Origin of the sequence: Propionibacterium australiense (assembly GCF_003666605.1) — a bacterium.
GTDB classification, from domain to species: domain Bacteria; phylum Actinomycetota; class Actinomycetes; order Propionibacteriales; family Propionibacteriaceae; genus Propionibacterium; species Propionibacterium australiense.
The window spans coordinates 57,672-114,474 of the sequence record NZ_RCIV01000008.1 but is presented as its reverse complement, the minus strand read 5'-3'; the positions used below and the strand labels follow the sequence as shown (position 1 = coordinate 114,474).

Annotated in this window: 50 protein-coding genes and 1 riboswitch (1 of these 51 running past the window's edge); of the genes, 29 read left to right on the top strand and 21 right to left on the bottom strand. The window is 69.3% G+C overall.

Annotation, left to right across the window (positions count from 1 at the left end; genetic code table 11):
* A partial coding sequence (locus tag D9T14_RS07900; protein WP_220668342.1) for a hypothetical protein occupies positions 1–700 on the bottom strand: 700 nt, incomplete at its 3' end.
* 415 nt (positions 701–1,115) lie between these two features.
* On the opposite strand from D9T14_RS07900, the gene D9T14_RS07895 reads away from it, so the two are divergent.
* Together D9T14_RS07895 and D9T14_RS07890 are read left to right on the top strand one after the other, a co-directional pair.
* Complete coding sequence (locus D9T14_RS07895; RefSeq protein WP_119161760.1) at positions 1,116–2,558, top strand: mycothione reductase; 1,443 nt, start codon at positions 1,116–1,118, stop codon at positions 2,556–2,558.
* A complete protein-coding gene (locus D9T14_RS07890) occupies positions 2,551–3,813 on the top strand; it encodes a glycoside hydrolase family 3 N-terminal domain-containing protein (RefSeq protein WP_119161761.1) in 1,263 nt (420 codons plus the stop codon). The genes D9T14_RS07895 and D9T14_RS07890 overlap by 8 nt, the downstream gene beginning before the upstream one ends.
* Before the next feature lie 63 nt (positions 3,814–3,876).
* Here the strand turns inward: D9T14_RS07890 and D9T14_RS13330 are convergent, their stop codons facing one another.
* The gene (locus D9T14_RS13330) at positions 3,877–4,077 is read right to left on the bottom strand and encodes a hypothetical protein (protein WP_126464262.1); all 201 of its coding nucleotides are present in this window, start codon (positions 4,075–4,077) and stop codon (positions 3,877–3,879) included.
* Positions 4,078–4,143: 66 nt separating this feature from the next.
* Between D9T14_RS13330 and thiM the strand changes: the two genes are divergently transcribed.
* Genes thiM through D9T14_RS07870 form a run of 4 tightly spaced genes read left to right on the top strand, consistent with a single transcriptional unit; the run spans position 4,144 to position 7,073 of the window.
* Positions 4,144–4,947 (top strand): hydroxyethylthiazole kinase, encoded by an 804-nt coding sequence (gene thiM, locus D9T14_RS07885; protein WP_119161762.1) that lies wholly within the window; start codon positions 4,144–4,146, stop codon positions 4,945–4,947.
* The gene (gene thiE, locus D9T14_RS07880; RefSeq protein WP_119161763.1) at positions 4,944–5,603 is read left to right on the top strand and encodes a thiamine phosphate synthase; all 660 of its coding nucleotides are present in this window, start codon (positions 4,944–4,946) and stop codon (positions 5,601–5,603) included. The genes thiM and thiE overlap by 4 nt, the downstream gene beginning before the upstream one ends.
* A complete protein-coding gene (gene thiD / locus D9T14_RS07875; RefSeq protein ID WP_119161764.1) occupies positions 5,600–6,412 on the top strand; it encodes a bifunctional hydroxymethylpyrimidine kinase/phosphomethylpyrimidine kinase in 813 nt (270 codons plus the stop codon). The genes thiE and thiD overlap by 4 nt, the downstream gene beginning before the upstream one ends.
* Positions 6,399–7,073 carry a TenA family protein gene (locus tag D9T14_RS07870; protein ID WP_182482065.1) on the top strand — a complete coding sequence of 225 codons (675 nt, stop codon included), beginning with the start codon at positions 6,399–6,401 and terminating at the stop codon, positions 7,071–7,073. Before thiD ends, D9T14_RS07870 begins: the two co-directional genes overlap by 14 nt.
* Here D9T14_RS07870 and D9T14_RS07865 read toward each other — a convergent pair.
* The 11 genes from D9T14_RS07865 to D9T14_RS07815 form a co-directional block, all read right to left on the bottom strand.
* The gene (locus D9T14_RS07865) at positions 7,054–7,833 is read right to left on the bottom strand and encodes a phosphate ABC transporter ATP-binding protein (protein WP_119161765.1); all 780 of its coding nucleotides are present in this window, start codon (positions 7,831–7,833) and stop codon (positions 7,054–7,056) included. The genes D9T14_RS07870 and D9T14_RS07865 overlap by 20 nt on opposite strands.
* A gap of 9 nt (positions 7,834–7,842) precedes the next feature.
* Positions 7,843–9,723: an ABC transporter permease subunit gene (locus D9T14_RS07860; RefSeq protein ID WP_119161766.1), complete on the bottom strand. Its 1,881-nt coding sequence runs from the start codon at positions 9,721–9,723 to the stop codon at positions 7,843–7,845.
* A 398-nt stretch (positions 9,724–10,121) separates the two neighbouring features.
* Positions 10,122–11,030, bottom strand: a complete 909-nt coding sequence (locus D9T14_RS07855; protein ID WP_119161767.1) for an NUDIX hydrolase — start codon at positions 11,028–11,030, stop codon at positions 10,122–10,124.
* Entirely contained in the window at positions 11,027–13,195 is a 2,169-nt protein-coding gene (locus D9T14_RS07850; RefSeq protein WP_119161768.1) for an RNA degradosome polyphosphate kinase, read from the bottom strand. Before D9T14_RS07850 ends, D9T14_RS07855 begins: the two co-directional genes overlap by 4 nt.
* Positions 13,195–14,166 carry a mycothiol synthase gene (mshD, locus tag D9T14_RS07845; RefSeq protein ID WP_119161769.1) on the bottom strand — a complete coding sequence of 324 codons (972 nt, stop codon included), beginning with the start codon at positions 14,164–14,166 and terminating at the stop codon, positions 13,195–13,197. The genes D9T14_RS07850 and mshD overlap by 1 nt, the downstream gene beginning before the upstream one ends.
* A gap of 737 nt (positions 14,167–14,903) precedes the next feature.
* Positions 14,904–15,689, bottom strand: a complete 786-nt coding sequence (locus D9T14_RS07840; protein ID WP_119161770.1) for an SDR family oxidoreductase — start codon at positions 15,687–15,689, stop codon at positions 14,904–14,906.
* Positions 15,682–16,563 carry a sugar phosphate isomerase/epimerase family protein gene (locus D9T14_RS07835; RefSeq protein ID WP_119161771.1) on the bottom strand — a complete coding sequence of 294 codons (882 nt, stop codon included), beginning with the start codon at positions 16,561–16,563 and terminating at the stop codon, positions 15,682–15,684. Before D9T14_RS07835 ends, D9T14_RS07840 begins: the two co-directional genes overlap by 8 nt.
* Before the next feature lie 54 nt (positions 16,564–16,617).
* Positions 16,618–17,574 carry a transketolase family protein gene (locus tag D9T14_RS07830; protein WP_170175749.1) on the bottom strand — a complete coding sequence of 319 codons (957 nt, stop codon included), beginning with the start codon at positions 17,572–17,574 and terminating at the stop codon, positions 16,618–16,620.
* Between the two features lies 1 nt (position 17,575).
* Positions 17,576–18,430: a transketolase gene (locus tag D9T14_RS07825; protein WP_119161773.1), complete on the bottom strand. Its 855-nt coding sequence runs from the start codon at positions 18,428–18,430 to the stop codon at positions 17,576–17,578.
* A 42-nt stretch (positions 18,431–18,472) separates the two neighbouring features.
* The gene (locus D9T14_RS07820) at positions 18,473–19,531 is read right to left on the bottom strand and encodes a zinc-dependent alcohol dehydrogenase (protein ID WP_119161774.1); all 1,059 of its coding nucleotides are present in this window, start codon (positions 19,529–19,531) and stop codon (positions 18,473–18,475) included.
* Positions 19,528–21,090 (bottom strand): MFS transporter, encoded by a 1,563-nt coding sequence (locus D9T14_RS07815; RefSeq protein WP_259340975.1) that lies wholly within the window; start codon positions 21,088–21,090, stop codon positions 19,528–19,530. Before D9T14_RS07815 ends, D9T14_RS07820 begins: the two co-directional genes overlap by 4 nt.
* Positions 21,091–21,930: 840 nt before the next feature.
* On the opposite strand from D9T14_RS07815, the gene D9T14_RS07810 reads away from it, so the two are divergent.
* From D9T14_RS07810 to D9T14_RS07805, 3 genes are all read left to right on the top strand, one after another.
* On the top strand, positions 21,931–22,989 hold the full coding sequence (locus tag D9T14_RS07810) for a LacI family DNA-binding transcriptional regulator (RefSeq protein WP_119161776.1): 1,059 nt from the start codon (positions 21,931–21,933) through the stop codon (positions 22,987–22,989).
* Between the two features lie 141 nt (positions 22,990–23,130).
* Positions 23,131–23,331 (top strand): hypothetical protein, encoded by a 201-nt coding sequence (locus tag D9T14_RS13325; protein ID WP_126464261.1) that lies wholly within the window; start codon positions 23,131–23,133, stop codon positions 23,329–23,331.
* Positions 23,332–24,259: 928 nt separating this feature from the next.
* The gene (locus tag D9T14_RS07805) at positions 24,260–24,712 is read left to right on the top strand and encodes a hypothetical protein (protein ID WP_119161777.1); all 453 of its coding nucleotides are present in this window, start codon (positions 24,260–24,262) and stop codon (positions 24,710–24,712) included.
* Between the two features lie 299 nt (positions 24,713–25,011).
* Here D9T14_RS07805 and D9T14_RS07800 read toward each other — a convergent pair whose 3' ends face one another.
* The 3 genes from D9T14_RS07800 to dtd all read right to left on the bottom strand — a co-directional run bounded on the left by D9T14_RS07800 (position 25,012) and on the right by dtd (position 27,674).
* Positions 25,012–26,244, bottom strand: a complete 1,233-nt coding sequence (locus D9T14_RS07800; RefSeq protein ID WP_119161778.1) for a hypothetical protein — start codon at positions 26,242–26,244, stop codon at positions 25,012–25,014.
* 93 nt (positions 26,245–26,337) lie between these two features.
* Positions 26,338–27,126 (bottom strand): winged helix-turn-helix transcriptional regulator, encoded by a 789-nt coding sequence (locus D9T14_RS07795; protein WP_232012334.1) that lies wholly within the window; start codon positions 27,124–27,126, stop codon positions 26,338–26,340.
* Between the two features lie 116 nt (positions 27,127–27,242).
* Positions 27,243–27,674: a D-aminoacyl-tRNA deacylase gene (gene dtd / locus D9T14_RS07790; protein ID WP_119161780.1), complete on the bottom strand. Its 432-nt coding sequence runs from the start codon at positions 27,672–27,674 to the stop codon at positions 27,243–27,245.
* 449 nt (positions 27,675–28,123) lie between these two features.
* Between dtd and D9T14_RS13650 the strand changes: the two genes are divergently transcribed.
* Genes D9T14_RS13650 through ygfZ form a run of 3 tightly spaced genes read left to right on the top strand, consistent with a single transcriptional unit; the run spans position 28,124 to position 29,774 of the window.
* On the top strand, positions 28,124–28,282 hold the full coding sequence (locus D9T14_RS13650) for a hypothetical protein (protein ID WP_170175748.1): 159 nt from the start codon (positions 28,124–28,126) through the stop codon (positions 28,280–28,282).
* Positions 28,283–28,285: 3 nt separating this feature from the next.
* The gene (locus tag D9T14_RS07785) at positions 28,286–28,789 is read left to right on the top strand and encodes a heme-binding beta-barrel domain-containing protein (protein ID WP_119161781.1); all 504 of its coding nucleotides are present in this window, start codon (positions 28,286–28,288) and stop codon (positions 28,787–28,789) included.
* A 19-nt stretch (positions 28,790–28,808) separates the two neighbouring features.
* The gene (gene ygfZ / locus D9T14_RS07780) at positions 28,809–29,774 is read left to right on the top strand and encodes a CAF17-like 4Fe-4S cluster assembly/insertion protein YgfZ (RefSeq protein ID WP_119161782.1); all 966 of its coding nucleotides are present in this window, start codon (positions 28,809–28,811) and stop codon (positions 29,772–29,774) included.
* A 145-nt stretch (positions 29,775–29,919) separates the two neighbouring features.
* Here ygfZ and typA read toward each other — a convergent pair whose 3' ends face one another.
* The gene (gene typA / locus D9T14_RS07775) at positions 29,920–31,797 is read right to left on the bottom strand and encodes a translational GTPase TypA (RefSeq protein ID WP_119161783.1); all 1,878 of its coding nucleotides are present in this window, start codon (positions 31,795–31,797) and stop codon (positions 29,920–29,922) included.
* A gap of 345 nt (positions 31,798–32,142) precedes the next feature.
* On the opposite strand from typA, the gene D9T14_RS07770 reads away from it, so the two are divergent.
* A complete protein-coding gene (locus tag D9T14_RS07770; protein ID WP_119161784.1) occupies positions 32,143–32,688 on the top strand; it encodes a hypothetical protein in 546 nt (181 codons plus the stop codon).
* Positions 32,689–32,701: 13 nt separating this feature from the next.
* Here D9T14_RS07770 and D9T14_RS07765 read toward each other — a convergent pair whose 3' ends face one another.
* Positions 32,702–32,881: a DUF8730 family Cys-rich protein gene (locus D9T14_RS07765; protein WP_119161785.1), complete on the bottom strand. Its 180-nt coding sequence runs from the start codon at positions 32,879–32,881 to the stop codon at positions 32,702–32,704.
* A gap of 93 nt (positions 32,882–32,974) precedes the next feature.
* On the opposite strand from D9T14_RS07765, the gene D9T14_RS07760 reads away from it, so the two are divergent.
* Entirely contained in the window at positions 32,975–34,612 is a 1,638-nt protein-coding gene (locus tag D9T14_RS07760) for an FAD-dependent oxidoreductase (protein ID WP_119161786.1), read from the top strand.
* Here D9T14_RS07760 and D9T14_RS07755 read toward each other — a convergent pair.
* Positions 34,601–34,879: a metal-sensitive transcriptional regulator gene (locus tag D9T14_RS07755; RefSeq protein ID WP_119161787.1), complete on the bottom strand. Its 279-nt coding sequence runs from the start codon at positions 34,877–34,879 to the stop codon at positions 34,601–34,603. The genes D9T14_RS07760 and D9T14_RS07755 overlap by 12 nt on opposite strands.
* Positions 34,880–35,249: 370 nt before the next feature.
* On the opposite strand from D9T14_RS07755, the gene D9T14_RS07750 reads away from it, so the two are divergent.
* The 4 genes from D9T14_RS07750 to meaB all read left to right on the top strand — a co-directional run bounded on the left by D9T14_RS07750 (position 35,250) and on the right by meaB (position 41,607).
* Complete coding sequence (locus tag D9T14_RS07750) at positions 35,250–35,873, top strand: queuosine precursor transporter (RefSeq protein WP_232012332.1); 624 nt, start codon at positions 35,250–35,252, stop codon at positions 35,871–35,873.
* 103 nt (positions 35,874–35,976) lie between these two features.
* A riboswitch (cobalamin riboswitch) is annotated at positions 35,977–36,187 on the top strand.
* A gap of 311 nt (positions 36,188–36,498) precedes the next feature.
* A complete protein-coding gene (gene mutA, locus D9T14_RS07745; protein WP_119161789.1) occupies positions 36,499–38,403 on the top strand; it encodes a methylmalonyl-CoA mutase small subunit in 1,905 nt (634 codons plus the stop codon).
* Positions 38,400–40,607 (top strand): methylmalonyl-CoA mutase, encoded by a 2,208-nt coding sequence (gene scpA / locus D9T14_RS07740; protein WP_119161790.1) that lies wholly within the window; start codon positions 38,400–38,402, stop codon positions 40,605–40,607. Before mutA ends, scpA begins: the two co-directional genes overlap by 4 nt.
* Positions 40,600–41,607 carry a methylmalonyl Co-A mutase-associated GTPase MeaB gene (gene meaB, locus D9T14_RS07735; RefSeq protein ID WP_119161838.1) on the top strand — a complete coding sequence of 336 codons (1,008 nt, stop codon included), beginning with the start codon at positions 40,600–40,602 and terminating at the stop codon, positions 41,605–41,607. The genes scpA and meaB overlap by 8 nt, the downstream gene beginning before the upstream one ends.
* Before the next feature lie 199 nt (positions 41,608–41,806).
* Here the strand turns inward: meaB and D9T14_RS07730 are convergent, their stop codons facing one another.
* A complete protein-coding gene (locus D9T14_RS07730; protein ID WP_119161839.1) occupies positions 41,807–42,847 on the bottom strand; it encodes a nucleoside hydrolase in 1,041 nt (346 codons plus the stop codon).
* Between the two features lie 190 nt (positions 42,848–43,037).
* Between D9T14_RS07730 and D9T14_RS07725 the strand changes: the two genes are divergently transcribed.
* The 6 genes from D9T14_RS07725 to D9T14_RS07700 all read left to right on the top strand — a co-directional run bounded on the left by D9T14_RS07725 (position 43,038) and on the right by D9T14_RS07700 (position 50,496).
* Positions 43,038–44,321 (top strand): adenylosuccinate synthase, encoded by a 1,284-nt coding sequence (locus D9T14_RS07725; protein WP_119161791.1) that lies wholly within the window; start codon positions 43,038–43,040, stop codon positions 44,319–44,321.
* 346 nt (positions 44,322–44,667) lie between these two features.
* Entirely contained in the window at positions 44,668–45,507 is an 840-nt protein-coding gene (locus D9T14_RS07720) for an acyltransferase family protein (protein ID WP_119161792.1), read from the top strand.
* 223 nt (positions 45,508–45,730) lie between these two features.
* Entirely contained in the window at positions 45,731–47,008 is a 1,278-nt protein-coding gene (gene purD / locus D9T14_RS07715; protein WP_119161840.1) for a phosphoribosylamine--glycine ligase, read from the top strand.
* On the top strand, positions 47,005–48,438 hold the full coding sequence (gene purB, locus D9T14_RS07710) for an adenylosuccinate lyase (RefSeq protein ID WP_119161793.1): 1,434 nt from the start codon (positions 47,005–47,007) through the stop codon (positions 48,436–48,438). Before purD ends, purB begins: the two co-directional genes overlap by 4 nt.
* A gap of 121 nt (positions 48,439–48,559) precedes the next feature.
* Complete coding sequence (locus tag D9T14_RS07705; RefSeq protein WP_331852341.1) at positions 48,560–49,900, top strand: AAA family ATPase; 1,341 nt, start codon at positions 48,560–48,562, stop codon at positions 49,898–49,900.
* A 2-nt stretch (positions 49,901–49,902) separates the two neighbouring features.
* On the top strand, positions 49,903–50,496 hold the full coding sequence (locus tag D9T14_RS07700; RefSeq protein WP_182482066.1) for an RloB family protein: 594 nt from the start codon (positions 49,903–49,905) through the stop codon (positions 50,494–50,496).
* 13 nt (positions 50,497–50,509) lie between these two features.
* Here the strand turns inward: D9T14_RS07700 and D9T14_RS07695 are convergent, their stop codons facing one another.
* The gene (locus D9T14_RS07695; RefSeq protein WP_170175747.1) at positions 50,510–51,529 is read right to left on the bottom strand and encodes a DUF2207 family protein; all 1,020 of its coding nucleotides are present in this window, start codon (positions 51,527–51,529) and stop codon (positions 50,510–50,512) included.
* 181 nt (positions 51,530–51,710) lie between these two features.
* On the opposite strand from D9T14_RS07695, the gene D9T14_RS07690 reads away from it, so the two are divergent.
* The 5 genes in view from D9T14_RS07690 to D9T14_RS07670 are tightly spaced (at most 1 nt apart) and all read left to right on the top strand, a layout consistent with a single transcriptional unit that may run on beyond the window.
* Positions 51,711–52,208 (top strand): FAD synthase family protein, encoded by a 498-nt coding sequence (locus tag D9T14_RS07690; protein ID WP_119161796.1) that lies wholly within the window; start codon positions 51,711–51,713, stop codon positions 52,206–52,208.
* Positions 52,205–52,960, top strand: coding sequence for a CDP-alcohol phosphatidyltransferase family protein (locus D9T14_RS07685; RefSeq protein ID WP_119161797.1), 756 nt, complete (start codon positions 52,205–52,207; stop codon positions 52,958–52,960). Before D9T14_RS07690 ends, D9T14_RS07685 begins: the two co-directional genes overlap by 4 nt.
* A gap of 1 nt (position 52,961) precedes the next feature.
* On the top strand, positions 52,962–53,912 hold the full coding sequence (locus tag D9T14_RS07680; RefSeq protein ID WP_119161798.1) for a glycosyltransferase family 2 protein: 951 nt from the start codon (positions 52,962–52,964) through the stop codon (positions 53,910–53,912).
* The gene (locus D9T14_RS07675; RefSeq protein WP_119161799.1) at positions 53,909–55,771 is read left to right on the top strand and encodes a hypothetical protein; all 1,863 of its coding nucleotides are present in this window, start codon (positions 53,909–53,911) and stop codon (positions 55,769–55,771) included. Before D9T14_RS07680 ends, D9T14_RS07675 begins: the two co-directional genes overlap by 4 nt.
* Positions 55,758–56,803, top strand: partial view of a glycosyltransferase family 2 protein gene (locus D9T14_RS07670; RefSeq protein WP_197720579.1) — the 5' portion only. Its footprint extends 193 nt past the window's final position; the window shows 1,046 of its 1,239 coding nt (coding positions 1–1,046); the start codon lies at positions 55,758–55,760; its stop codon lies beyond the right edge, outside the window. The genes D9T14_RS07675 and D9T14_RS07670 overlap by 14 nt, the downstream gene beginning before the upstream one ends.

Here is a 56,803-nt window from a genome sequence, read left to right as displayed (position 1 = left end):
CCTCAAACGCCGCAGCGACGGTGTTGACCCAGTTGACCTCGTTGGTGTTGTTCGTCTCGAACGAGGCCAACGCGGTCGTGATCCCAGAGGTGTTGATCTTGCACCAAGAGCACCGCTCCGCGAAATCAGTGATCGCCCCCTCCAGGGTGCCCTTCTGTGTCACCACAGTGTCGTTCGCACCCGACACGTTCGACGAATACGCCCGCAGATCATCAGGACACGCCGACGACACCCCACCGGCGGCACCCGGAGCCGGCTCGGCCCACGGGGTCGTCACCGGATCATGAGGCTCCGGCATAGGGACATGCTCCGCGCCCACAGGTGGCTTGTCTGTTCCTACCCGATCATCCCACCAGCTCTTGATAGCCCATTCTTTTTCCTGCCGGTCGGCCCACTCCTTGGCCTTCCGGCGACGCTCCCGCTCGGCCGCCGCGGCCTGCTTCAGTGCCTCCACCTCGGCAGCCAGATCATCCAGCGCCGAAGCAATGTTCGTGCAGTCCGTCGACGCGGCCTTCGCATTCGACTCGAACACATCCGCGTAATGACCCCGAAACTCCGTCAACGCGGTCGTAGCCCACCCCGACCGCGAGGCCCCCTGATCCTTCAACGTGCCCGACAACACCGTCGCAGCAGACTTCACCCCATCAGCCGCACCATCATCAAACGGCACCGGCTCGTCATACGCACCAAGATCAACCATGGCGGCTCCATCTTTCGTGCGGGCTCAGGGGGTGGGCCCAGCTCACAGGTCAGTGAATCACCGAGGGATGGGCTGTGGCAATGGTCTCGATCCTCAAGACGATCGGGCAAAGCCCCATCCTGCGGTACTTGTGTGTCATTCCACGAGAGCCGCAGGTTCAGCCCTCTGGGGCCGCGGGAAGAGGCCTTCGCCTTACAAGCCCCGTGGCCCCGTAGACGCTGTGGTCCTGCCTGTGATCCTGCGGTTCTTGGGTGTCTTCTCACGAAGACCGCAGGGGCAGCGGGCAGGGCGGCGTCGGCCGTGCGCTCGCCCTGCGGTTCTCGTGCGTCTTCTCACAACGATCGCAGGGTCAGCGGGCCGGGCGCGTCGGCCATGCGCTCGGGTCTCACCGCTGGTCCGTGCAAGGATATGGGGCATGGCCCAAGAGCACTTCGACATCTGCATCATCGGTTCCGGGTCGGGTAACTCGATCATCGATGAGCGATTCGACGACAAGACGATCGCCCTCGTCGACCACGGTGTCGGCGAGGACCTGTGGTTCGGCGGGACCTGCCTGAACGCCGGGTGCATCCCCACGAAGATGATGGTGGTGCCGGCGAGCATGGCCGCCGGTGTCGAGCACGCCGCGCGGCTCGGCGTGAACCTGCACCTGGACGGCGTCGACTTCGCCGCGATCCAGCAGCGCGTCTTCGGCCGGACGAACGGCATCGCGCAGGCCGGGCTGGCCTGGCGCGAGTCCAACGAGAACGTCACCGTGCTGCGCGAGGCCGCCGCCTTCGTCGACGAGCACACCCTGCAGGTGGGACGCCGGACGATCACCGCCGACCAGTTCGTCATCGCCGCCGGCTCGCGCACCCGGATGCTGGACGCCCCGGGCCTGGACGACCCCGACCTGGCCGGCATGATCCACACCTCCGAGACGATCCTGCGTATCAAGCAGGTGCCCGGCCGCCTCGTCATCGTCGGCGGCGGCGTCGAGGCCCTCGAGTTCGGCCACATCTTCGCCTCGTTCGGCTCCCGGGTCACCCTGGTCAACCGCTCCGATCGGCTGCTGCGCAAGATCGACGAGGAGGTCGCCGGGCGCGCCACGGAGCTGGCCGCCCAGCGTTTCTCGGTGCGCCTCAACCAGCGGCTCTCCTCGGTGGAGCCGGCCGGCCGCGGCGGCCTGCTGCTGCGCTTCACCGATCCCTCCGGCACCGAGTACCGCTACAACGCCGACGCCCTGCTCCTCGTGCCCGGCAGGGTGCCCAACGGCGACCAGCTCAACGTCACCGCTGCCGGCGTCGACGTCGACGCCGGAGGTTTCGTCGTCACCGACGAGTACCAGCGCACCAGCCGGCCGCACATCTGGGCGCTCGGCGACGTCTGCGACCCCCACATGCTCAAGCACGTGGCCAACGCCGAGGCCCGCACCGTTCAGCACAATCTGCTGCACCCCGACGAGCCGGTCACCCGACCGACGGTGCCGGTGCCGCAGGCCGTCTTCAGCCAGCCCCCGATCACGGCCGTCGGCGCCACCGAGCAGGCGCTGCGCGAGGCCGGGACCGACTACGTCAAGGTCATCCAGCCCTACGGCACGGTCGCCTACGGCTGGGCCCTCGACGACGAGACGAGTTTCGTGAAACTGCTCGTCGACCCGGCCACCCGCATGCTGCTGGGCGCCGGCGTCATCGGCCCCGAGGCCCCCGAGCTCGGCCAGCTGCTCGTGACCGCGATGAGCTTCGGCATCGACGTCGGCACGATGGCCCGCGGCCAGTACTGGGCCCACCCCGGGCTCGCCGAGGTCGTCGAGAACGCGCTGCTGTCGGCCGTCGCCGAGTGCGACAGGCGCGCCGGACAGGGGGCCGCGCATGAGTGAGCGACCCTGCGCGCACGGCACCGGCCCGCTGGCCGTCCCACGCCGCAGGCGCCCCCGCGGGGTCACCGGCGTCGTCGGGGCGGTGCTGCTGGCGATGGCCGTCTCCGGCTGCGCGATGGGCCCCTGGGGCGCCGGCGGCGGATCGTCGCAGCCGTCATCGGCGGCCCGCTCGGGCGGCCCCGCGTCCAGCAGGACGAGTCCATCGGCGGACGGCTCCGGCACGGCCCAGCTCGACTCGGCCTGCCGGGACGCCGCCGCCGGGATGAGCCTGTCCGCCCAGGTGCAGACGCTCTACATGGGCGCGGTCACGCAGAGCACCCCCAGCGCCGCCGTCAACGAACTCGGCCAGCAGATGGTGGGTTCGGTCATCCTCGTCGCCAGCCCCACCTCGATGAACGCGGCCAAGACCCTCACCGACGCCCTGCACAGGCAGGACCCGGAGGCCCTCATCGCGGTCGACCAGGAGGGCGGCGAGGTGACACACCTGAGCGGCGAAGGGTTCACCCCGATCCCGTCGGCCGCCGAGCAGGCCACACAGCCCGCCGAGCAGATCACCGAGAACTGGACCACCTGGGCCGGTGAACTCGGGCAGGCCGGCATCAACTACGACCTCGCACCCGTCGCCGACGTCGTCACCGCCGAGATGGCCACCAGGAACCAGCCGATCGGCCTGCTCGGCCGCGGCTACGGCCAGACACCCGGGGACGTCACCGCCAACGCCGGCGCCGCCCTCGCCGGCATGCGCAACGCGAACATCCTCACGAGCATCAAGCACTTCCCGGGCCTGGGTGACGTCACCGAGAACACAGACTTCGCCGTCGCCATCGACACCACGACCACCGCCGACAGCGACACGGTCAAGGTGTTCGCCGACCTGGCGGGCAGCACCGATTCGGTCATGGTCAGCTCGGCGATCTACCAGCAGATCGACCCCGACAACCCGGCCGTCTTCTCGTCCACGATCGTCACCGGCCTGCTGCGCGAACAGCTCGGCTACGAGGGCGTCATCATCTCCGACGACCTCGGCTCCGCGGTGGCCCTCGAGGCCTACCCGGTCGCCGAGCGCGGCACCCGCTTCCTGCGGGCCGGCGGCGACCTGGCCCTGGACGTCGACCCGTCCACCGTCAACGACATGGTGCGCGACACGATCAAGGCCGCCGAGTCCGACGAGGAGTTCGCCGCCCAGATCACCGACAAGGCGGTGCGCGTCCTGGCCATGAAGCAGCAGGCCGGCGTCTACAGCTGCGGCGGCTGACCGCCCGCCCGGGCGGCCCACCGCGGTACTGCCGGCCGACGGGCTCAGGTGCCCACGACCCGATCATGCCGGGGCGGCCGGACGCTCCGCCGTCTGCTCCCGTGGGCGGATGCCCTCACGGGCGATACCGGAGGACGGGGCGAGTTCCCCGTCCCCGTGGGCCGGGGCCGCGGTCCGCTGCACCTCGCCGGGATGCCACTCGTGAGCCCCGGTGGGCCTGGGGTTCTGCGCCTCTCGTTCGGCTGCTAACGTTCGCGGTGACACGGGGTGCCACAGGCTGAGATCACACCCGTCGAACCTGTCCAGTTAGCACTGACGAAGGGATGTCGCATGTCTGCTCACGCGACCGCACGCATCGTTCTCGATCGGCTGAGGGCCAGCACACCGCTCATCGGGTGCATCACCAACTCGGTCGTCACGAACTTCACCGCCAACGTCCTGCTCGCCCTCGGCGCGGCGCCGGCCATGGTCGACATCGCCGGAGAGACCGGGCCCTTCGCCGCCGCGGCAGGCGGCCAGCTCATCAACGTCGGCACGCCCACGCCCGAACAACGCCTCGCATCCGTCGAGGCGGCCGATGCAGCCAACCGGGCCGGAACCCCGTGGGTGCTCGATCCGGTGGCCGTCGGCAGCCTCGTGCACCGCACCGCCCTGGCCCGCGAGCTGGTCGCCAGAGGCCCCAGCTGTGTGCGCGGCAACGCCTCGGAGATCATCGCCCTGGCCGGCTCCGGCGCCGGCGGTCGAGGGGTCGAGAGCGCCGACGACGTCGAGTCCGCGCTCGACGCCGCCGGAACCATCGCCGAGCGCTTCGGCTCGGTCGTGGCCGTCTCCGGGCCCGCCGACGCCATCGTCTCAGCAGGCCGCGTCGTGCGCGTCGGCGGCGGCTCGGCCATGCTCACCCGCGTCACCGGCGGCGGCTGCGCCCTCGGCGCCGTCATCGCGGCCTTCCTCGCGGCCGGCCGCTCGGCGGGCGTCAGCGACGCCGACGCGGTCGTGTCCTGCCACATCGCCTACTCGGCCGCCGCCGAGATCGCCGCGGAGAACTCCTCCGGGCCCGGCTCCTTCCAGCCGGCCTTCCTCGACGCCCTCCACCGCCTGGACGGCGCCGACCTCGAGCGGATCGAGCTGTCGTGAGGCCCGCCCCCGATCTGAGGCTGTACCTGGTCACCGATGAGCCACAGTGCGCCTCGGCCGGACGCAGCGTCCTGCAGACGGTCGTCGCTGCCGTCGCAGGCGGCGTCACCTGCGTGCAACTGAGGGCCAAGGACAGCGACGGCGGACCGTTCCTCGCCCAGGTCGTCGAGGTCTGCCGCGCCGTCGGCGACCACGTGCCCGTCATCGTCAACGACCGGGTCGACGTCTTCCTGGCGGCCCGCGAGCTCGGGGCGTCCGTGGCCGGCGTCCACATCGGCCAGTCCGACCTGCCCGCGCCCCTCGTCCGCGCCCTCATCGGCGACGACGCGTTCCTCGGCCTGTCGGCCAGCACCGACTCCGAGATCATCGCGGCGCAGACCGAGGGCGCCTGCGACCACCTCGGTATCGGGGCGGTGCACGACACCGCGACGAAGACCGACGCGCCGGGCGGGCTCGGCGTGGCCGGGGTGGCCCGGGCCGCGTCCCTCGTCGGGCTGCCCGCCGTGGCCATCGGCGGGGTCAAGGTGCCCGACATGGCCCCGCTGGCCGCCGCCGGCCTGGACGGAGGGGCCGTCGTCTCGGCGATCTGCTGCGCGCCCGACCCCCGCCGGGCCGCCGCCGAACTGCTCGCCGCCTGGACGGAGGGCCTGCGATGATCGTCACGGCGCTGTCCATCGCCGGTTCCGACCCCAGCGGCGGGGCCGGCATCCAGGCCGACCTGAAGTCCTTCAGCGCCAACGGCGCCTACGGCATGTGCGTCCTCACCTCGCTGCCCGCCCAGTCCACCCTCGGCGTGCGGAGCGTCTTCGTGGTGCCCGTCGACGTCGTCCGCGACCAGCTCGACACCCTGCTCGACGACATCACCCCGGACGCCACGAAGATCGGCATGCTCGCCACCGCCGAACTCGCCCGGGCCGTCGGGCGGTACCTGCCGCGGCTGACCAGCACGGTCCTCGATCCGGTCATGGTCGCCACCAGCGGCGACCGGCTGCTGGACGCCGACGCCGTCGACGAGGTGCGCCGCCTGTGCACCATGGTCGACCTCATCACCCCGAACCTGCCGGAGGCCGCGGTCCTGCTCGGGCGCCGGCCGGCCACCAGTGTCGACGAACTCGTCGAGCAGGCCGTGGCCCTGCGCGGTCTCGGCGTGCGCCGGGTCCTCGTCAAGGGCGGGCACCTCGACCGGGACGCCACCGACGTCTACGTCGACGAGGACGGCCCGGTCCTGCTGCGCGGGCGACGCATCGACACCGCCAACACGCACGGCACCGGCTGCACGCTGTCCTCGGCCATCGCCGCGCTGCGGCCCCGCTGCGACAGCTGGCCGGAGGCCGTGCGGCAGGCGAAGGAGTACCTGACGGCCGCCCTCGCCGCCGCAGACGAGCTGCGGATCGGCCACGGCCACGGTCCCGTCCACCACTTCCACGCGTACTGGCCGCGGGAGGGTGACCGTGAGCTTCACTGACGACCTGTGGCGGTGGACCGGACCGATCCGCGCGGCGATCGACGAGCTGCCCTTCGTCAGGGCCCTTGCGGACGGCACCCTGCCGCGTGAGCATTTCGACTACTACATGGGCCAGGACGCGCTCTACCTGGGTCAGTACGCCCGCGCCCTGGCGGGGGCCGCCGCCCTGGCCGACGATCCCGAGGAGCTCGTCTTCTGGGCCGAGGGCGCCCGCGACTCGATCGTCGTGGAGCGGGCCCTGCACGCCCAGTACGTCGATGTCGGATCCGGCGCCGAGCCCTCGCCCACCTGCCGGGCCTACACGTCGTTCCTGCTCGCACAGTCCGCCCGCGGAGAGTACGGGGTGCTGGCGGCCGCGGTGCTGCCGTGCTTCTGGATCTACCAGGACGTGGGCGCGCGACTCATCACCACGGCCGGTGACCTGGCCTTGCACCCCTACGGCGACTGGATCGGCACCTACGCCGACCCGGTCTTCGCCGAGCAGACCCTGAGGGTGCGCGGCATCGTCGACCGGCTCGCCGGGCAGGGCGACGAGTCGCTGCGCGGCCGCATGGCCGCGGCCTACGAGCAGGCCAGCAGGTACGAGTGGATGTTCTGGGACGCCGCGTGGCGCATGGAGGGCTGGCCGGGTCCGGCCCGGGTCAGCCGAGCCGGCCGGTGATGTAGTCCTCGGTCTGCTGGTGGCGGGGATTCGAGAAGACCGTCGCGGTGTCGTCGTACTCCACCAGGCGGCCGGGGGTGCCGGGCCCGTCGGTGCTGAAGAACGCCGTGCGCTCACTGACCCGGGCCGCCTGACGCATGTTGTGGGTGACGATGACCACCGTGCGGTCCTCGCGCAGCCGCCCGATGAGTTCCTCGATGGTCTGGGTCGAGATGGGGTCGAGTGCCGAGCAGGGCTCGTCCAGCAGCAGCACCTCGGGTTCGACGGCGACGGCGCGGGCTATGCAGAGGCGGCGTTGCTGGCCGCCGGACAGGCCGGTGGCGGGCTCGTCCAGCCGCTCCCGGACCTCCTCCCACAGATTCGTGCTGCGCAGGCACGTCTCGACCACGGTGTCCGCCTCGGCCCGGCCGAGACGGCGGTTGGTCAGGTGGACCCCGGCCAGCACGTTGTCGCGGATCGACATGGTGGGGAAGGGGTTCGGCTGCTGGTAGACCATCCCGACGGTGCGGCGCACCCGCACCGGGTCGACCATGCGGCCGTAGATGTTGGTGCCGTCGAGCAGGACACGCCCCTCGACGCGGGCGTTCGGGATGAGTTCGAGCATGCGGTTCATGGCGCGCAGCATCGTCGACTTGCCGCAGCCCGACGGCCCGATGAAGGCCGTCACCGAGCGCGGCTCGATCGTCATGCTCACGTCCTGCACGGCCGTCAGGGCGCCGTAGCGGGCGCTCAGATGCCTCAGTTCAACGCGTCGGGCCATCGGTGCTCCTCATGTGATGTTCCTCGGGCCGAGCCGCGCCGGGATGAGCCGGCCCGCCAGGTTCAGCGCGACGACGATGGCGACCAGCCACACCACGCCGGCCCACAGCTCACCGGGTTCACCGGCCGCGAACCGGTCGGCGACCCAGCCCGGCAGGCTGCTCGCCGCGGCCGTCGGTTCGCCCGGCCCCGCCAGGACGAGCATGAGCGAGGCGGCGCCGAGCGCCCGCGAGACGGCCAGGACGGCTGCCTGGACCAGGCCGGCGGAGGCGGTCGGCAGCGTGACCCGGAGGATGACCGACCACGTCGCCGCCCCGAGCGCCAGCCCCTGCTCGCGCAGCGCGACGGGGACGAGGCCGAGCATCTGGGTGGCGCCGCGCATGAGGTAGGGGATCATCACCGTGCACAGCGCGGCGACGGCCGCCCCCCGTCCCGGGACGCGGGCCGGGCCGGACAGCAGGACGAACACCATGAGGACGAGCAGCCCGGCGGTGAGGGCCGGCACGCTCACCGCGGCGTCCGCCAGGGACGAGACGATGCGCGCCCCGCGCCGACCGGAGTACTCGCTGGACCACACGGCGCCGGCCAGACCGACGGGCACCGAGACGGCGGCCGCGACGGCGATGGTCACCAGGGTCCCGCCCACCGGGGCCAGCACTGATGCGGAGAAGAGCACGCCGGCCCCGGCCGTCGCGGTGAGGACGACCCGGGCGAGCAACGCGGCCAGGGGCAGCACTGCCAGCGCGAAGGCCACCGCGCACAGGTCGTGGCAGGCGGCGTCCACCGCGTTGCGCGGGCCCTCGACGGCGAACATGACGAACTGGTGGACGAGCGGATAGGCCAGGGCCGCGCCGATGAGTGTTGCCGGCAGGACGGCGGTGCCGGACAGGACGCCGAGCAGGGCGGCGACGAGCAGGCAGGCGCCGGCCAGCGCGGCGTTGGCCCAGCGGGGCAGCCTGACGCCGGTCAGCGAGCTGTCGATGGCGCGGGCCCGGGCGGTGGCCCCGGCCGGCCGGCCGGCGCCGCGTTCACGACGCACCCGCACCGGTGGGCGCCGTGCCAGCAGCGCCCGCACGCCGAGACCGAGCACGAGGCCTGCGAGTACGACGGCGAGCACCGCCACGATGAACCGGCCGAGTTCGTCCCCGCCGGCGAGCCGGGCGAGATGCCAGGCCTGCGAGCGCGAACCGTCCGGGGCCAGCCGCAGCCGATCGGGGCGGAGGCCACTGAACAGCGCCACCAGGGTGAGGGCCTCGGCGAGAGCGCGGGCGAAGGCGAGTGCCGCCGTCGAGCGCAGGGTCTGAGCCGAGAACGGCAGGACGGCCTGACGGATCATCTCCCAGCGGGTGGCGCCGAGAGCGAACGATGCCTCCATCCGGCCGGCCGGCACCTGCCTGAAGACCTCCCGGCTCAGCGCGGCGACCGTCGGCGTGACGGCCGCCGTCAGCGCCAGACCGGTGATGACGGCCCGTTCGGCGTTCCTGCGGGACGGGTCGATGACCCCCTGCGCCACGAGGAGGTACGAGATCGCCGGGACGGCGGCCAGCAGGTCGATGGCGGCTCCGAGCAGTCGCCGCGCCGGGCGCGGCGCGAGCCTGGTGGCGAACAGCGCGGCCCCGGCGCCGACCGGCACGCTCACGCCGACGGCCACGGCAGCGGCACCGAACTCCCAGACCAGGAGCGGCCCCAGCCCGCTGCCCGAGGTCTGCGGGGCGCTCGCCGACTGGGCGGCCAGGAAGACGACGAAGGCCGCCAGGACGAGCACGGTGAGTCCGGTCCCGGCCCGTGCCAGGGCCGCCGCGAACCGGTCTCCGGTGCCGCGGCTGCCGGTGAGCGCGGTCGCCGGGTCCTGCGGCGGCGCCGCGGGCGGTCGCGTTGCTGCACTGCTCATCGGTGCGGAATCCTCGGGTCGGGTCGGGGCGGGTGCGGTTCATCCGCCGACACCGAGGCTATGCGGTGCTGGCGGCGCGTGCGAGTGCCCCTGGTCCGGGATGCCGGGAACACGCTCGCCCGACCGCCCGGTTCGGTGGGGGATCCTCGGGTCGGGTCGGGGCGGGTGCGGTTCATCTGCCGACACCGAGGCTGTGCGGTGCTGGCGGCGCGTGCGAGTGCCCCTGGTCCGGGATGCCGGGAACACGCTCGCCCGACCGCCCGGTCCCGTGGGCCCTCACCTGTCGTCAGCGCGCACCGTCAGTGCTCTGAGCCGGTGGCCGGGACCCAGCAGGGGTCTCCTGCCAGTGCTGCTGCCGTGCGTGTCCCCGAGAGCGATCGTCCGGTCCCCAGGGGGCCTCATCCGACGGCGAGGTGCGACTCGGTGTCGAGCACCTGCCCGTCGGGGCCGATGTGCAGCACGAGCGACTGACCCGGGTGCATCGGGGTCCGGTCGAGGTCCAGGCCGGCCTGCATGGCGGGCAGCACCGGGCGGTGCCCGCACACGAGGGCCCGGACACCGGGGTCTGCCCCGGCCGCCATGCGCAGCTCGGCCATGTAGGCCGACACCTGCTCGTCGTTTCCGTCGGCAACCTCCTCGCTCAGCAGGGCGATGAGCTCCGGCGCCGTCCCGGTCTCCTCGGCGTAGGGCTCGACCGTCTGGACGCAGCGCGTCGACGTGCTCGAGACGACACGGTTAACCCCGTAGGCGGAGAACAGGGCGGGCAACCGCGCCGACTGGCGCTCACCGCGCGGGGCCAGCGGGCGCAGCCAGTCGTCGCCCTTCCACGCCTTGCGGGGGCTCGCCTTCGCGTGCCGGGTGAGGACGAGCACCCCGGTCGGCCCCTGCCGGTGGATCTCGACGGCGCGGGCCAGCAGCGCCCGCTCGTCCGCGTGGGCGAGCAGCGCATCCGCCTCGCCGACGGTGGCCCACAGCACCTCGTCGGCCTCGTCATCGCGTAGGGACGGCGTCTCGTCCACGGCGACACCGAGCCACCAGTGAACCCGCTTGTGGTCGGGGCCCACCAGGTAGTCCAGCGGTGGTAGGGGACGTGTCAGGCGTACCCGCACCCCGGTCTCCTCGGCCACTTCTCGCGCCGCGGTCACCGGCAGCTGCTCGTCCTGCTCCTGATGGCCCTTGGGCAGCCCCCAGGTGCCGTAGCGCGGGACGTGCTCGATGAGCACCTGGATGCGCCCGCCCCTGACACGCAGGACGACGGCGCCGGCCGCCCAGATCCGGGGTTCGCCCTTGAGGGCGCCGCTGGTCATCGGTCCTGCCGGATGCCGGGCCGCTGGACGTGCAGGGTGCGGCGGGATGGGTTGATGCTCTGGCGGCGCATGGCGGTCTTGGCGATGAGATGCTCCTGGATGTCGAGTTTCGGGTTGCCGTCGGCGTCGAGCGTGTCCGGCCGCCACTGGCGGTCCGTGAGCTTCCAGCTGACCGTGCCCTCGTCGAAGGCCAGGTCGAAGAGTTCGCCGATCTCGGCGATGTGACGCTGGTTGGTGATCGAGACGATGGCCTCGACGCGGCGGTCGAGGTTGCGGTGCATCATGTCGGCCGAGCCGATGCCCACCGTCGGGTGCTCGTCGTTCTCGAACCAGAAGATGCGCGAGTGCTCCAGGAAGCGGCCGAGTATCGAGATGACCCGGATGTTCTCGCTCAGCCCCGGCACGCCCGGCCGGATGCCGCAGATGCCCCGTACCCACAGGTCGACCTGGACGCCGGCCAGCGATGCCCGGTAGAGGGCGTCGATGACCTGCTCGTCGATGATCGAGTTCACCTTGATGCGGATGCGGGCCGGCCGGCCCGCCCGCTTGTGCTCGATCTCGCGGTCGATGGACTCCAGGATGCCGCTGCGCACCCCGTTCGGGGCCACCAGCAGCCGGCGGTACTCGGTCTCGGCCGTCATCCCGGACAGGTGGTTGAACAGCCGCGAGACGTCGTCGGTGACGATGGGGTTGCAGGTCAGCAGCCCCATGTCCTCGTACTGGCGGGCCGTCTTCGGGTTGTAGTTGCCGGTGCCGATGTGGGCGTAGCGGCGCAGGCCGTCGGGTTCGTCGCGCACCACGAGGATCAGCTTGCAGTGGGTCTTGAGCCCTACCATGCCGTAGACGACGTGCACGCCGTGGCGCTCCAGCTTGCGCGCCCAGGCGATGTTGTTCTGCTCGTCGAAGCGGGCCTTGATCTCGACCAGGGCGAGCACCTGTTTGCCGGCCTCGGCCGCTTCGATGAGGGCGTCGATGATGGGGGAGTCCCCGCTGGTGCGGTAGAGCGTCTGCTTGATCGCCAGCACCTGCGGGTCGGCGGCCGCCTGCTCGATGAAGCGCTGGACGCTCGTCGCGAAGGAGTCGTAAGGGTGCTGCAGCAGCACGTCGTGACGCTTGATCGCCTTGAACAGGTCGGCCTCGCTCGAGGTCTCGACCGGGGCGAGGTCGGGGTGCGTCGTGGGCAGGAAGTTCGGGTACTTCAGATCCTCCCGGTCGACGTCTGCCAGGTCGAACAGGCCGGTGAGGTCCAGCGGCGCGGGCAGCTTGAAGACCTCCTTCTCCGAGATGTCCAGCTCGTTGACGAGCAGGTCGAGCAGCTCGTCCGAGACGGTCTCCTCCACCTCCAGACGCACCGGGGGGCGGCCGACCTTGCTGCGCAGCAGCTCCTTCTCCAGGGCGAACAGCAGGTTCTCGGCGTCGTCCTCCTCGACCTCCACGTCCTCGTTGCGGGTGATGCGGAACAGGCACGAGCTGGTCACCTGCCTGCCGCTGAACAGCTCGGACAGGTGGTTGACGATGACCTCCTCGAGTGGGATGAAGCGCGTGGGGGTCAGCCGGATGAAACGGTCGAGGATGCGCGGCACCTTGACGCGGGAGAACTGGCGGGCGTCGTTGGCCGGGTTGCGCAGCAGTACGCCGATGTTCAGCGACAGGCCGGAGATGTACGGGAACGGATGCGAGGGGTCGACGGCCAGCGGCGTGAGGACCGGGTAGATGCGCTCGGTGAAGAGCTCGTCCATGCGGGCCTTCTCCTCGTCCGTGAGCTGGTCCCAGCTCAGCAGGTCGATGCCCTCGGCCTTCAGGGCGGGGAGGATGTCGTCGCGGAAGAGCGCGGTCTGGGAGTCGACGAGTTCGTGGATGCGGGTGAGCATCGCGTCGTAGAGCTCACGCGGGCGCATGCCGGTGATGGAGGGCATCGCCACGCCGGCGTCGATGCGGCGCTTTCGGCCCGCGACGCGGACCATGAAGAACTCGTCGAGGTTCGAGCTGAAGATCGCCGTGAACTTGGCGCGCTCGAGAAGGGGCACGCGCCGGGCGTCGCGTGCCAGGTCGAGGACGCGGTTGTTGAAGGCCAGCCAGCTCAGCTCGCGTTCGGAGTAGCGGTCCTCCGGCAGCGCATCGGGCTGGTCCTCCGGCGGGATGGCCTGGTCTGGGCTGGCGTTCATCAATTCTGCTCCTGGTCTGCCTCGGCGGGGACACGCGCGTAGGCGGTATCCGTGGAGGTCACCTGGAAACCCGAGGACTGGTACATGTGCACCACCCTGGGGTTGCCTGCCTCGACGTACAGGTCGATCGCCTGGGCACCGCGGTCCTGCATGTGCAGGATACCGGCATCGAGCAGCGCCCGGCCCACGCCCCGGTGCTCCCAGTCGGGATGGACACCGAGGACGTAGACCTCGCCGCGCCTCGTGCCGGCGACGGTCTCGATCTTCGTCCAGTGGAAGCCGACGATCCGGCCGGCGTCGTCACGTGCGACGAGCAGCCCGGCCGGGTCGAACCAGTCCTGGCTCATCCGCGCCAAGGCGTCCGCGGCCGTCATCGCGCCCTGCTCCGGGTGCTGCTCGAAGGCGGCGTGGTTGACCTCGACGAGGCGGTCCAGGTCGTCGCTGCGGTAGGAGTCCAGCCGCAGTCCCTCGGGAAGTCCCGCGGCACGGCTGACCTCGCAGGGAAGCGTCATGCTCATGACGAGCAGGCCGCGGACGGGACGCAGGCCCAGGCTCGCGGCGAAGCCCTGTGCCGGTGGCTGGCTGCCGAACGCCCACCACATCAGGCTCTCGGGGATCGGGGCGTTCTCGTTGCTGGCGCGTGCCAGGCTGGTGTGCCCGACCACGGCGCGGGCCAGCGCGGTGCCGATGCCACGGCGGCGGGCGTCGGGGGCCACCATGATCTGCACGGTCTGCTCGCGGCCGTCCCAGTGGGCGTAGCCGAGGAGGCTGCGCCCGCTGCTGCCGATGGGCCCGGATTCGCGGGCCAGCCAGTGGCTGCGCAGGTGGGCGTAGCCACCCAGCGCGAGCCTGGCCGACTCGTTGAGCGGCATCACGCCGTCGGACGAGGCCACATCGGCGGCGAGGGCGCGGACGAGATCGGCGTCCGGTTCGGACAGGAGGATGGCCGGAGGCGTGATGACGATGCTCATGACCTCAAGCCTAGGCGCCACGGGCAGCCCGATTCTGGTGCCGGGCGGCACCTTTCAAACAGTGCGGCTGCGACGCCGACCCGGTGAGAAGTCTGTCAGGGCAACGGCGTGAGCGGGTACTCGTACCTGGGGAGGGCATGCCGAAATTGACGGGATGTGGCGGTTCCGGCTCTGTTTGGGGTAAAAACGGCCACATCCTGTGAGAAAAAGCATGTCTGTGCGTCACTCACTCCGGCCACGACGGGCAGCCGGACCTGCGGTCGCCGTAGTCGCTGGCCGTCAGATGCTGAGGCTCATTCACGGGAAGCTCAGCGGGAGATGAAATCCCTAGCCATAGCCTAATTAATTGAGGCCGTGAATAAGCCTCTATGAACAAGCCTCGCCGTGGACCCTGCCGAACTGGTACCCGGCCGGCGAGACACCGGAGTTCACCGCGGCACCATCATGCGGGGCGAGAGCCGGAGGCGCAGGGGTAGGGGAACGGGAATGGTACGGGGGCAGGTAGTGCAAGGCGAGAGCCTGGGGCGCAACGGTACGAGGGCAGGCTGCGAAGAGCGAGAGCCTGAGGCGCAGGGATGAGGGCTACACGCGCTCGTCGGCATTTCCGGCGTGACGCGAGAGCCGGAGGCGCAGGGGTAGGGGAACGGGAATGGTACGGAGGCAGGCAGTGCAGGGCGAGAGCCTGGGGCGCAGGGGTGAGGGGCAGCGACGTCGCTGCCCCTCACCCCTTGGGCGGGTCAGATCGTGACGGCCCAGCCGCCATCGATGGTGAGCGTCTCACCGTTGACGTAGTCCGATGCGCGGCTTGCGAGGAACACCGCGCTGCCCATGAGATCGTCCAGCCTGCCCCAGCGGCCGGCTGGGATGCGGTTGGTGATCTTGTTGTAGAACTCCGGGTCCTTGCGGAGCTCCCGGTTCACCTCGGTGGCGAGGAAGCCCGGGCAGATGGCATTGGTCTGCACATTGTCCCCGCCCAGCTCGTTGGCGAGAACCCTGGTGAGCCCGACCACGCCGTGCTTGGCGATGGTGTAGGGCGGGCACTGCTTGTTCGATGTGAAGGACAGTGCGGAACCGATGTTGATGATCTTGCCCGAGCCCTGGCTCTTCATGATCAGGCCGATTCGCCGGCCCAGCAGGTACGAGACGTTGAGGTCAAGCTCCATGCACCGGCGGTAGTCCTCGTCGCGGTACTCCTCGAAGTCGCCGAAGATGCTCATGCCGGCGTTGTTCACCAGCACGTCGATGTGCCCGAACTTGTCGAGGCAGTCGGCGACCACCGCGTCCAGGTACTCGGGATCGGTGAGATCGCCCTGCAGGAACTCGACGCGCCTGCCCTCGTTCGTCACGATCTGCCGGATCTCCTCCACATCGGGGGCGAAGTGCGGGATGTACAGGTCGGCGCCGGCCTTCGCGAATGCCGCCGCGTAGGCCATGCCGAGTCCCAGGTTGGCCCCGGTGACGACGGCGACTTTTCCGTCCAAACGGAAATAGTCCATCGTGAATCGATCGATTTCGTCATTCATGTGCTTCTCCTTCCAGGGGATTCTCTGCGTGGACTGCTCGGATCAGGTCGATGGCCTCCTTGGCGATCGCGCTGGAGTCGGTGAAAGTGGTCCGCCAGATGCTCAGCCCGTCTCCGCCGGCCCCGAGGATCGAGCGGGTGAAGGCTTCCAGCCCGTAGCGGCCCCGGTAGCCCACGGATCGGGCGGCGCGTACGACCGCGGCGTTGTCGACGGCGCCAGTGAGGATCGACCCGCGTGCCGACTGCCCCAGTTCCAGGTAGGCCATCCGGGGAGCCGCGGATCGCACGGCCTCCAGCATGTCGGACTCCTCGATGGCCATGTGATACGAGTCGAGGTGGATCCACAGGTTGTCCGATCCGCTCGCTGCGACATAGGCGAGCGCCTGCTCGGCGGTGTTGAGAAATGAGCTCTCGTACCTGTTGACGACCTCGAAGGCGAGCTTCACTCCCGCGTCCTTCGCGTAGTCGGCTGCCTGCCCCAGCAGCACGGCCGACTCGGTGAAGCGGTCCTCGCCGAAGGGGGCGGAGGCGTCCTTGAACAGGGCGTAGTTGACCCCGTTCATCTGGTCCGCGCCGAGATCGTGCGCGTAGTCGATGCAGCTCTTCAGTAGGTCGAGTCCGGCCCGGCGCTGGGCGGCGTCAGGCGAGGAGACATTCGCTCCGGGCGCCTGGGTGCCCATCGCTATGGGCTTCACCCCCGCGTTCGCCAGCTGCTGGGCAAGACCGGCCGCCGGGGTCGTGGCCCCGTCGATGGGGCCAAAGGCGACATGGGTGTAGCCGAGGCGGGCCATGTCCTCGAGCGCGTGATCCAGGTTCGGGTCTTCGGGTCCTGTGCAGTAGACGTTGATGCCACAGGCGACTTCAAGACGGTCCATTGTTCTCCTTCCTCGGTGTGGGGTGGGCGCATCCGCCCACCCCACACCCTGCTGTCAGTGCTCGGCTGCCTCGCGCAGCGCGTCGATCGTGTGCTGGAGTCCGTATCCGTGCTTGTCGCGGAGCTGTTCGTCTTCGCCGAAGCCGGCGTACACCTGCGGGATGCCGAGCCTCTTGAACCACGAGAGGTGGATCATCTCGTCGGCGAGGACGTTGGCGATGGCCTGCGCCAGCCCGCTCATCTTCAGGTGGTCCTCGAGGACGACGAACCTGCCGGTCTCGGCGGCATTCGTCCGGATCGATTCGACGTCGATGGGCTTGATGGTGAACATGTCCACGACGCGGACCGAGATGCCCTCCTTGGCCACCTCTCGGGCCGCCTTGATCGCCTGGACGACCATCTCGCCGTGGGTGAACAGGGTGATCTGGTCTCCGTCCAGCGCGGTGATGGCCTTGCCGATGGTGATGGAGCGCTCGTCGAAGTCGTAGATGACCGTGTCCTTCTTGCCCACACCGGTGCGGATGTACATGGGTCCGGGGTAGGTCATCGACTGCTCCAGCACCTCCTTGACCATCATCGGGTCGCTGATCGAGATGACCGTCATGTTGACCAGCGAACTCATCAGCCCCAGGTCCTCGAGGGCGTAGTGGGTGGAGCCACCGTTGCCCTGGAGCCCCCCGTGGGTGCCGATGATGCGCACCGGAAGATTGGGGTAGCAGACGTCGGTGCGTACCTGCTCCATCGAGCGCATGCTGAGGAAGGGAAGCATCCCCGACACCACGACGATATTGCCCTCGTAGGCGAGCCCGGCCCCGATACCGACGGCGGCCTGCTCGGACAGTCCCACATCGACGAACCGATCGGGGTGGCGGTCCATGAACTCTCTGAGCGTGGCGCAGATGTCCGGAGTGACCGCCCACAGGTTCGGGTACGTGTCGCCGAGATCAGCCAGGGTCTGACCAGTCACCGAACGGGACGAGATGACGACATCGAAATTCATGGTCTCGGGCATGTCAGTTGTCCTTTCGAGTTGTGGCGAGTGAGTCCAGTGCGCGCTGCAGGTCCTCGGCTCCCAGCGAGCCTGCATGCCAGCCGATGTTGCGCTCCATGAAGTCGACGCCCTTGCCCTTGACGGTCTGGCAGATGATGGCGGTCGGTCTCGTCGACGTCGTCTCCGGCAGTGAGTCCAGGGCCTCGACCAGGGCGCTCATGTCATGGCCATCGACCTCCATGACGTCCCACCCGAAGGCTCGCCACTTGTCGGCATAGGGCTCCAGGACGATCCGGTCCTCGGACATCGAGGTCATCAGCTGGTGGTTCCGGTCGATGACTGCCACCAGATTGCCCAGTTCGCGGCTGCGTCCGGCGATGGCGGCTTCCCACACCGAGCCCTCGCCGGTCTCTCCGTCTCCCATGACGGTGAACACCCGGTGCTTGGCCTTCTGCTGCCTGGCGTGCAGCGCCATGCCGACGGCCAGCGGCAGGCCATGGCCCAGTGAGCCGGTGGACGCCTCGACACCGGGCAGCTGGACCTTGCAGGGGTGCATCCCGTAGGCCGAGTCGAGCTGCCCGTAGGTGCGCACGATCTCGTCGTAGTCGAAGAAGCCACGGATGGCCATGGCGATGTACATGCACACTGCGGCATGTCCCTTGCTCAGGATGAAACGGTCGCGCTCGGGGTTCTGGATGTCTGCCGGATCGATGCGCAAGCCGTACTGGAACAGTGCGGTGAGCACGTCTGCCACTGACAGGTCACCACCGATGTGAACGGAGCCGTTGTAGGTGCCGCACAGCTTGAGCAGTTTCTGCTTCAGCTCGTAGGCGCGGTCCTCCAACTCCGCGACCGTGATGTTCTGACATTCAATCATGTCGTCGTTCCTTTCACTGTGGGTGGCCGCCCGATGGGGCGGTCACTCGCCTTCGATCTGGTTGCAGCGGATGAGGATCTTCGGGTACCTGCCGGACACCTGGGCCTCGAAGGCGGCCACGGTGTCGTCGAGTTCGAACACCTTCTCGGTGAGGGCATCGAGGTTCATGCGGGGCAGGATCTGGGCTGCTCGCGGGTAGGCGTAGGGAGACACGAACAGGCCCGTGATGGTCAGCTCCTTGAGGTAGCAGTACTTGTGGATGTTGAGCCCGAACTCGTAGTCGCCGGGGTACATGGCGCCGAAGATCAGGCGTGCGCCGTAGGCGGCGATCTCGGGCAGCGGCTGGATGCCGTGCACCGATCCCGAGCAGTCGATGACGATGTCGTAGCCCAGTCCGCCGGTGAGCTTCATCGCCTCGGCGGCCACGTCGTCGCTGGTGGGGTCGATGGTGTGGTCCGCCCCGTACTGCTCGGCCAGCTCGCGGCGGTCGGCGATCGGCTCGATGAGCGTCAGGTCGGTGGCGCCCATCATCTTCAGCACCTGCAGCGACAGCAGACCGATGGGGCCGCCACCGCAGATCACGACTCGTTCGCCGATCCTCGGAGCCGCCTTGTCCGCGATGCGTACCGCGACCGATGTCGGTTCCAGCAAGGCGCCCTTGCGAAGCGGCACGTCGTCGGGGAGCTTGTATGCCTGGGACTCGTGCCACACGATGTTCTCGGCCATGCCGGGCCGGTTGTACTCACCGGAGCTGGCGCAGAACTGCTGCTGCCCGTTCTGGCAGTAGTAGCAGGTGCCGCAGAACCTGAGGAAGTTCCCGGCCACCCGGTCACCCACCTTGAGGCCCTTGCGGGTCGCCTTCGGGCCGAGCTCGGTGATGACCCCGGACAGTTCGTGCCCCAGCCCGATCGGCACGTCGGTTCCGAAGATGCCCTCGACCAGGTGCGGGTCGGATCCGCAGATGGAGCAGTAGGCGACCTTGATCCGCACGTCCTCGTCACCGAGGGGGTGCTCGGGGATGTCAAGGACGCCGACGGCGCCTCTCGTTGCGGGATCGGGGTCCCGGAGGCTTCCGATCTTGGTCACGTGCGCGACTTTCATGATGATTCCTTCCCGATGTGAGGTGTCATGGCAGATGCGGCTCGGCTCGCCGGAGGATGCTGCGATGCCTGGGCCGCCTCGCGGAGGCGGACGCCTTCTGCGGCGAGTGCTTCCTCTTCCTCGCCGACCGGCGGGATCTGGCCGTCACGGACGGCGATCCGGTGCTGGATGTCGACGATCTTCTCCTCCGTGAGGTCGTAGAACAGGCCGAAGACCAGCAGTGTGACGAGCAGGATGATCGCGGGGAGCCACGACGACATGAAGTGGATGCCCGCGAGCGACTCGGACGTCTGCTGCTCGACGCCCGGTTGGTACTTGACGATGTCCAGGATCCAGGTGGGGACGACGCCGCCGAGCAGCATGGAGAACTTCAGGCCCAGTCCGATGAGTGTCATGACGATGGCGGTGAGACGACGTCCGGTGTTGAGGTCCCCGTACTCAACGGGGTCGGTGATGATGGACCACAGGGCGCCCATCATGATGCCGTAGCCGAAGGAGCTGATTCCCCTGGCCGTCAGCATCATGGCGATGCTCGATGGGGAGAGGAAGGCGAGCAGGACCGCGCCGAGGGCCCCCACCACCAGACCGAGCATGGTGGTGCCCTTCTTGTGGAAGAACCTCTGCAGCCACGGCACGATGGGGACCCCCACGACCGACGGCAGGACATTCATCATCGAGAACCATGCGACCAAGTCGGGCCGCATCGCGAAGTAGGTCATGTAGTACACCCCGGATGCGGACTGGATCGTGTTGAACCCGTAGACGCCGAAGAACAGCAGGAACATGAGGACCACGTACTTGTTGTGGGTGGCCTGGTGGATGATCTGCCCGATGCCGGGCGGGTCCTCGTGCGAGACGACCTTGATCCGCTCGGTCACCTGGGTGCAGGAGAACAGCAGGATGGCCACCATGATGATCGACATGAGGGCCACGGTGACCTGGTAGGAGGCCTGGAGCGACATGGACTTGGCCAGCCAGTCGCTGAGCAGCGGGATGGTCAGCGCGACGATGACGCCACCACTCTGGGCGAAGGCCATGCGGATCGACTGGAGCCTGGTGCGTTGTCTCGGGTCGGCCGTCATCACCGTGGCCAGCGATATGTAGGGCTGGATGATGAGCGTGTAGCCCATGTTGAGCAGGTTGTACGTCGCGTACGCCCACACGAGCTTCGCCGGATAGCTGAATCCCGGAGTCGTGTAGGTCAGGACCGCTGCGAGGCCGAAGGGGACCGCCGCGTACATGATCCATGACTTGTACTTGCCGTGTCGTGGATTCGCCCGCTCGACGATCCAGCCCATCAGTGGGTCGTTGACGGCGTCCCACAGACGTGAGACCAGGAACATGACGGCGATGTGCGAGGGGCGCAGGCCGAAGATGTCGGTGTAGAAGAAGGTGATGTACATCATGATTGCCTGGAAGACTAGGTTCATGGCGAAATCCACCAAGGAATACCCGAAGATCTCCTTGCCGCGAAGTTTGTAATACCCCGGCTCGGGACCGCTCTTCTCCCATTGTGAAGACGTGTCCGGCCGGGGGCTTGGGGGTGACTTCTCTGTCACTGATCCATCCTTTCTGGACAGCACTGCAAAGACTGACGCACCGTTGCGTCAGCCTGCTCCTAGACATCAATATGACACGTGTCACCTCAAAAGGGAAGAGGTTTTCGGTAACAAATATGACACGTGTCACCTCTGAGGAGTCAGGTGCGGGCCGATGGGGGCTCGGCGTCGCTGCTCGGTCTGGCTGCCGGTGCGAGGCCCACTGGTGCGGTGACTACGGCCGGAGCGGGGATCGTGGGTCATGCTGGCAGGTTCGGTCGGGGTCTGGCTGTGGTGTGCCCGATGCGGATGATCCGCGTGGCCACCTGCCGGTCAGGGGCTCCCCCTGAGCCAGGGGATGGCCCTTGGGCGTCCTCGAGGCCTGCGTGGCAGACTCGCCGTGAGCCCGTGAGCCCGTGAGCCCGTGAGCCCGTGAGCCCGTGAGCCCGTGAGCCCGTGAGCCCGTGAGCCCGTGAGCCCGTGGGCCGGATGCCGGTCCGGGTGTGACGTGTCGTTGCGCAGGCGTCCAGCGGCAGGGCGCCCGCTCACCTCGCCGCTGGCGGGGTGTGGGGGAGGGCACGAATGAGCCGTTGCCGAGTACCAGCCTGACTGCCGCTTCGGCCGGTTTGTCGAAAGGGGCGCGGTGGTGAGCGCTCGGGAACTCGCCGCCGCCTGCTCGCCGGGTCCGGTCGCGGCTGTTCCTCTGTTCGGCGTGATCGGCTCAATGCATCCGTAGATTCTTCTTGCGACCCTGTCGGTGCCATGGGCCTTGGTAGGGTTCAACTAGCCCGTCAGCTGACAGTGGATCGCTTGAGGTGGCAGTGGCGGTCATCGGTCATGGCAACGGCAAGGATGAATTGAATGGCTGAACGTAAGGAAAGGCGAGCACCGACTCGCGCTGATGTCGCGCGACTGGCGGGCACGTCTTTGGCGACGGTTTCCTATGTGATCAATGGGGGGCCCAAGAAAGTCTCTGCCGAGACCGGTGACAAGGTGCGGCGGGCGATATCGGAATTGGGCTATCGGCCCGATCCCATTGCGCGGCAACTGAGAGGTTCCGAGTCATCGGTTCTCGGCCTGCTGGTTCCGAATCTGCGTGGTCCCTTCTTCGTCGACCTGGCGGAAGAAATCGAGCGCCAAGTGCGGTCCCGGGGAAAGCTGCTGCTGATCGCGTCGACGAATTTCGACCCGGAGACCGAGGAGGAACTGGTGGCGGACTTCTTGAGCCGCCGGACGGCGGCGATCCTGTCCATCGGGCCGACGCCGCGTCTCCTCCCGGAGTCGGCTGAGCACGGCACGTTCCACGGGGCGCTGACCGTCATGCCGGGCGGCCGCATGGAACAGGCGGTGTCGATTGGTATCGATCAGCGTGAGGCCGCGCGCCTGGCCGTCCAGCACCTGGTCGATCATGGTTGTCGATCCGTGGCGGCCATCTTCGGTCCCGAAGGGCATACGGTGTTCAGGCCTCGCATGCGTGGCTGGCGTGACGTCACCGGGCTCGACGACACGCAGAGTCAGCAGCTGTCGCGCTGGGCCGATTACTCCTTCGGCGGGGGGTACCGGGCGGCAGTTGAGCTGGTGCGCGACGGTGCCGTCAAGCCGGACGGGCTCTTCGTGTCGAATGACACGCAGGCCGTCGGGGCCTTGGCTGCGTTGAGCGATCTGCGGGTACAGGTGCCGGAGGACATCGCCGTGGTCTCCATTGACGCCGCGCGGATATCCGGGTTCACTACTCCGGCCCTGACGACCGTCGAACAGCCTACCGGGTTACTCGCCTATGCCGCATTGGATGTGGTGGAAGGCCTGACCCCAGCAGGCCCTCGAACCGTCACCGTGCCTCATCGGCTGGTGATCCGCGATTCGTGTGGCGGCGATGGTGGTATCGAGCCGTCACGTCTGGCGAAGTACCACAAATCGTGACCAGCCTGCACGGGGTGGATCACGCGTGAGATCTGCCATGGGGCCAGTCATTGAGGAGTGCTTGGTGTTTTCGGTCAGTGAAGGAAGGGCCGTGGGTTGGCAATGCGCTTGTCAATCCCATGAGAGCCATATGTGGCTCACGTGCTCGACGAGGAATGGGTTGAGCTCCTCCCGGTGGAGCGTGGTGATGAACTTGACGCTTTTGGTAGGTATGCAGCGCTCCTCGTTGGTGACAATGGGAGAAACAGAGGTGAGTGCGGTGTGCTTGCCTTGGCCGAGGTTCACCATTGGACTGCGATCATCGAGGATCATGAGGCTTATTCGCAGAGGCTCAGAGAGTGATGAGACCCCTAGTCATAGCTTGATTCATTGAGGCTATGAATAAGCCTCCGTGAAGCATGCAGGGCAGCTGGTCGGGCGTCAAATGGGGCCGAGGTGCGCCGCGCCGTGGGCCTGTTGTGTGAGGCCGTTCGAGGCGGCTGCCTGACGAAAGAGGCCATATCGGCAGTGGCAGATGATTTGACTCGCAGTAAGTATGGAGACGCTTATTGACAGGAGGCTCAATGGGGAAATGAAACCCCTAGCCATGGGCTGATTGATTGAGGCTGTGAATAGGCCTCAGAGTGCCCTTTGAGTACGGTGGTTTCATCGGCTGGGCGGAGCGGAATGGCCTCCTGTCTTGATCTGCTGATGAGGTAGTCGGTGGCGCTGCTCACGCATGGACCAAGAACTCCTCGCCGACGGGTTACCGAGCAGCAGGCATGCTTAAATCAACGGAAGTCGCCCGTTTCTGGGGTTCAAGGGTGTGAAATTACCAAGTTGCGTCAGAAAAAGCATGGCTCAAGTCCTTGAGCATCGAGATGGTAGTCCGGGAAGCCGGTGCAGGCGTGGTGTGCTCGTCCATGCCGGGGCGATCCAAGTATTCCTCGTTGAGGGGGGTCTTCCCGGCCGTGGATGGTGAAGGCCCGGTTCCAGAACTCGTTGTTGTTCTGGTGCGAGGGGAGGTTGTGAGAAGCGCTCGGGGTGGGTGTCAGATTGATTGAAAGAGTGCAGAACATGGTAAATCGCGGGGCTGGACTACACCCGTGCGCAGGGCAAAGGCCGGTGGCGTGCTGAACCCGTGGCGCTCAGGGCTCGGTGCAGTGGCCTGAGCCGGTGAGTCTTGTTGTGCCGGACAGCGGCAGGGAACCCAGCTCTCGTGCCCCGCCTTCCTCAGTGAGAGAATCGGGTCGTGCCGTCGTCCCCGGCGGACGCGAGAAATGAGGTCACCATGGACTTCGACGTGCTCGACTTCGCGCGGCTGTTGAGCAGGCTCCCGGCTCACCTGCCGATCTCGGACGACTACGACGGGTTCGTCGACGGTGAATACCGGTACTCGAAACCTTGGTACGCATCACAGCGCCAGCACATGGTGGCGTGGTTCCGCGGTCAGGCCACCACTGGGGCAGGTGCTTACACCAGGAACACGCCGAACCATTCGGCACGCAGGGCGTACAACCGTCTTCTGGATGCCGGTTCGCGGCTGTGGACCAACGAGGCATTGGGGCAGGATTCCGATCTCGTGAGGCGGGCGGCGGAAGCAGCCGCCCTGGAGAGGGAGTACCGCAAACGCTGCCGGATCGTGCGCGAGCACCTGCCGTGGGATCAGGTCGCCAGGCTGGCCGAGGCCAGGAGCACACTCGGCGGACGCATCAGGGCGCTCGGGAAACGGTTCCGCCGCTGATACGGCTCCGATGCTGTCGGGGCGCGCCACGGTTGCGTGACCGTCCGCTGGGGCCGAGACTCCGCTGAATCAGAAGCCATCCGCCCGTCGGATCACCGCGAACTCGCCAAACGCGACTTCCGCGGAACCGGCTCGGGTTGCTTCTCACCGGCTCTCGACCCCTGGGGATCCTTCCCGGCCATGCCCTTGGTTACGGTGGTGGGGAGTTCGGGGTGCGGTGACGGGAGCGCCTGATGCCTTCGGGTACTCCTCACAACTGCTGGACGACCGGCGGGGGATTCAGCGGGCCCGGTGTCGGGTCAGTCGTGTGCTGGTCGTGGGGTCTGTCCGCTCACGCGCAGGGCGTTGTTCCCGAGTGCGGGGCGGCCGGTCTCGAGCAGTTCCTGCCAGGCGGCGTCGCGGGACTCGCCGGCCTGGAGCTCGGCAACCAGCTGCGGGTCGATGAGGGTGACGCTGACCAGCGCCACCTCGAGGGCGCCCCAGACCTGTTCGCCGGCGATCCACTCGGAGGGCGCGCCGAGCAGCACGTTGACCCGTCCGTCGGGGCCCCGCAACTCGTCGGGACCGTCGGTCAGCTGCATGACGAAGAAGCCCCTGCGGGTGATGCGTTCGTAGACGAGCCCGCCGTTGATCGCGAAGTTGGCCACCCGGCGCAGCGTGTGGAAGATCCAGTAGTCCTCGAGCTCGGAGCCCGGCGTTATCCGGGCGTCGGCCTCGGCGAACAGTTCGACACGCAGGCCGTCGTCCGGGTTCGGGTCTGCCAGCCCCTCGGACAGGATGATGGTCGTGCCGTCCGGCGCGCCGAACAGCTGCCACAGTTCCGGCCCTGCCGGCCAGGTGTTCCGTGACAGCCGGGGCCAGCGGTCATCGAAACGGGCCGCGCCCAGCGGCTCCAGTCCCGAGCCCGAGTAGAAGGCGGCGCGGTCGCGGCGCACGGCGTCCACCCCGGTGAACTCCTGCTGGTAGAGGGCCACGAGGCTGGTGTCGACGCTCACCGGCAGGTCGCCGATCGGTTTGTCGGTGATGAGCCGGGTGCGCAGCATCCTCGCCTCGACGACGAAGACGCGCGGCGGGTCGGCGGCCAGGGCGCGCAGCCTGCGCAGATGGGCGATCGACTCGACCGGCATGTCCTTGAAACCATTGCCCAGCGGCTGTGCGGCGTCGCCGTCGACGGCGGACACGAAACAGACCGCGTAGCTGCCCCTACCCGCCTCGCGGACGACTTGGAGGGCGCGGCGCAGGTGGTCCTCGGCGTCCCACTGCTGGATGTGCAGACCCCTGCGGGTGATGCGCATCGTGTAGTAGCCGTCGGGCAGTGATGCGAGCCCCACGGCGGAGTGGGTCCGGTAGCGCAGCGGCCCGCCGCGTAGTTCCTCCTCGTCGGTGAGCACGGTGCCGGTGCACGTACCGGCCTCGCAGCTGATCCAGCCGACCCGCTCGGGCCTGTCATCGAGCAGACCCAGCTGGACGATGCGGCGGTGCATCGTCTCGAGGCTCTCCCGCCCGGTGGGGGTCAGCGCAATGTCGTGCATGGCCCCAGTATGGCCGCTCTCCGGCGGCCGGCGCAGCGCGGGTCGCAAGGGTGAACTCGTCGTGTGCCGGCCCGGACCCGATCCTGGCCGGTGTCAGGCGCGGGGGTCGAAGCGGTAACCGACGTTGCGCACGGTGCTGATGCACTGGTCGTGCTCGGTGCCGAGCTTGGCGCGCAGGCGCCGGACGTGCACGTCGACCGTGCGGGTACCGCCGTAGTAGTCGTAGCCCCAGACGTGCTTCAGCAGTTCCTCGCGGCTGAGCACCAGGCCCGGGTGCGCGACGAGGAACTTCAGCAGCTCGAACTCGGTGTAGGTCAGGTCGAGTTGCTCGCCGCCGACCGCGGCGGTGTAGGCCGACTCGTCGATGACGATGGCACCGCTCGACAGCGTCTCGTGCTCGTGTGGGGCGATGAGCAGGCGCAGGCGCGCCTCCCACTCGGCGGGCCGGGCCCCCTCGAGAATGAAGTCGTCGACGCCCCACTCGGGGGAGACGACGGGCAGGGACTCGGGTGCGATGAGCAGCAGCACCGGTTTCTCACCGCTCGCGGCGGTGATCACCTGGCAGGAGGTGCGGGCCGCGTCGAGTTCGGCCCGGGCGTCGACGATGACGGCGTCGGCGAGTTCGAGGTTGTTGAGGGCCTCCGCGCCGTTGGCCACGGCGATGAGTTCGTACTGGAGCAGAGCGAGGTTCTCCGGGGGGATGAGACCGGCCGGGCAGACGAACAGCGCGTGGGCCATGCCTGCCTCCCGTCTCGGACCGTCTCGGGCGGCCGCCTCGACGACGGCCGATCGCTGGGGGCCGCCCCGGAGCGCTCTCTCCTGCTCACACCGGGCCTGCCCCCAGGGGACGAACGCGCCCGGGCTCAGGATAGTTGAGCGCATGATCCGCAGGCTCCGGGCCGCCCAGAATCCGATGCCGCCCGTGACCGGTCCGACCGGCCGCCGGCCGGTGGTGGGTCAGGTCAGGCCAGCAGGAAGACGGGCTTGACGGCCGGAGGTCAGTCGTCGCTGTCGAGCAGGATGGTCACCGGGCCGTCATTGACGAGCGCGACCTCCATGTGGGCGCCGAATCGGCCCGTCTCGACGTGGGCGCCGGCTGCGCGCAGGGCCGCCACGTAGGCCTCGACGATCGGTTCGCTGACCGGGCGGGGCGCCGCCGCGCTCCAGCTGGGGCGGCGGCCCTTGCGGGTGCTGGCGTAGAGCGTGAACTGGCTGACCACCAGCACGGGCGCGTCGAGATCGGAGGCGGATCGCTCGCCCTCCAGGATGCGCAGGGTGAAGGTCTTGGCGGCCATCGCCGCGGCCGTGTCGGCGGTGTCCTCGTGGGTGACGCCGACCAGCGCCACCAGGCCGGGCCGGGGCAGGGCGCCGACGACCTCACCGTCGACGCTCACCGAGGCGGACAGGGCGCGTTGCAGGACGACTCGCATGGCTCCATGCTCGCACGGCGCACCGGTTCCTCGCCCCACTGTTCACGGCATCGGCGGGGCGGCAGGTCCCCGGCAGCATGCCGGCGCCACGGTCACCGGTCTGAATGGCCGGAAGAGGCGGCCGGGATCACGGGGTCGCCACGCGCCCAGATCCGGCGGCCGGCTGCTCCGGTACGGAGGCTCAGCGGGCCGTTCCGCGCCGCCATGCGTCCAGTTCCGGTCGACCCGGCGCTGGCTCAATGGGCGCGCCGTCGCCCTCATGTGTGGGGCGACCGTCGGATCACTACCGGCTTGGGAGACCGTGCGCGCCGTCGCCCTCATGTGTGGGGCGACCGTTCCGGCCGGCCCGGCGCGGGCTCAATACCTGGATGCCCCGCCCGGCCGGTGAGCCCACCGGGCCCATCGTCTCGCCCGGCCGGGGCTGGTCGCAGCGACCTAGACTTGCTCGCGTGGCGATGCTCGACGTGATCCTTCTTCTTCTCGCAGTGGCCGTCGTGGCCGCCGCGGCCATCGCCCTGCTGAGCGTCGTGGTGCGCTGGCTGCGCCGCCGCGAGGCGCGAGAGGTGCGCCGCCACCGCCCGCTCACCCGCACCGACAGGAGACGCTGACAGATGCCTTTCCAGATCCCCGAGGACCTCAACCCGGCTCTCATGCCGCTGGCCTGGCTCATTGGCCGCTGGGCCGGCAACGGCCACGGCACCTGGCCCGACCGGGGCGACTTCGAGTTCGGCCAGCAGGTCGAGTTCACCACGAACGGCGAACCGTACCTGCACTACATCTCGCAGACCTACGTCGCGGACGAGAACGGCAGGCCGATCGCACCGCTGAGCATGGAGACCGGCTTCTGGCGGCCCCAGGCCGACGGCGGCGTCGAGGTCGTCCTGTCCCACCCGGACGGCTGGAGCGAGGTCTGGAACGGCCGCATCGACGGCGCCAAGATCGAGCTCGTCACCGATGTTGTGGCCCGCACCAAGAACGCCGCCCTGGAGTACACCGGCGGCCAGCGCCTCTACGGCAACGTCGAGTCGGACCTGCTGTGGACCTTCGACCGCGCCACCACGGACGTCTCGCTGCAGCCCTACATGTGGGCCCGCCTGCAGCGCAGGACCATGTGAGCCCCGCCAGGAGGATGCCATGAGCGCCGTCACCGTTCCCGAGGGGCCCGACGAGGGCCTGCTGTGGCACCGCGGCCGGCCCCTGGCCGAGCAGCGCGCCATCGTCGAGGGCAAGGCCGTCGCCGAACTGGGGCGCCGCGAGGTCGTGAGCGTCACAGGCCCCGCCCGCCACGAGTGGCTGCACTCGCTCACCACCGGCGTCTTCACCGACCTGCAGGCTGGTTCCGGCCTCGACGCGCTCGTGCTCAGCCCCACCGGCCACATCACGCACGTCCTGCACGCCGTCGAGGACGGCGAGCGGCTGTGGATGTTCGGCCAGGCCGGCTCCGGCGGCTCGCTCGGTGACTACCTCGAATCGATGGTCTTCCGCACCAGGGTGAGCGTCGAGCGCCATCCGGGAGCCCACGTCTTCTGGGCGGGCAGCAACGCCGGGGACGTCCCCGCCGGGCTCGCCCCCGACCTCGCCGCCCCCTTCGGCGACGGCTTCGTCCGCATCGCCGCCTCCGGGATCGCCGACGAGGACGAGCGGGCGGCCGGCACCTGGGCGTGGGAGGCGCTGCGCATCGCGGCCGGCATCCCGAGGATCGGCGTCGACACCGACGAACGGACCCTGCCCAACGAGCTCGGCCTGTACGCGACGGCCCTCGACAAGGGCTGCTACTGCGGCCAGGAGACGGTCGCCCGTGTCCACAACGTCGGGCACCCGCCGCGGCGCATGGTGCGCCTGCTGCTCGACGGCATGCGCTCCCAGCTGCCCGCGACGGGCGCCGAGCTGCTGCTCGACGGCACGCCGGTCGGCTTCATCGGCGCCAGCGCCCAGCACTGGCAGGACGGCCCGATCGGGCTCGGCCTGATCAAGCGCACCGTCCCCGTCGACGCCCAGCTCGTCGTCGACGGTGTCGACGCCGCCCAGGAGGTACTGGTCGACCCCGACGTGGGCCTGCACGTGAAGGCACCGGCCGGGCTGCGCAGGCGGCTGCTCTGACCGGGGCCGGTCCTGCCCTGCCGGGGCCGCCCCGCGCCGTGGGGGCGCTGACCCAGGTTCCGGCGCGCCCGGGATACGAGCCCGTGGGCCGCCCCGCGCGGCGTGCACTGGGCCGAGCCGGGGCCGGTCAGCCGTGCAGTGGCCCTCAGGCGTTCGCGTTCTGGTTGCGGTTCCTGATGCGCGCCTTGGCGCGGTCCCGGGCGTCCAGCACGACCTTGCGCACCCGGACGACGTCGGGGGTGACCTCGAGGCACTCGTCGGCCGCGCAGAACTCGAGGGACTGCTCCAGGCTCATGCGGCGCGGGGGGATGAGCCGTTCGAGTTCCTCGCCGGTGGAGGACCGCACGTTCGTGAGGTGCTTCTCCTTGGTGGGGTTGACGTCCATCTCGTCGGGCCGGGAGTTCTCGCCGACGACCATGCCCTCGTAGACCTCGTCGCCGGGGGCGACGAAGAGCTCGCCGCGCTCCTGCAGGTTGAACAGGGCGTAGCTGGACACGGTGCCCTGCCGGTCGGCCACCAGTGAGCCGGTGGGGCGGCTGCGCATCTCGCCCACCCAGGGCGTGAAGCCCTCGAAGACGTGGTTCATGATGCCGGTGCCGCGGGTGGCGGTGAGGAACTCGGTGCGGAAACCGATGAGGCCGCGTGAGGGCACGACGTACTCCATGCGCACCCAGCCCGAGCCGTGGTTGATCATCTGGTCCATGGTGCCCTTGCGGGTGCCCATCATCTCGGTGACGGTGCCCAGGAACTCCTCGGGCACGTCGATGGTGAGCCGGTCGGTGGGCTCCAGCAGGGTGCCGTTCTCGTCGCGGCGGGTGACGACCTCGGGCTTGCCGACGGTCAGTTCGAAGCCCTCGCGGCGCATCATCTCGACGAGCACGGCCAGCTGCAGCTCGCCGCGGCCCTGCACCTCCCAGGCGTCGGGGCGGTCGGTGTCCAGCACCCGGATCGAGACGTTGCCGATGAGCTCGGCGTCGAGGCGGTTCTTGACCAGGCGGGCGGTCAGCTGCGTGCCGGACCGGCCCGCCAGCGGCGAGGTGTTGATGCCGATCGTCATCGACAGGCTGGGCTCGTCGACGTGGATGAGCGGCAGCGGGCGGGGATCGGCCGGGTCGCAGATCGTCTCGCCGATGGTGATCTCGGGGATGCCGGCGATCGCGATGATGTCGCCGGGGCCCGCCTCCTCGACGCTCACCCGGTCGAGGGCCTCGGTCATGAGCAGTTCGGACAGCCGCACGGTCTGCACCGAGCCGTCGCGGCGGCACCAGGCGACGTTCTGGCCGCGCCGGACGGTGCCCTCGACGACGCGGCACAGGGCCAGGCGCCCGAGGTACGGCGAGGAGTCGAGGTTCGTGACGTGGGCCTGCAGCGGGGCGTCCTCGGTGTAGGCGGGCGCCGGGATCGAGGACTCGATGAGGTCGAACAGGGGCTGCAGGTCGCGCGAGTCGGGCAGGGCGCCGTCGGCCGGCTTGGTGAGGCTGGCTCGGCCGGCCTTCGCGGCGCAGTAGGCGATCGGGAAGTCGAGACCGCCGGCGTCCTCGTCGTCCAGCAGGTCCATGAACAGCTCGTAGGTCTCGTCGACGACCTCGTCGATGCGGGCGTCGGGGCGATCGACCTTGTTGACGACGAGGATGATCGGCAGTTTCTTGTCCAGCGCCTTGCGCAGGACGAAACGGGTCTGGGGGAGCGGTCCCTCGGAGGCGTCGACGAGCAGGATGACGCCGTCGACCATCTCGAGCCCGCGTTCGACCTCGCCGCCGAAGTCGGCGTGGCCGGGGGTGTCGATGATGTTGAGGGTGAGCTCGCGGCCATCGGTCATGGTGTGCCGGATCGCCGTGTTCTTGGCGAGGATCGTGATGCCCTTCTCGCGCTCCAGGTCCATGGAGTCCATGACACGGTTCTCCACGTCGGAGCCCTCCCGGAAGGCCCCGGACTGCCACAGCATGGCGTCGACGAGGGTGGTCTTGCCGTGGTCGACGTGGGCGACGATGGCGAGGTTTCGCAGATCCTGGCGAACGGGCATGGGACTCCAACACGACGATGGTGACGGCCGGCGAAGAGCCGCGGGCCGGGCGCCCGTGAGCAGGCGCACGAGTGGTGAGTCTACTCCGGGCAGACCCCGGCCCTCCCTGGGCGACGTTGCCATGAGGGGTCGTCCCGCGGGTGTGCGGGGCAGGGGCTGTGACGACGCCGCCGGATCCGAGACCGCCACCTCCGGGTGCGCCGGGTCGGGTGGACATGTGGTCCTCGTCCGCCGCCAGCCGCGTGCCCGGCTTCGGGCGCGACGGGTCCGATGGCCTTCTGGTCAGTGGTTTCGGTCCGGGGTGCAGGCAGGTCCTGATCGCCGTCACGTCCCTAGACTGAGGTCATGGATCGTGACGGGACCGTGAGTGACGGCTTGAAGTGGGCGAGGGCGACCGTCTTCGCCGACACGGTCTGGCGGGCGCTTCGTCGTCTTCTCCTGGGCGCCGCGGCGGTGCTGTTCGCCGCGGCCCTGGCCAGCCCGTGGTCGGTCGAGGCCAACTGGCCGTACGAGGTCCGGCTCATCGAGTGGGGGATGCTGAACCGCTCCGGCGATGGCGGCTGGCCGCAGGCGTTGTCCGTTCTCCTCGCGCTGACGGTCGTCGCGCTGTGGTGTCTCGCGGCCTCGCCCACGGAGAGGCAGAGGGGCTGGGTCGCCGCGCTCGTGAACGTCCTCGGCGTGGCCGGCGTGGCTGGCGCGGTCCTCACCACGCTGACCACGAAGACCATCTACGACGCCAGCGACCAGCGCTTCGTCGGGCCGGCAGTGGTCCTCATGACCCTCTCGCTCGTGTGCAGCTGGGTCTGTGCGGGCTGTCTGCGCGAGGAGCCGGAACTGACCGGCCGGGCGGTCAGCGGGTCCGGGCCCGCCCGGCCTCCCGCCGGTCCGTGACCGGCGTCCTGGTTCAGCGCCCGAGCAGACGCCCCAGCAGCCCGGGCTTGCGGGCCGCCGCGGTCTCCTCGGCCGTGTGTCTGCCGTCGCACCAGCGCTGTGGCGGCACCTGCGCCTTCACCTGGGCGATGTGCTGGCCGCATCCGGCCCAGGTGGTCTTGCCGCAGATCTTGCAGGTGACGGGTCGGCACATGTGCACTCCTGACGTCTCGATGTGAGCGATCACCGGGCGGCGCCCGGACACGACCGATTGTATACCCCTGGGGGTATGTGACACGATGGTGCCATGAGAATCATCATCGTGGGCGGAGTGGCAGGCGGCATGTCGGCGGCGACCAGGCTGCGCCGGCTGGACGAGACCGCCCAGATCACCGTCATCGAGCGCAGCGGCCACGTCTCCTTCGCCAACTGCGGACTGCCCTACTATCTGGGCGGCGTCATCGAGGAGCGATCCGAGCTGCTGCTGCAGACCCCCCAGTCGCTGGCGTCCCGGTTCGGCATCGACGTACGCGTTCGCCACGAGGCGATCGGTGTCGACCCCGCTGCCCGCAGTCTCACCGTGCGCGAACTCGACACGGGGGAGACCTGCGAACTGCTCTACGACGCGCTGCTGCTGAGTCCCGGCGCCCGCCCGGTGCGTCCGCCGATCCCCGGCATCGAACGGGCGCTCAGCCTGCGGACCGTCGAGGACGTCGACGCGATCGCCGCCGCCGCCGAGCGGGCCTCGACCGCCGTGGTGATCGGCGGCGGATTCATCGGCGTCGAACTCGTCGAGAACCTCGCCCGCCGGGGCCTGGCGGTGACCCTCGTGGAGGGCGCCGACCAGGTGCTCGCCCCGCTCGACCCGGAGATGGCCGAACTCGTGCACGACCGACTGCGCGCCAGCGGCGTACGCGTGCTGCTGGGGCGTACCGCGGCCGCCATCGAGTCCTCGCAGGTGGTCCTGGACGACGGCTCGGCGGAGCAGGCCGACCTGGTCGTCGCGGCCATCGGCGTGCGCCCCGACTCCCAGCTGGCGGCCGAGGCCGGCTGCGCCCTCGGCTCGCAGGGTGGCATCCTCGTCGACGAGCACTTCGCCACCAGCGTTCCGGGCATCTGGGCGGTGGGTGACGCGGTGCAGAAGACCGATGCGATCGACGGCTCCGGCGCGATGGTCGCACTCGCCCAGACCGCCAATCTGCAGGGCCGCAGCGTGGCGGACGCGATCGTCGGCCGGCCCGCCGCCGACCGGCCGGTGCGCGGTAGCTTCATCGTCGGTGTCCTCGGGCTCCAGGTGGCGGCCACCGGCTGGAACGAGAGGCGCGCCAGGGCTGCCGGCCGGGCACTGCGCATCATCCACACCCACCCGGGAGACCACGCCGGTTACTACCCGGGCGCCGAGCAGATGCACCTCAAACTCGTCGTCGACGCCGACACCGACGCGATCCTGGGCGCGCAGGGGGTCGGGGCGTCCGGGGTCGACAAACGCATCGACGTCATCGCGACGGCGATGGCCGGTGGTCTGCGTGCGGCCGAGCTGGGGCGCCTCGAACTGGCCTACGCGCCGCAGTTCTCCTCGGCGAAGGACCCGGTGAACATGCTCGGCTTCATCGACGAGAACCTGCGCGACGGGCTGGCCGAGAACCTGCAGTGGCACGAACTCGACGCGGCAGTGGCCGCCGGCGCCACCGTGCTGGACGTCCGCTCGCCCGCCGAGCACGCCCAGGCGGCCATTCCCGGCTCGCTGCTCATCCCGCTGGACGAGCTGCGCGACCGGCTGGATGAGCTGCCCGACGGCGACATCGTCGTGTACTGCGCGGTGGGCCTGCGCGGCTACCTCGCCTGCCGCATCCTCGCCCAACACGGGCGCCGGGCCCGCAACCTCGACGGCGGCCTTGCCACCTGGGTGCCGGGCTCGGCCGTCATGCGGCCCTCAGGCCAGTGAGAGGAAGAGCCGCTCCATCTCGGCCGGGTCGGGGCCGGACTGCGGGTCGGCGAGGCAGTGGCGCAGCCCCGCCGCGATGACGGCGAAACCGGCCCGGTCGACGGCCTTGCTCACCGCCGCGATCTGGGTGACCACGTCCTTGCAGTCACGGCCCTCCTGGATCATCCGGATGATCCCGCCGAGCTGGCCCTGGGCGCGCTGCAGACGCCTGACGACGGCTGCCAGGTCGTCATCGGCCAGGGCATTCGTCGGTGCTGTCCCGCTCATGCGGACTCCTTCCTCGGCGTGGGCCCGGGCCCTTGCCCGGTGCGCCGTGCATGCGGCCAAGAATACCCTGGAGGGTATCTTCGGGGCCATGTGTGCTTGCGGGCCCCTGGGGTCGTCGGTGCGTGCGGCCTGGCGTGACGAGGGGAGCTGAAAGGGCCTCGTCCGAGCGCTGGACGTGATCGCACCGGGACGTCGGGAGGGTGTGAATACACTGCCGCCCGTGACAGGAGAACCCATGGAACCCCGATCGGCCCAGCGGCCGGCTTGCGGCAGCGGCGCTCCGGGCCGGTCCCATCGCGCCGGGCCCAGGGGTACCGGCCCGGCCTATGCGAGCACGGGCGCCCGGTTCTACCCGGTCATACTGGCGGTCATGGCCGTCGTCATCGTGCTGTCGGGCATCGGCGGTTCGAAGGCGGTCCAGTTCGGCCCGATCCTCACCGACGGCGCCTTCTTCATCTTCCCGTTCAGCTACATCCTCGGCGACTCGATCACCGAGGTCTACGGCCCCCGGGCCGCCCGCCAGGCCATTACGACGGGTTTCGTCGTCAACATCGTGAGCTCGCTCATCTACTGGGTGATCATCGCGCTGCCGGGCCTGTCGGACGGCTCCAACGCCGCCCGCGACGCCGCCTTCCGGCTGGCTCTCGGCCCGGTGTGGCAGGTCGTCCTGGCCGGTGTCGTCGGTTTCGCGGGCGGGCAGAGCGCCAACTCCTTCATCATGTGGCTCGGCAAGCGACGCCACCACGAGAAGGGCCTGTACGGGCGACTCATCTCGTCGACCGGTGTGGGCGAGTTCATCGACACGCTGCTGTTCTGCCTCATCGCCTCCCGCGCGATCGGCCTGACGACGATCGGACAGATCGTGAACTACACGATCATCGGCTACCTGTACAAGATCACCCTGCAGTACGCCCTCATGCCGCTCACCGGGCGCATCATCAAGGCGCTCAAGAAACGCGAGCCGAGCTACCAGGCGGCACTGGCGGCGGCCTGAGTCGCTCATCATCCTGCGTTCCTCGCGCGTCTTCTCACGAGGAACGCAGGGTGTCGCGCCGGTCCTTATCTGAGCCCCCAGGACGTGCTCCGGCGCCGACTTGTGTACATTGAGAAGTGCTGGTTCAGCCCATCGTCAGATGGGCTGTCGTAAGAGGGAATGCCGGTGAGAGGCCGGAGCTGTCCCGCAGCGGTGTATGGGAACAACGCCACAACGAGCACTGGGTCGCAAGGCCTGGGAAGCGGTGGGGTAGGAACCGGGAGCGATCCCGAATGCCCATGAGCCCGAAGACCTGCCAGCCGCAGCGGCGTTCGCTGCTGCGCAACGTGCCCCGCGGAGGGTCCACGGATCGAAGCGATCGGTGCCCGGCGATGCGCATCATCGCCCGTGCCGACCACGGCGGTCAGTGCCAGCGGTCCCGGCCAGTGCCTGCTCGGGAGGGCCGGTGGGCAAGCCACCGGCTGAATGTGCAGGGAACTGCCGGGACCAGAAGCGCCCCGGCTGTGCCGGGGCGACGCCAGGTGAGCGTCGGGCTCGCGCCCGTCGCCCGTCGATGACCGGCTGGCAGCCAGTCCCCGGTGCGCCCCACCCGGCGCACCCTGACCCTTTCAGGAGCAGGAGTCGAATGAGCAACACCGAATCGGGCGCCACCGCGGCCGAAGAGGCCACGCCCGCTCAGCTCAGTCTCGCCGGTGATTTCCCGGCCGTCACTGAGGAACAGTGGGAGATCGAGGTGGCCAAGGTTCTCAACCGTGGTCGCCCCCCCGAGAAGCAGCTTTCCGTCGAGCAGTGCATGAAGCGTCTGACGGTCCACACCGTCGACGGCATCGACATCAAGCCGATGTACAGGCGCGACGACGTCCCGGGCCCGCTGGGCTATCCGGGCGTCGCCCCGTTCACGCGCGGTACCACCGTGCGCAACGGCGAGGCCGACGCGTGGGACGTGCGCGCCCTTCACGAGGATCCCGACACGGACTTCACCAACAAGGCGATCCTCACCGACCTGGAGCGCGGCGTCACCTCCATCTGGCTGCGTACCGGCTCCGACGCCATCAGCCCGGCCGACGTGGCTACGGTGCTGTCCGGTGTGCTCCTCGAGATGGCCAAGGTAGAGATCTCCTCCCGCGAGGACCAGCAGGGGGCCGCCGAGGCCCTCCTGGCCGTTTACGAGGCCAGCGACAAGCCGAAGGACAACCTCGCGTTCAACCTCGGGCTCGATCCCATCGGCCTGGCCGCCCTGCAGGGCACCACCGCTGACCTGTCCGGCCTGGGCGCCTGGGTCGAGCGCATCGCCGCCTACCCGAAGGCCAGTGCGATCACCGTCGACTCGACGATCTACCACAACGCCGGTGCCGGCGACGTCGCCGAACTCGCCTGGGCCCTGGCCACCGGCGTCGAGTACGTTCGTGCCCTCGTCGAGCAGGGCGTCGACGTCAACGAGGCCTTCAAGACGATCGAGTTCCGTGTCACGGCCACCCACGACCAGTTCCTCACCATCGCCCGGCTCCGTGCGCTGCGCACCTGCTGGCAGCGGGTCGGCGAGGTCTTCGGCGTGGACGAGGCCAACCGCGGCGCACGCCAGAACGCCGTCACCAGCTGGCGCGAGCTGACCCGCGAGGATCCCTACGTCAACATCCTGCGTGGCACGATCGCCACCTTCGCCGCCTCCGTCGGCGGCGCCGAGTCCATCACGACGCTGCCGTTCTGCGCCGCCTTCGGCCTGCCCGACGACTTCGTCCGCAGGATCGCCCGCAACACCGGCATCATCCTGGCCGAGGAGGTCAACATCGGCCGGGTCAACGACCCGGGCGGCGGCTCCTTCTACGTCGAGTCCCTGACCGACACGCTGGCCAAGGCGGGCTGGGCGGAGTTCCAGAAGACCGAGGCCGCCGGCGGCATGGCCGCGGCCCTCGCCGGCGGGCACGTCGCCGAGGTCCTGGCCGAGTGCGCCACCGAGCGCGCCAAGCGCTTGGCGCACCGCACGCAGCCCATCACTGCCGTGAGCGAGTACCCGATGCTCGACGCCCGGAGCGTCGAGGTCAAGCCCCTCCCCGAGGCCCCGGCCCTCGGCGGCCTGGAGTGGCACCGCGACTCCGAGGTCTTCGAGAAGCTCGTCGACCGCTCGGCCGCCAACGGCGAGAAGCCGAAGGTCTTCCTGGCCTGCCTCGGCACGCGCCGCGACTTCGGCGGCCGCGAGGGCTTCTCGGCCCCCGTCTGGCACGTGGGCGGCATCGAGACCCCCGAGGTCGAGGGCGGCACGGTCGAGGAGATCGTCGCCGCGTTCAAGGACAGTGGCGCTCAGGTCGTGGACCTGTGCTCGTCCGCCAAGGTCTACGCCGAGCAGGGCGTCGAGGTCGCCAAGGCCCTCCGCGGGGCCGGTGCGAAGGCCGTCTACCTGTCCGGTGCCTACAAGGAGCTGGGCATCTCGGACGATGAGGCTGCCGAGATCTTCGACGGCCGCCTGTTCATGGGCATGGATGTCGTCGACATGCTCACACGCACGCTCGATGTCATGGGGGTGACCGAATGAGTACTCTTCCTCGTTTTGATTCCGTCGAGCTCGGTGCGGGGGCCGTCCCGGCCTCTGCCGCCGAGGACTTCGCCCGCCTGGCCGAGGCGGCCGGCACCGGCGAGCAGTGGGTGACCCCGGAGCAGATCCCCGTCGGCACCCTGTACGGTGAGGAGGCCTACGAGGGCGCGGACTGGCTGGACACCTACGCCGGCCTGCCGCCGTTCACGCACGGCCCGTACGCCACCATGTACGCCTTCCGGCCGTGGACGATCCGCCAGTACGCCGGGTTCTCCACCGCCAAGGAGTCCAACGCCTTCTACCGCCGCAACCTCGCGGCCGGCCAGAAGGGCCTGTCGGTCGCCTTCGACCTGCCGACCCACCGCGGCTACGACTCGGACAACCCGCGCGTGCCCGGCGACGTCGGCATGGCCGGTGTGGCCGTCGACTCGATCTACGACATGCGTGAGCTGTTCGCGGGCATCCCGCTCGACCAGATGAGCGTGTCGATGACGATGAACGGTGCGGTGCTGCCGATCCTCGCGCTGTACGTGGTGACCGCCGAGGAGCAGGGCGCCAAGATGGAGCAGCTGGCGGGAACGATCCAGAACGACATCCTCAAGGAGTTCATGGTTCGTAACACCTACATCTACCCGCCGCAGCCGTCGATGCGGATCATCTCCGACATCTTCGCGTTCACCAGCGCGAACATGCCGAAGTGGAACTCGATCTCCATCTCCGGCTACCACATGCAGGAGGCCGGCGCGACGGCCGACATCGAGATGGCCTACACGCTGGCCGACGGTGTCGACTACCTGCGTGCCGGCGAGTCCGTGGGGCTGAAGGTCGACCAGTTCGCGCCGCGCCTGTCGTTCTTCTGGGCCATCGGCACCAACTTCTTCATGGAGGTCGCGAAGATGCGCGCGGCCCGCATGCTGTGGGCCAAGCTCGTCAACCAGTTCGGCCCGAAGAACCCGAAGTCGATGAGCCTGCGCACCCACTCGCAGACCTCGGGCTGGTCGCTGACCGCCCAGGACGTGTACAACAACGTCATCCGCACCTGCGTCGAGGCCATGGGCGCGACCCAGGGGCACACCCAGTCGCTGCACACGAACTCCCTGGACGAGGCCATCGCGCTGCCGACCGACTTCTCGGCCCGGATCGCTCGCAACACCCAGCTGTTCCTGCAGCAGGAGTCGGGCACCTGCCGGGTCGTCGACCCGTGGAGCGGTTCGGCCTACGTCGAGCAGCTCACCAAGGAGCTGGCCCGCAAGGCGTGGGGCCACATCCAGGAGGTCGAGGCGGCCGGCGGCATGGCCAAGGCCATCGAGCAGGGCATCCCGAAGATGCGCATCGAGGAGGCCGCGGCCCGCACCCAGGCCCGCATCGACTCCGGGAACCAGCCGCTGATCGGAGTGAACAAGTACCGCCTCGACCACGAGGACCCGCTCGAGGTCCTCAAGGTCGACAACTCCCAGGTGCTCGCCGAGCAGAAGGCCAAACTGGTCAAGCTGCGCGCCGAGCGCGACGAGGAGGCCGCCCAGGCCGCTCTCGACAGGCTCGCCTGGGCCGCCGCGAACCCCGATCCCACCGATCCGGACCGCAACCTGCTCAAGCTGTGCATCGATGCTGGTCGCGCGATGGCCTCCGTGGGTGAGATGAGCGACGCCATGGAGCGCAGCTTCGGTCGCTACACCGCCCAGATCCGGACGATCTCCGGCGTGTACGCCAAGGAAGTGAAGGACTCGGCTGAGGTGGACGAAGCACAGGAGCTCGTGGAGAAGTTCGAGCAGCTCGAGGGCCGCCGCCCCCGCATCCTGCTCGCCAAGATGGGTCAGGACGGCCACGACCGCGGCCAGAAGGTCATCGCGACGGCCTTCGCCGACCTCGGCTTCGACGTCGACGTGGGCCCGCTGTTCCAAACACCGGAGGAGACGGCGCGTCAGGCCATCGAGGCCGACGTGCACGTGGTGGGCGTGTCGTCGCTGGCGGCCGGTCATCTCACGCTCGTCCCGGCGCTGCGTCAGGAACTCGACGCCCAGGGGCGCCAGGACATCCTCATCGTCGTGGGCGGCGTCATCCCCGAGGATGACTTCCAGGCGCTCCGCGATGCGGGTGCCATGGACATCTACCCGCCCGGCACGGTCATCCCGGACTCCGCGGTGCGTCTGCTCAAGGAACTGATCAGCTCCCTCGATGCGGACGAGGCACCGGCGGATGCCTAGGCGTATTGACGTCGATGCGCTGGCCGACCAGGTCCTGGCCGGCCAGCGCGCCGGTATCGCCAGGGCGATCACCCTGGTGGAGTCGGTCCTGCCGGCGCACCGTCCGCTGGCGCGCAGGCTGCTCGCCAAGCTGCTCCCGTACGCGGGCAACGCCACCCGCGTCGGCCTGACCGGTGTCCCCGGCGCCGGCAAGTCGACGTTCACCGACGCCATGGGCTGCCGGCTGATCGACCGCGGCCACAAGGTGGCCGTCCTGGCCGTGGACCCGTCGAGCACCCGCACCGGGGGGTCGATCCTCGGCGACCGGACGAGGATGGGCAAGCTCGCCGAGTCCGACTCGGCCTACATCCGCCCGTCACCGTCCGGGGGTCACCTCGGTGGTGTGGCCCGTGCCACTCGTGAGGCCATGATCATCGTCGAGGCCGCCGGATACGACACGGTGATCGTCGAGACCGTCGGCGTCGGCCAGTCCGAGGTCGCGGTGGCCGGCATGGTCGACACCTTCCTCATGCTCGCGCTGGCCCGCTCCGGCGATCAGCTGCAGGGCATCAAACGCGGCATCCTCGAACTCGCCGACGTCATCGCCGTCAACAAGGCCGACGGGGACAACGCCCCCGCGGCCCGCGTGACGGCCCGCGACCTGTCGATCGCGATGAAACTCATCAATGACGAGTCCAGCGGACGGCGCACCCCGGTCATGACCTGCTCGGCCCTGACCGGCGACGGACTCGACGACGTCTGGAAGGCCGTCGAGGAGCACCGCGCCTGGATCGACGAGACCATCGGCCTGGCGCGCTACCGCGCCGACCAGCAGATCGACTGGATGTGGGCGCAGATCGAGGGTCAGGTGCTCGACTCGCTGCGTTCGACCCCCGAGCTGCGCGAACTCGGCCGTCGTCTCGAGGAGCAGGTCGGGGCCTCCGCCGAGAGCGCCCTCGACGCCTCGGTCACCTTCCTCACCACCTGGGCCGGGCAGGTGCCGGGCTTCCAGTGGGAGTGACCGGCGCGATCACCGACGTGAGCTGAGGGCCCGGAACCCGCCGATCCGCGGGTTCCGGGCCCTCAGTCCGTCCCCGCGGATTCGAGGGCGGCAGGGATCGACGACAAGGACAGGGACCCGGCAGTCGGCCGGTTCGACGGCGTGACGCCCATGTCATCTGGTGTCATCTGTCATCGTCGGGCGGCCGGCCGCCTCCGGCTCACCCGGCCAGGGTCTCGATGGCGTCCGACAGGGCGCGGAGCGCTGCCCGGTCGTCGACGGCGGTGAGTACCCGGGCGTTGGGGGAGCGGCCCAGCAGGTGCCGCACGTCGGCGACCGTCGTGCCCCGGGTCAGCGCGGAATCGGTCTCGACACCGACCCACAGCGGCTCGCAGCGCGCCCCGAGCGGCTCGCCGGCTGCGATCTCTGCGGCCAGCAGGTCATGGACCTGCGCCAGGTAGCCGTAGCCGTGGTCGGCGTGGAACTCGAAGTAGAAACGCAGGGCGTCGGCGACCAGGTCGAACAGGGCGTTCCCGGTGTCCGAGGGCCCCTTGCGCCGTGGGCTGCCGGGGGTCAGGCGCGGCGCCGTGGCCCCGATGGCGGTGGCGATCGCGTCGAGCAGCTCCGGGTGCAGCTCGATGCTCTCGGTGACGTTCAGCGGGCAGAGGACCGGCAGCCGCTCGACCGGCAGACCCTCGAAGGCGGCGTAGACCTCGCGGGCGGCGTGCGGGTCGCACCAGGCGTTCCACTCGGCCGTCGGCAGCGTGTTGCCCGGGTGGTTGAACGCCCCGCCCATGATGACGATGCGCCCGGCCAGCTCGGGCAGGCGCGGTTCGGCGCGCAGCGCCAGCGCCAGGTTCGTCAGCGGGCCCGTGACGAGCAGGACCGTCTCGCCCGGATGCTCACGCAACTGCGGCAGCCACAGCTGCGCGACCGGGTCGCCGGATCGCAGGGCGCCGCCGGCCTCGGGCAGTACCGCGTAGCCCAGCCCCTCGTCGCCGTGGGTCTGCGGGGTCGTCGCCGGCTCGACGACCAGCGGCCGGCCCCCGCCCGTCCACACCGGCACCTCGCCCCGGCCGGCGAGCGCCAGGACGGCGGCGCTGTTGCGGGCAGCCAGGGCCGCCGTCGTATTGCCGGTCGTCGTCGAGACGCCGACCAGGTCCACGTCGCGCCGCGCGGCCAGGTAGATCAGTGCCAGCGCGTCGTCGATGCCCGTGTCCACGTCCGCGATGAGCCGGATCGGCTCCCGGTTCCCCGTCATGGCTCCCATTGTGGCCCGGCCGTGAGCCCGCGCGCCGGTGCGGTCCTGTCCAGATCGGGGTCATGCGTGGCGGCGGTGCCGCCTGGACCATAGAATCTGTGTGCAAGAGCCCGATGCGTTGCGCTTGCGCACACAGCGGGCTTTCGTGCGCGGGGGCATCCGTCCCGGCCACCGAACAGGGAGAGAACACATGCCAGGCATCGTGGTGATCGGCGCCCAGTGGGGCGATGAGGGCAAGGGCAAGGCCACCGACCAGATCGGCGAGCAGGTCGACTACTGCGTCCGCTACTCCGGCGGCAACAACGCGGGTCACACCGTCGTCGTCAACGACGAGAAGTTCGTCCTGCACCTGCTGCCCTCGGGCATCCTCAACCCGGGCTGCACCTGCGTCATCGGCAACGGCGTCGTCATCGACCTCGAGGTGCTGGCCGCCGAGCTGGACGAGCTCGACAGGCGCGGCGTGCACGTCGCGCACCCGCTGATCAGCGCCAACGCGAACATCATCGCCCCCTACCACCGCACGCTCGACAAGGTCAGCGAGCGTTTCGCCGGCAAGCGCCGCATCGGCACGACCGGCCGCGGCATCGGTCCCGCCTACTCCGACAAGGTCAACCGCATCGGCCTGCGCATGCAGGACCTGCTCGACCCCGAGGGCCTGCGCGACAAGGTCGAGGCCAGTCTCGGGCAGAAGAACCAGATCCTCACCAAGATCTACAACCGGCACCCCATCGACGCCGCGCAGATCACCGAGGAACTCCTGGGCTACGCTGACCGCTTCGCCCCGTACATCGTCGACACGGGCCGGCTGCTCAACGACGCCCTCGACGACGGCAAGGTCGTCCTCTTCGAGGGCGCCCAGGCACACCACCTCGACGTCGACCACGGCACCTACCCGTACGTGACGAGCTCCAACCCCACCGCCGGTGGCGCCTGCACCGGCTCGGGGGTCGGCCCCACCCGCATCGACCGGGTCATCGGCATCTCGAAGGCCTACATCACCCGCGTCGGCGAGGGCCCGTTCCCCACCGAGCTGTTCGACGAGGCCGGCGAGAAGCTGCGCCAGGACGGCGGCGAGTACGGCGCCACGACCGGCCGGCCCCGCCGCTGCGGCTGGTTCGACGCGCTGGTCGTGGAGCAGTCGGCCAAGATCAACGGCTGCACCGACATCTTCCTGACCAAGCTCGACGTGCTCACCGGCTGGGAGAAAATCCCGGTGTGCGTGGCCTACGACATCGACGGCACCCGCTTCGATCACTGGCCGACCACCATGAACGACCTGTCCAGGGCCACGCCGATCTTCGAGTACGTCGACGGCTGGACCGAGGACATCTCGGAGGCCCGCACCTTCGCCGAGCTGCCGGCCACCTGTCAGGCCTATGTGAACTACCTCGAGGAGCACATCGGCTGCCGGATCTCCGGGATCGGTGTCGGCCCGGGCCGCGAGCAGACGATCGTCGTCAACGAACTCATCTGATCCCGCCGGGCGCCCGGGAGAACCGGGGGCGGCGTCGGGGCAATGAATCGGTCCAGGCTGGGCCGGAGCCGCGGGTGCCCCGTCATCGTTCATCGGGCGGTTCAGGGCGTCCCGCCGGGTCGGCTGTGGGCACCGTGCCAACCTCTGCCCCCGTGAGCACGCCCCCCACGCCCGGATCCGGCGCGACGAATCGGTCGACATCGCACACGAGTTGGCCATCACGGGGATCGCCTTCGGTCGTGTGCTGCGCGGCCTGCGGAGCGCCGGCCTCATCGACGGGGGTCCGCGACCTCTCTCGTCACCGACCGAGCGGTCTACATGGTGCACGTCGCCCTGTTCGCGGCGCATGGTCAAGGGTGCGCTCCTCAAACGCGGCCCGGTCGGCTACCTTCGCGCCTGGCTCGGCGACTTCGGGTGGGTCTACATCGTGTGGAGCATCGTCCAGGGGCTCATGCAGTACGCGCTGGCCGGATCGGTGAACAGCGAGCGGACGCTCGGTTCGGTCTTCGCGTTGTGGCTGCCGGCCAACCAGATGTGGTTCCTGTCCTGGATCATGGTCATGACCGTGCTCGTCACGGCCGCTCAGCCCTGGCGTTCCCGCCTGCGCGGGGTGCTGTCGGTCCTCGGCGCTGCGGCGCTCAGCATCGGCTGCTGGGGCCTGTTCGGGCCGTTCATCTTCGTCCAGGGGCTCGGCCTGAGCGTCTTCTTCGCCGCCGCTGCCCTCGGCCTGGCCGGCTACGTCCGCTTGCGTGAACGACTGGGCAACGGCGTCCTCCTCGTTCTCGCCGTGTCGGCTGCCGTCTACGGGCTCATCATCGCCCTCGGACACCCGGCGGCACCGGCGACCACGCAGTTCGGGCGCGGCCCCGGGCCGGTCTGCCAGGGCTTCGTCTGCGCCTGGGCGGGTGTCATCGCGGTCTTCGCCCTGTCGGTCCTGCTCGACACCACAGGCCCCGCCTCCCGCCTGCTCGCTTACCTGGGGCGCCGGTCCATGGTCATCTTCCTGGCCCACACCATCGCCCTGGCCGCCGCCCGCATCCTGCTCGTGAGACTCGGCGTGGAATCCGTCCCCGTCCACCTCGTCGTCGGCACGGTCGTCGCCCTGGCCGGCTCGATCGCCCTGTGGTGGGCCACCCGCCGCTGGCTGCCCTGGATCTGGCACGCGCCGAGACGCGTGACGGGCTGACCCGCCGGATCCCTCCGCTTCCAGAGCCGTCCAATGCCCTCGACCCGATGGCCGGATCCCTCCGCGTGCGGTCGCCGCACCGGTTCCCGGGGGCACCAGGCCGTTGCACCCCGGCGCGGGGGCAGCCGGCGGTGCTGCACGCACCGCGGCCCGGGCAGACGCCCCGGCTATCAGGTCCGGTGCCCGTCGATAGACTGCGGTCGTGAGTTCTGGACCTGATCCCATCACCGTTCTCGTCGTGGGCTCGGGCGGCCGCGAGCACGCCCTGGCCCTGGCCATCAGCAAGGACCCGGCCGTGGCCGCCGTCCACGTGGCCCCCGGCAATCCCGGCACGGCCGGCTTCGCGACCAACCACCCCGTCGACATCCTCGACGGTCCGGCGGTCGCCGCCCTCGCCGTCGACCTCGGGGTCGACCTGGTCGTCGTCGGTCCGGAGGCCCCGCTGGTGGCCGGTGTCGCCGACGCCGTGCGCTCCCGTGGTGTCGCCTGCTTCGGCCCGGGCGCTGCCGCCGCCCGGCTCGAGGGCTCGAAGTCCTTCGCCAAGCAGGTCATGGCCGACGCCGGCGTGCCGACCGCGCGGTCGCGCGTCGCCACCACCCCGGAGCAGGCCGCCGCCGCGCTCGACGAGTTCGGCGCCCCCCACGTCGTCAAGGCCGACGGCCTGGCCGCCGGCAAGGGCGTCGTCGTGACGAGCGACCGCCAGGCGGCCCTCGACCATGCGGCCGAATGCGGCCAGGTCGTCATCGAGGAGTACCTCGACGGTCCCGAGGCCAGCCTGTTCGTCATCACCGACGGCACCACGGCCGTCCCGCTGCCGCCCGCGCAGGACTTCAAGCGGGTCGGTGACGGCGACGAGGGCCCCAACACCGGCGGCATGGGCTCGTACACGCCGCTGCCCTGGCTGCCCGACGGCACCGTCGAGCAGGTCATGGCAGAGGTCGTCGAGCCCACCCTGGCCCGCATGCGCGACCTCGGCACGCCCTTCACCGGCCTGCTCTACGTCGGACTGGCCCTCACCAAGGCCGGGCCCCTCGTCGTCGAGTTCAACGCACGGTTCGGTGACCCCGAGACCGAGGCGATCCTGCCCCGCCTCGACACCGGCCTGGGCGTCCTGCTGCACGCCGCCGCCACCGGCGCGCTCGCCGAGCAGCCGCCTCTCGACGTCTCCGACCGCGCCTGCGTCGGTGTCGTCCTGGCCGCCAAGGGCTACCCGGCCACCCCGGTCAAGGGCTGTGTCATCACCCTGCCCGGCGAGCCCGAGGGCGTCCACGTCATCCACGCCGGCACCGCCCTGGACGACCAGGGCCGGCTCGTCGCCGCGGGCGGCCGCGTCCTCGTGGTCGTCGCCACCGGCGCCGACATCGCCGACGCCCGCGAACGCGCCTACGCCCACATCGGCCAGATCGACTTCGCCGACGGCTTCGCCCGCTCCGACATCGCCTCCAAGGACCGCCTCGACGCCATCGCCGCCCGCCTGGGCGAAGACAGGAGAGAACAGTGAGCGTCCCCAATGTGCTGGCCACCCGCTACGCCTCCGAGCAGATGCGCCGGATCTGGTCGCCCGAACACAAGGTCGTCGCCGAGCGCCGGCTGTGGATCGCCGTGCTCGAGGCCCAGCGCGACCTCGGCGTCGACTTCGGCGGCGATGACCCGGACGCCGTCATCGCGGACTACCGCAGGGTCGTCGACCAGGTCGACCTCGACTCGATCGCGGCCCGCGAGCGCGTGACCCGGCACGACGTGAAGGCCCGCATCGAGGAGTTCAACGCCCTGGCCGGCCACGAGCACGTCCACAAGGGCATGACCAGCCGCGACCTCACCGAGAACATCGAGCAGGTGCAGGTGCTGCACGCCCTGACGCTGATCCGCTCCCGGGCCGTCACCGCCCTGGCCCGGCTGGCCGAGCTGGCCGCCCGCTACGCCGACCAGCCGATCGCCGGCCGCAGTCACAACATGGCGGCCCAGGTGACCACCCTCGGCAAGCGCTTCGCGAGCTGCGCCGACGAACTGCTCATCGCTCACGCCCGGCTGGACGAACTCATCGGCCGCTACCCGGCCCGCGGCATCAAGGGTCCGATGGGCACCGCCCAGGACATGCTCGACCTGCTCGGCGGCGACCTGGAGCGGCTCGCCGAACTCGAGCAGCGCATCGCCTCCGGCCTGGGCTTCCGCCACGTGCTCACCAGCACCGGCCAGGTCTACCCGCGCAGCCTCGACTTCGACGCGCTGTCCGCCCTGGCCCAGACCGCCGCGGCCCCGTCCAACCTGGCCACCTCGATCCGGCTCATGGCGGGCAACGAGCTGGTCACCGAGGGCTTCAAACCCGGCCAGGTCGGTTCCTCGGCCATGCCGCACAAGATGAACACCCGCAGCTGCGAACGCATCAACGGCATGGCGGTCATCGTCCGCGGCTACGTCTCGATGATCGGCGAACTGGCCGGCGACCAGTGGAACGAGGGTGACGTCTCGTGCTCGGTCGTGCGCCGCGTGGCCCTGCCGGACGCCTGCTACGCCCTCGACGGCCTGTTCGAGACCTTCCTGACCGTGCTCGCCGACTTCGGGGCGTTCCCCGCCATGATCGCCGCCGAACTCGACCGCTACCTGCCGTTCCTCACCACGACGAAGATCCTCATGGCCGCCGTCCGCAAGGGCGTCGGCCGCGAGGACGCCCACGAGATCATCAAGGAGAACGCCGTCGCCGTGGCCCTCGAACTGCGCGAGACCGGCGCGGGGGCGAATCCGCTGTTCGACCGGCTGGCGGCCGACGGCCGCCTGCGCCTCAGCCGCGACGAACTCGCCGAGCTGGTGAGCGCCCCGCTCGAACTCACCGGCGCCGCCCGCCATCAGGTCGCCCAGCTGATCGCCCGGATCGAACCGATCGTCGCCGCCGACCCACAGGCGGCCGCCTACCGGCCCGGTGTCCTGCTGTGATCGGACTAGCGTGACGGGCCGACCAGCTGCGCTACCTGGAGCTGGTCGGTCTGCTGGTATATAGCGCGACGTTAGGCTCAAGTGAGCCAAGTAGGAAAATTTTTCCCAAATCGGTTTGTTAATGAGCTTTTCGGGTTATTCTGAACGCATGCTGCTCGACGTCACAGTGTCCAATTACCAGTGCTTCGCCGCCGAGTCGAGTCTTTCCTTCGTGAGTCCGTCGCTGAGGACGCAGACTCCGGGCCCGGGTCGCACTTGGGTTGATGTCACAAGCCGGGTCGCAGCCGTCTTCGGTGCGAATGCTTCCGGCAAGTCGACCCTCCTCTCTGCCGTGAGTCTGCTTGCCAGGGCCATCGCAGACCCAGGCGTGTTCTTGTACTGTCCCCATGCGTCGAGTGCCTCGGTCGAGGAGCCCACCACATACGACGTCAACTTCACTGTCGGCAAGGTGCGGTACCACTACGAGGTCGAGGCGATGGCCTGGGGCATCCGCAGGGAGGCCCTCCACGCCTATCCCGAGGGCAGGAGGCGCAGATTCTTCGTCCGTGAGCAGGCCGGCTCTGACAGCCCGATCACGCTGCGCACGGGCTCCTCTCTCAAAGGTGCGACGCCCGAGGTTCGCAAACTGCTGACTCCCGGCGACCTCATGCTCGCGCTCGCCGCCCGCTACCGGCACGTCACCCTACAACCGATTGCACGGGGGCTGCGTTTGGGTGCCTCGATCAGTGTCATGGCTCACAGCGATGATGACCAGCGGGCACGTCTTCAGTGGTTGATGTCGCGGATGATCGAGGCCACAGAACGGTGGAGCGGCATCGTCGATGCCCTGGCCCATGCCGCCGATCTCGGTGTCACATCGGTCCGTGTTGAGGAGAAGCAGATCCCGCCGAACATCCTGGAACGCATGCGGGCAATCCTCGCGGCGGGTTCGGGGGACGAGCCGACCGAGATCCCTCAGGACGCCATCGCTCCAGTGGCTCGATCCCTCGTCTTCACTCACACCGGCCGTGAAGGGGAGTCCTTCGAGCTGCCGCTCAGTGCGCAGAGCGATGGCACTATCGCCTGGCTCGCCGTCGCGGCCCCGGCCGTCGAGGCCCTGCGCAGAGGGGGCCTGCTCATCGTCGACGAACTCGACACCAGTCTTCATCCGGTGCTCACGGCGACGCTCGTCACAATGTTCAAGGACCCTGACATCAACCGGACTGGTGCCCAGATCCTGTTCAGTAGTCATGACACATCCCTGCTCGGCAACGCGCCAAGCCGCCTGCTCGACCCAGGTGAGGTCTGGTTCTGTGAGAAGGACGACGCCGGTCGAAGTGAAATCGTCCCGCTTGCCGCGTACGACACGCGGCCGGGTAACAACGAGCAGAAGCGCTACCTGACAGGCAAGTTCGGAGCACTGCCGAGAGTGGACTTCTCGCGTTTCTTCAGCGTCATGTCAGATCTTGACGGGCTTGAGTGACGATGAGCAGACACATCTCACGCAAGCGCGGTCAGCGGGACGAGCGGACGACGATCCTGCTGGTGACCAATGGAGGCAAGACCGAGAAGAGTTACCTGGAAGCACTCAAGCGGAAGGTGCCTCGGGATTCGGGCCTCAGCGTTCAGATCAGGCCTGAGGACGGCAAGGAGCCGGAGACCATCCTGCGCAATCTCGAGCGGGAAAGGTCTGATCTCAGCGGTTACGACGAGATCTGGATCATCGTCGACCATGATGGAAGGGATCGTCAAGACTTCCTCGCCAAGTGTGAGAAGCGCGGGATGATAGGGGTGGTCTCCGTACCTTGCTTCGAGGTGTGGCTCATTGCCCACTACGAGCAGGTGCGGCTCTACCGGGAGCAGGCAGATGCTCAACGGCACTACAGGCAGTTGACTGAACTCAAGGGCAGGGACGCGAAGGGTCTGCCCGACAATTTTCCCTTTGACCGTGTAGCGGAGGCTGCAAAACGGTGTTGCTTGACGGGAAAGCCTCTGCCTGCTGTGAACGCCCAAGGCCCCAGTCCCTCGACGACGATGCCGCACCTGCTGCGCCGACTCGGGCTCCTTCCCGAATCGTGAGACGGAACCCGGCTCAGAACTCCCCGCCGCGCTCGTCGGCCAGGCGGGCGCCTGCGTCGACGAAACCGGCGACGGTCACGACGAAGGCGCTCACCGGGCGGTCGCCCTCGGGGGAGCGGAACCAGTCGAGACCCAGGTCGATCCTCGCGCCCCATCGTTCGGCCCGGTCGACGACCTGCTCAATGACCTGCCCCAGCTGCTCGGCGGTGTCGAAGGCGAGCGCGTAGCTGAGCGAGTCGTGCAGGATCCCCGAGGCGTCCTCGATCGGGATCTGCTCGGCGCTCAGTGAATCCAGGTGACGCCGGTAGGCGAGCAGCTCGTCGCGGGTGCTGGCGCCCTCGTCGGTGCGTTTGCTCATGAGGCGCCCCAGCGAGGCCAGCTCCAGGCCCGCGACGACGATGAGCACCGGCCCCGCCAGGACCCCCCAGTGGCCGGTCGCCATGACCTGGATGACCCCGAGCACAGCCAGTACGAGCCCGATGACGATGACGACACCGCCGACCCGGCCCCAGCGGCTGTCCACGGTGGAACCATGCTGGAACCAGCCGCGGCCCATCGTGTCGTCGCGCAGCTGGCGCTTGGTGCGCGACAGCACCTGCCCCGTCGATGTGACGACGCTCGAGAGCGTCACCGAGTCGTCCGGGCCGGCGAAGACCTGGTTGAGCAGGAAGTGCTCGAAACCATGCAGCCCCTCGCCGTCGGTCCGTTTCGTCGTGCGGGTGAGCACCCAGTCGTGGGCGGGGCGGTCGGGGTGGGCCAGCACGGTGATGCTGAGGAAACCCCGCTGGGCCAGGTCGATGAGCGTGATGAGGACGTCCCTGCTGGTCGTCGACTCCCTCAGCAGGGTGTTGACCATGCCCGGCGTCAGGCCTGCCGGGGACGCGGTGACGGGCTCGGGCTCAATGAGTCCCGGCCGGTTCACCGGGGCCTGCTCGTCATCGGCGCGGAGCCGGCGGGACCGGATGACCGCCGTGCTCGCTGCGGCGACGGCACCGATACCGACGATGAGCACGACGAGCGCCAGTATGTCCACGATGCAAACCTCCGCAACAACCCTATCCGCTGAGGACGCCCGAGGCGGGAACCGCTCGCTGGCCTGTTGACTAGTCCATTGTGAGCAGTCTGTGGGGATACTTTTGTCAATATCGATAAGTTTATGAATAGGCTATGGATTATCTGTCGATCGAATAATTCGTGTCTGGCAGAATGGCCGCGTGCACTCCCTCGAAGAGAAGAAAGGCCGCGTCACGGGCTATGTTCCCGGCGGCTTCGACATGTTCCACATCGGACACCTCAACGTCCTGCGCGCTGCCCGCCAGCACTGCGATCGCCTGGTCGTGGGCGTCGCGGCCGACGAGTCGCTCTACCGCATGAAGGGCCGTATGCCCATCATCCCGCTGCGCGAACGCTGCGAACTCGTGGCCTCCCTGCGATTCGTCGACGCCGTCGTGGTCGACCTCGACCAGGACAAGCGCCTCGCCTGGCGCCTACAGCCCTTCGACATCCTGTTCAAGGGCGACGACTGGAAGGGCACCCCCAAGGGCGACAAGCTCGAGGCCGAGATGGCCGAGGTCGGTGCCACCGTGTTCTACTTGCCTTATACGCCGAGCACGTCCAGTACCAAGCTGCGCCGGTTCATCGCCCCCGAGGACTTCGCCGACGAGGACGTCCTCGGCGAGGAGGCCGTGCCGAGCGGGGTGCAGGGCAGGTGAGTGCCACGAAACCAGAAGCCGCTACCGAGGCCTGGGGGCAACGCTTCAGTCGCTATCGGGCCGAACTCGACGCGGCACAGAAACCCGGCAACGGCGTCCCCGCCTACACGCGCTGGATCAACCGTCGTGGCGCGCGCCTCGTTGCCGCCTTCGCCGCCGCCACCGGGTGGACGCCGAACAACGTCAGTGCGATGTCGTTCCTGCTGTCGGCCGTCGGCATGGCCGTCCTCGTCGCCAGCCGGCCCGCCGCATGGGTCGGTGTCGTGGTCGCCGTGTTCCTGGCGCTCGGCTATCTGTTCGACTCCGCGGACGGTCAGGTCTCGCGCGTCACGCACGCATCGAGCAGGACCGGGGAGTGGATCGACCATGTCGCCGACGCCTTCCGCTCCCCGGCGATCCACCTGTGCCTGGCCATCACCACGGTCATTCACACCGACCGCCTCTGGTTCGCGCTCGTGGCCGTCGTCTACGCATGGATCACGTCCGGCCAGTTCCTCTCCCAGATCCTCGCCGAACAGTTCGTGCGCGCCGCCGGCCGCAAGCAGACCCGGGGCGGCACCATGCGGTCGTTCATCCTGCTGCCGACCGATCCCGGCACCCTGTGCTGGTCCTTCGTCCTGTACGGCCTCGGTGCGCCCTTCATCGTGGTCTACACCCTGCTCGCCGGCATCGCCGTCTGTCATTCGCTGCTGTCGCTGAGCCGCCGTTACCGTGATCTGCGGGCCCTCGACGCGGCCGCCCGGGAGGGTTGACGTGCCACGCCTGTCCGTTCTCCTGCCGGCCCGCAACGCCGAGTCCACCGTCGCGAAGGCGGTGCGTTCGACGCTGTCCGCCATGCCCGCCGACGCCGAACTCGTCGTCGGCGACGACGGCTCCAGCGACCGCACCGCCGAGCAGGTGCTGGCCGGCGCCACTCGCAGGGGCGTCGTCGATCCCAGGCTGCGTCTGGTCGAGGTCGTTCCCGGGGCCGGCGGCATCACGCGCGTCCTCACCCAGCTGCTCGAGGCCTCCGACTCCGAGCTGGTCGGGCGCATGGACGCCGACGACATCTCACTGCCGGGCCGCTTCAGCGCCGCGCTGAGGTGCCTCGCGCGTGGCGACGACATGGTCTTCCTGCAGCAGATCGAACTCCGCGAACCCGCAGGCGGCGGGGCAGGCCGCAGGATCGTGCCCCGCGTGCCCTATCCGATCGGCCCCGACGAGTTCGGCCTGCACCTGCTGCTGACCAACCCGGTCTGCCACCCCACCATGGTGGCGACCCGGGACCTGCTCGACCGGGTGGGTGGCTACCGCGAGGTGCCCGCCGAGGACTACGACCTGTGGCTGCGCTCCGCTGCGGCCGGCGGGCGCCTTCGCCGCCTCGGCCGCTGGGGCATCGTCTACCGCGTCCACTCCGCCCAGATCACCGCCTCGGGGCAGTGGCGGAACGCCTCATGGGCCGATGAGCGACAGGCCCAGGCCTTCGCCGATCTCTCCGAGCGACTCACCGGCGTCCGCCTGAGTAGGATCGTCTCAATGAGTAATCTGACTGGTGCCGAGCGCGAGGCCGAGATGGCCCGCTTCGCCGCCGCCGTCAGACCGCCCATCGAAGCCCTCGGCTCGCGGCGGGCCGCCGGCCTCATCAGACGCCTTGAGGCCCGCCAGTCCTGGTTGCGCAACCAGAAGAATCCTTCCGGGCAGAACCTCCAAGGAGAGACCGAATGAGCATCCTCACTCCGCCTCCCACTGGCGGCCCCCAGATTCTCTGGCACGAGCTCCAACGCCGCTGGAGGGAGATCGTCACGGGTGTTCTCCTCGGCGGCCTGCTCGCCTCGGTGGCGATCCTCATCCTGCCCAGCACGCACAGTGCGGCATCGAGCGTCACCATCACATCTCCCTCACCGACCCCCGAGCCGGCCTCGCGCACCTCACTGTCCAGCACCGACATGGTGACCGAGAAGGGAATCGCCACGTCAGGCACCACATTGCGCCAAGCCCTCAACTCCATGGACACGGGAGATCTGACCCTCAGTGACCTCAAGTCCGGTCTCAAGGTCGAGGGCGACACCAATGGCACGGTCGTGACGATCACCTGGTCGGGTAGTAGCCGTGACCAGGCTGTCGCGGTGGCCAATGCGATCACCGCCGCCTACATCGATCAGCGCACGGCCCTCACTCGTCAACGCGCCGACGAGATGGCGAAAGCCATCACCGATCGGATCGCGAGCCTGAACGAGGAGGCCGCCAGGCTCGACACGGGTTCCTCCGCCGGCCAGACCCGCGCCGAGACGATCCGGACCGAGATCGCCGATCTGACCAAGCAGCAGGACCAGCTCGCCGCGTACAACGCCACGGCGGCCCGGGTGATCACCGGCGCCGAGGACTCCCCGGACATCGTCAGCCCGCCCAGGATGAGAACCATCGCGATCGGTCTTCTCGTCGGTCTCGTCGCGGGTTTGGCCATCGGGCTCGTCCGTGAGCGCCGCGAGAAGCGAGTGCTCTCGGCCCGCCAGCTGTCCGATCTGACCGGTCTGCCCGTATGGGGAGCCCAGGACGGGGTCGCGCCGGAGGCCCAATGGGACGCACCGGCCCAGCTGGCGGCCCTGTCCATCGGGAAGAGATCAGATCTCATCATCATGGCGGACGGCGCCGATCCCCGCGCACTCGCCTTCACCCAGGCGCTCGACCGTGCTCGCGAGGCTCAGTCCGCCACGCCCCCGATCTCCATCGACCGCCGTATGCCTCTCGCCGAGATCATCGGACGGCTCGGGGACGGAGGCCGCATCCTCATCGGAACCGCCACGGGTGCCTCCCTGGGAGAACTGCACGCCCTGCTCGACCAGCTCAACATCGCTGATCGTGATGTCACAGGCCTGGTCCTGTTCGACGGCGAGATTCCTGTAGCGCCTGCTCAGGTCATCGGCCAGCGGCCCCAGGGCCCTGCTGCGCCATGGCAGCCTCCGGCACAGGCCCAGCAAGACGTCCAGCCGCCGCAGGCAACACCCCAGACCCCTGTCGCCGAGTCCTGGCGGGCGGTGTCCGGGGCAGCCGGGTCCTGGCGGGCGGTCTCCCAGCCCCACACGGGTGGCCTCATGGATGCGCTCCTGACCGAGGAGCCTCAGGGACCCTTCCCGGCCGATCAGCCCCAGCGGCTGTCGTTGGTCGGCGAGTTCGACGAGCCGATCTCGGCGGGCGAGCCTCAGCGGCTGTCCTTGGTCACCGAGTCCGACGAGTTTCCGCCGGCCGAGGAACCACAGGGCGAGCCTCAGCGGTCATCGCCCGATGAGCCTGACGTGCCCACTCCCGCCTCTGCGGAGGAGACTCGACCAGCCGATGCCGAGCCCGAGGGCGCTGCTTCCGTCGACGAGCCCACGGTGCTGGTCCCTTCCCTGTACATCGCAGCCGAGGAATCCGCGCAACAGGAGGAAACCGCCATCGCCGATGAACCCGATGCACAGGAGACGGGACGTGTCACCGAGCACAGGCCCCGATCCTCCGTCTCGCGCCCCAACGTCAAGTCCGCGGCGAGCTACAGCAGGATGATCCGGCGTCAGAACCGAGGGAGGAAGTATGCCGGCCGCTGACAGGCCCCACGACGAGGTCGACGAGGCCGGTTCCCGCATCGTCCAGTGGGATCGCTCAGCCGGCCGGATGACAATCATCAGCGACTTCGGTCAGGCCACCACCCTCGTTCTCGTGCGCGACGGCACCCGTACGGCCGGCGCCGTGACGATCGCCACCGGCCAGGACATCACCACCGCCCCCGAGGTGCGGACGCTACCGGCGGCGCCCGACCGCGGCTGGCGTGAGGGCGCCGGTGCGGGACTGCCCGCCTCGGTGGTGCTGTGCACGACGGGCGGCTGTGATCTGCTGCGTCCCGCCGTTGAGGCCGTCCTGGCCCAGACGCATCCGGATTTCGAGCTCATCGTCGTCGACAACGCTCCGAGCACGGGTCGGGTGACCCAGGCGCTCGGCGATGTCGAGGACTCGCGTTTGCGTATCGTCGAACAGCCCGTCAAGGGTCTGTCCCAGGCCCGCAACGCCGGAGTCGTCGCCGCGACCCGCCCGTTCATCGCCTTCACCGACGACGACGCCATCGTCGACGCCGGCTGGCTCGTCGCCCTGCTCGACCCCTTCGCCGCCGACTCCGGTCACATCATCGGTGCGACGACCGGCGTGGTCCTGCCCGCCGAGCTGCGCTACCGGGCCCAGCGCTGGTTCGAGTCACGCGGCGGCTTCCCCAAGGACGACGCGCCGCACGTGTGGGCGAGCGGCCCGATCCCGCGCCCGGTGCGTGACTTCGGCGCCCCCGGCGAGGGCGGCCCTCTCTACCCGGTGACGACCGCCCGCGTGGGCGCCGGCGTCTGCATGGCCTACCGGGCCGAGGCGCTGGCCGAGGCCGGCCGATTCGATGTCGCACTCGGCGCGGGCACCCCGACCCGTGGGGGAGAGGACCTCGACATGTTCGCGCGCGTGCTGCGGGCGGGGTGGGTCATCGTCCACACCCCGGACGCGGTACTGCACCACCGCCACCGCAGGGACGAGGCCGGTCTGGACACCCAGATCCGCGGCAACGGCTCCGGCATGGCGGCGCTGCTCACCAAGTCGGTGCTCGA

Excerpts from the sequence above, each read along its gene's own strand:
- D9T14_RS07895 (WP_119161760.1), top strand. The coding sequence starts at position 1,116 with ATGGCCCAAGAGCACTTCGACATCTGCATCATCGGTTCCGGGTCGGGT.
- D9T14_RS07890 (WP_119161761.1), top strand. The coding sequence starts at position 2,551 with ATGAGTGAGCGACCCTGCGCGCACGGCACCGGCCCGCTGGCCGTCCCA.
- thiM (WP_119161762.1), top strand. The coding sequence starts at position 4,144 with ATGTCTGCTCACGCGACCGCACGCATCGTTCTCGATCGGCTGAGGGCC.
- thiD (WP_119161764.1), top strand. The coding sequence starts at position 5,600 with ATGATCGTCACGGCGCTGTCCATCGCCGGTTCCGACCCCAGCGGCGGG.
- D9T14_RS07865 (WP_119161765.1), bottom strand. The coding sequence starts at position 7,833 with ATGGCCCGACGCGTTGAACTGAGGCATCTGAGCGCCCGCTACGGCGCC.
- D9T14_RS07860 (WP_119161766.1), bottom strand. The coding sequence starts at position 9,723 with ATGAGCAGTGCAGCAACGCGACCGCCCGCGGCGCCGCCGCAGGACCCG.
- D9T14_RS07855 (WP_119161767.1), bottom strand. The coding sequence starts at position 11,030 with ATGACCAGCGGCGCCCTCAAGGGCGAACCCCGGATCTGGGCGGCCGGC.
- D9T14_RS07850 (WP_119161768.1), bottom strand. The coding sequence starts at position 13,195 with ATGAACGCCAGCCCAGACCAGGCCATCCCGCCGGAGGACCAGCCCGAT.
- mshD (WP_119161769.1), bottom strand. The coding sequence starts at position 14,166 with ATGAGCATCGTCATCACGCCTCCGGCCATCCTCCTGTCCGAACCGGAC.
- D9T14_RS07840 (WP_119161770.1), bottom strand. The coding sequence starts at position 15,689 with ATGAATGACGAAATCGATCGATTCACGATGGACTATTTCCGTTTGGAC.
- D9T14_RS07835 (WP_119161771.1), bottom strand. The coding sequence starts at position 16,563 with ATGGACCGTCTTGAAGTCGCCTGTGGCATCAACGTCTACTGCACAGGA.
- D9T14_RS07830 (WP_170175749.1), bottom strand. The coding sequence starts at position 17,574 with ATGCCCGAGACCATGAATTTCGATGTCGTCATCTCGTCCCGTTCGGTG.
- D9T14_RS07825 (WP_119161773.1), bottom strand. The coding sequence starts at position 18,430 with ATGATTGAATGTCAGAACATCACGGTCGCGGAGTTGGAGGACCGCGCC.
- D9T14_RS07820 (WP_119161774.1), bottom strand. The coding sequence starts at position 19,531 with ATGAAAGTCGCGCACGTGACCAAGATCGGAAGCCTCCGGGACCCCGAT.
- D9T14_RS07810 (WP_119161776.1), top strand. The coding sequence starts at position 21,931 with ATGGCTGAACGTAAGGAAAGGCGAGCACCGACTCGCGCTGATGTCGCG.
- D9T14_RS07805 (WP_119161777.1), top strand. The coding sequence starts at position 24,260 with ATGGACTTCGACGTGCTCGACTTCGCGCGGCTGTTGAGCAGGCTCCCG.
- D9T14_RS07800 (WP_119161778.1), bottom strand. The coding sequence starts at position 26,244 with ATGCACGACATTGCGCTGACCCCCACCGGGCGGGAGAGCCTCGAGACG.
- D9T14_RS07795 (WP_232012334.1), bottom strand. The coding sequence starts at position 27,126 with ATGCGCTCAACTATCCTGAGCCCGGGCGCGTTCGTCCCCTGGGGGCAG.
- dtd (WP_119161780.1), bottom strand. The coding sequence starts at position 27,674 with ATGCGAGTCGTCCTGCAACGCGCCCTGTCCGCCTCGGTGAGCGTCGAC.
- D9T14_RS07785 (WP_119161781.1), top strand. The coding sequence starts at position 28,286 with ATGCCTTTCCAGATCCCCGAGGACCTCAACCCGGCTCTCATGCCGCTG.
- ygfZ (WP_119161782.1), top strand. The coding sequence starts at position 28,809 with ATGAGCGCCGTCACCGTTCCCGAGGGGCCCGACGAGGGCCTGCTGTGG.
- typA (WP_119161783.1), bottom strand. The coding sequence starts at position 31,797 with ATGCCCGTTCGCCAGGATCTGCGAAACCTCGCCATCGTCGCCCACGTC.
- D9T14_RS07770 (WP_119161784.1), top strand. The coding sequence starts at position 32,143 with ATGGATCGTGACGGGACCGTGAGTGACGGCTTGAAGTGGGCGAGGGCG.
- D9T14_RS07765 (WP_119161785.1), bottom strand. The coding sequence starts at position 32,881 with ATGTGCCGACCCGTCACCTGCAAGATCTGCGGCAAGACCACCTGGGCC.
- D9T14_RS07760 (WP_119161786.1), top strand. The coding sequence starts at position 32,975 with ATGAGAATCATCATCGTGGGCGGAGTGGCAGGCGGCATGTCGGCGGCG.
- D9T14_RS07755 (WP_119161787.1), bottom strand. The coding sequence starts at position 34,879 with ATGAGCGGGACAGCACCGACGAATGCCCTGGCCGATGACGACCTGGCA.
- D9T14_RS07750 (WP_232012332.1), top strand. The coding sequence starts at position 35,250 with ATGGCCGTCGTCATCGTGCTGTCGGGCATCGGCGGTTCGAAGGCGGTC.
- mutA (WP_119161789.1), top strand. The coding sequence starts at position 36,499 with ATGAGCAACACCGAATCGGGCGCCACCGCGGCCGAAGAGGCCACGCCC.
- scpA (WP_119161790.1), top strand. The coding sequence starts at position 38,400 with ATGAGTACTCTTCCTCGTTTTGATTCCGTCGAGCTCGGTGCGGGGGCC.
- meaB (WP_119161838.1), top strand. The coding sequence starts at position 40,600 with ATGCCTAGGCGTATTGACGTCGATGCGCTGGCCGACCAGGTCCTGGCC.
- D9T14_RS07730 (WP_119161839.1), bottom strand. The coding sequence starts at position 42,847 with ATGACGGGGAACCGGGAGCCGATCCGGCTCATCGCGGACGTGGACACG.
- D9T14_RS07725 (WP_119161791.1), top strand. The coding sequence starts at position 43,038 with ATGCCAGGCATCGTGGTGATCGGCGCCCAGTGGGGCGATGAGGGCAAG.
- D9T14_RS07720 (WP_119161792.1), top strand. The coding sequence starts at position 44,668 with ATGGTCAAGGGTGCGCTCCTCAAACGCGGCCCGGTCGGCTACCTTCGC.
- D9T14_RS07705 (WP_331852341.1), top strand. The coding sequence starts at position 48,560 with ATGAGCTTTTCGGGTTATTCTGAACGCATGCTGCTCGACGTCACAGTG.
- D9T14_RS07700 (WP_182482066.1), top strand. The coding sequence starts at position 49,903 with ATGAGCAGACACATCTCACGCAAGCGCGGTCAGCGGGACGAGCGGACG.
- D9T14_RS07675 (WP_119161799.1), top strand. The coding sequence starts at position 53,909 with ATGAGCATCCTCACTCCGCCTCCCACTGGCGGCCCCCAGATTCTCTGG.